The 42,095-nt window shown below is 62.5% G+C and carries 33 protein-coding genes; 19 read left to right on the top strand and 14 right to left on the bottom strand.

What is annotated here, in order from left to right; genetic code table 11:
- A partial coding sequence (locus PLJ71_14570) for a prolyl oligopeptidase family serine peptidase (protein HQM49910.1) occupies positions 1–2,030 on the bottom strand: 2,030 nt, incomplete at its 3' end.
- A gap of 161 nt (positions 2,031–2,191) precedes the next feature.
- The gene (locus PLJ71_14565; GenBank protein HQM49909.1) at positions 2,192–3,478 is read right to left on the bottom strand and encodes a M20/M25/M40 family metallo-hydrolase; all 1,287 of its coding nucleotides are present in this window, start codon (positions 3,476–3,478) and stop codon (positions 2,192–2,194) included.
- 244 nt (positions 3,479–3,722) lie between these two features.
- On the opposite strand from PLJ71_14565, the gene PLJ71_14560 reads away from it, so the two are divergent.
- Positions 3,723–4,511, top strand: coding sequence for a zinc-dependent peptidase (locus tag PLJ71_14560; protein ID HQM49908.1), 789 nt, complete (start codon positions 3,723–3,725; stop codon positions 4,509–4,511).
- On the top strand, positions 4,508–5,710 hold the full coding sequence (locus tag PLJ71_14555; GenBank protein ID HQM49907.1) for an FN3 domain-containing metallophosphoesterase family protein: 1,203 nt from the start codon (positions 4,508–4,510) through the stop codon (positions 5,708–5,710). Before PLJ71_14560 ends, PLJ71_14555 begins: the two co-directional genes overlap by 4 nt.
- 46 nt (positions 5,711–5,756) lie before the next feature.
- Here PLJ71_14555 and PLJ71_14550 read toward each other — a convergent pair whose 3' ends face one another.
- Together PLJ71_14550 and PLJ71_14545 are read right to left on the bottom strand one after the other, a co-directional pair.
- Positions 5,757–6,611, bottom strand: a complete 855-nt coding sequence (locus tag PLJ71_14550) for an alpha/beta hydrolase (GenBank protein HQM49906.1) — start codon at positions 6,609–6,611, stop codon at positions 5,757–5,759.
- A 64-nt stretch (positions 6,612–6,675) separates the two neighbouring features.
- Positions 6,676–7,179, bottom strand: a complete 504-nt coding sequence (locus tag PLJ71_14545; protein HQM49905.1) for a flavodoxin — start codon at positions 7,177–7,179, stop codon at positions 6,676–6,678.
- Positions 7,180–7,573: 394 nt separating this feature from the next.
- On the opposite strand from PLJ71_14545, the gene PLJ71_14540 reads away from it, so the two are divergent.
- The 8 genes from PLJ71_14540 (at position 7,574) to PLJ71_14505 (ending at position 16,689) form a co-directional block, all read left to right on the top strand.
- Positions 7,574–8,425 carry a hypothetical protein gene (locus PLJ71_14540; protein HQM49904.1) on the top strand — a complete coding sequence of 284 codons (852 nt, stop codon included), beginning with the start codon at positions 7,574–7,576 and terminating at the stop codon, positions 8,423–8,425.
- 380 nt (positions 8,426–8,805) lie between these two features.
- A complete protein-coding gene (locus PLJ71_14535) occupies positions 8,806–9,834 on the top strand; it encodes a rod shape-determining protein (protein ID HQM49903.1) in 1,029 nt (342 codons plus the stop codon).
- Positions 9,835–9,902: 68 nt separating this feature from the next.
- Positions 9,903–10,829, top strand: a complete 927-nt coding sequence (mreC, locus tag PLJ71_14530; GenBank protein ID HQM49902.1) for a rod shape-determining protein MreC — start codon at positions 9,903–9,905, stop codon at positions 10,827–10,829.
- A gap of 4 nt (positions 10,830–10,833) precedes the next feature.
- The gene (gene mreD / locus PLJ71_14525; protein HQM49901.1) at positions 10,834–11,346 is read left to right on the top strand and encodes a rod shape-determining protein MreD; all 513 of its coding nucleotides are present in this window, start codon (positions 10,834–10,836) and stop codon (positions 11,344–11,346) included.
- A 1-nt stretch (position 11,347) separates the two neighbouring features.
- A complete protein-coding gene (mrdA, locus tag PLJ71_14520; protein ID HQM49900.1) occupies positions 11,348–13,291 on the top strand; it encodes a penicillin-binding protein 2 in 1,944 nt (647 codons plus the stop codon).
- Positions 13,288–14,442, top strand: a complete 1,155-nt coding sequence (gene rodA / locus PLJ71_14515) for a rod shape-determining protein RodA (GenBank protein ID HQM49899.1) — start codon at positions 13,288–13,290, stop codon at positions 14,440–14,442. Before mrdA ends, rodA begins: the two co-directional genes overlap by 4 nt.
- 25 nt (positions 14,443–14,467) lie before the next feature.
- Positions 14,468–15,142 (top strand): TIGR03936 family radical SAM-associated protein, encoded by a 675-nt coding sequence (locus PLJ71_14510; GenBank protein ID HQM49898.1) that lies wholly within the window; start codon positions 14,468–14,470, stop codon positions 15,140–15,142.
- Positions 15,139–16,689, top strand: coding sequence for an Rne/Rng family ribonuclease (locus tag PLJ71_14505; GenBank protein ID HQM49897.1), 1,551 nt, complete (start codon positions 15,139–15,141; stop codon positions 16,687–16,689). Before PLJ71_14510 ends, PLJ71_14505 begins: the two co-directional genes overlap by 4 nt.
- Positions 16,690–16,797: 108 nt before the next feature.
- Here PLJ71_14505 and PLJ71_14500 read toward each other — a convergent pair whose 3' ends face one another.
- From PLJ71_14500 to PLJ71_14485, 4 genes are all read right to left on the bottom strand, one after another.
- Positions 16,798–17,502: a DUF1318 domain-containing protein gene (locus PLJ71_14500; GenBank protein ID HQM49896.1), complete on the bottom strand. Its 705-nt coding sequence runs from the start codon at positions 17,500–17,502 to the stop codon at positions 16,798–16,800.
- A 46-nt stretch (positions 17,503–17,548) separates the two neighbouring features.
- A complete protein-coding gene (locus PLJ71_14495) occupies positions 17,549–20,527 on the bottom strand; it encodes an AsmA-like C-terminal region-containing protein (protein HQM49895.1) in 2,979 nt (992 codons plus the stop codon).
- An 8-nt stretch (positions 20,528–20,535) separates the two neighbouring features.
- Complete coding sequence (locus PLJ71_14490) at positions 20,536–21,978, bottom strand: transglutaminase-like domain-containing protein (protein HQM49894.1); 1,443 nt, start codon at positions 21,976–21,978, stop codon at positions 20,536–20,538.
- Between the two features lie 238 nt (positions 21,979–22,216).
- Positions 22,217–23,992: an HD domain-containing protein gene (locus tag PLJ71_14485; protein ID HQM49893.1), complete on the bottom strand. Its 1,776-nt coding sequence runs from the start codon at positions 23,990–23,992 to the stop codon at positions 22,217–22,219.
- 607 nt (positions 23,993–24,599) lie between these two features.
- Between PLJ71_14485 and PLJ71_14480 the strand changes: the two genes are divergently transcribed.
- The 7 genes from PLJ71_14480 to PLJ71_14450 all read left to right on the top strand — a co-directional run bounded on the left by PLJ71_14480 (position 24,600) and on the right by PLJ71_14450 (position 33,262).
- Positions 24,600–25,643 carry an AAA family ATPase gene (locus tag PLJ71_14480; protein ID HQM49892.1) on the top strand — a complete coding sequence of 348 codons (1,044 nt, stop codon included), beginning with the start codon at positions 24,600–24,602 and terminating at the stop codon, positions 25,641–25,643.
- An 86-nt stretch (positions 25,644–25,729) separates the two neighbouring features.
- A complete protein-coding gene (locus tag PLJ71_14475) occupies positions 25,730–27,469 on the top strand; it encodes a hypothetical protein (protein HQM49891.1) in 1,740 nt (579 codons plus the stop codon).
- A 7-nt stretch (positions 27,470–27,476) separates the two neighbouring features.
- Positions 27,477–29,648: a CpsD/CapB family tyrosine-protein kinase gene (locus PLJ71_14470; GenBank protein HQM49890.1), complete on the top strand. Its 2,172-nt coding sequence runs from the start codon at positions 27,477–27,479 to the stop codon at positions 29,646–29,648.
- Between the two features lie 276 nt (positions 29,649–29,924).
- On the top strand, positions 29,925–30,779 hold the full coding sequence (locus PLJ71_14465) for an HDOD domain-containing protein (protein ID HQM49889.1): 855 nt from the start codon (positions 29,925–29,927) through the stop codon (positions 30,777–30,779).
- A gap of 116 nt (positions 30,780–30,895) precedes the next feature.
- Positions 30,896–31,768, top strand: coding sequence for a ThuA domain-containing protein (locus tag PLJ71_14460; GenBank protein HQM49888.1), 873 nt, complete (start codon positions 30,896–30,898; stop codon positions 31,766–31,768).
- Between the two features lie 355 nt (positions 31,769–32,123).
- Positions 32,124–32,564, top strand: a complete 441-nt coding sequence (locus tag PLJ71_14455; GenBank protein ID HQM49887.1) for a GatB/YqeY domain-containing protein — start codon at positions 32,124–32,126, stop codon at positions 32,562–32,564.
- A gap of 20 nt (positions 32,565–32,584) precedes the next feature.
- Positions 32,585–33,262, top strand: a complete 678-nt coding sequence (locus PLJ71_14450) for a hypothetical protein (GenBank protein ID HQM49886.1) — start codon at positions 32,585–32,587, stop codon at positions 33,260–33,262.
- A 26-nt stretch (positions 33,263–33,288) separates the two neighbouring features.
- On the opposite strand, the gene PLJ71_14445 is transcribed toward PLJ71_14450, so the two are convergent.
- A complete protein-coding gene (locus PLJ71_14445) occupies positions 33,289–34,266 on the bottom strand; it encodes an NAD-dependent epimerase/dehydratase family protein (protein ID HQM49885.1) in 978 nt (325 codons plus the stop codon).
- A gap of 185 nt (positions 34,267–34,451) precedes the next feature.
- Between PLJ71_14445 and PLJ71_14440 the strand changes: the two genes are divergently transcribed.
- Together PLJ71_14440 and PLJ71_14435 are read left to right on the top strand one after the other, a co-directional pair.
- Complete coding sequence (locus tag PLJ71_14440) at positions 34,452–36,755, top strand: hypothetical protein (protein HQM49884.1); 2,304 nt, start codon at positions 34,452–34,454, stop codon at positions 36,753–36,755.
- A 15-nt stretch (positions 36,756–36,770) separates the two neighbouring features.
- Positions 36,771–37,664, top strand: coding sequence for a metallophosphoesterase (locus PLJ71_14435; protein HQM49883.1), 894 nt, complete (start codon positions 36,771–36,773; stop codon positions 37,662–37,664).
- 129 nt (positions 37,665–37,793) lie between these two features.
- Here the strand turns inward: PLJ71_14435 and PLJ71_14430 are convergent, their stop codons facing one another.
- From PLJ71_14430 to cysS, 5 genes are all read right to left on the bottom strand, one after another.
- Positions 37,794–38,528, bottom strand: a complete 735-nt coding sequence (locus PLJ71_14430; GenBank protein ID HQM49882.1) for a hypothetical protein — start codon at positions 38,526–38,528, stop codon at positions 37,794–37,796.
- 4 nt (positions 38,529–38,532) lie between these two features.
- Positions 38,533–39,156, bottom strand: coding sequence for a hypothetical protein (locus PLJ71_14425; GenBank protein ID HQM49881.1), 624 nt, complete (start codon positions 39,154–39,156; stop codon positions 38,533–38,535).
- Positions 39,153–39,731 (bottom strand): sigma-70 family RNA polymerase sigma factor, encoded by a 579-nt coding sequence (locus tag PLJ71_14420; protein ID HQM49880.1) that lies wholly within the window; start codon positions 39,729–39,731, stop codon positions 39,153–39,155. Before PLJ71_14420 ends, PLJ71_14425 begins: the two co-directional genes overlap by 4 nt.
- A 112-nt stretch (positions 39,732–39,843) precedes the next feature.
- Complete coding sequence (locus PLJ71_14415) at positions 39,844–40,239, bottom strand: four helix bundle protein (protein HQM49879.1); 396 nt, start codon at positions 40,237–40,239, stop codon at positions 39,844–39,846.
- A gap of 53 nt (positions 40,240–40,292) precedes the next feature.
- Positions 40,293–41,690, bottom strand: a complete 1,398-nt coding sequence (gene cysS / locus PLJ71_14410) for a cysteine--tRNA ligase (protein ID HQM49878.1) — start codon at positions 41,688–41,690, stop codon at positions 40,293–40,295.
- Positions 41,691–42,095: the final 405 nt, after the last annotated feature.

The raw sequence follows: 42,095 nt of genomic DNA, 5'->3' as shown, positions 1-42,095 counted from the left end.
AAGGGTTCGGCCACGGTGATTCTATCCGGCGGCAGAGAGGCCAGAAGATCGGGCAGATCGTAAAATTTCAGCGCCCCGTGCACAGCGTTATCGAGTTGGCGCTTCGCCCGTGGCGTGCGAACCACGCTCGACCAGGAAGCAAGGCTCCGGCGCAGGAGAAGCGATGCAAACAGCTGCGGCTCGAGGGCCGCGGCGTGCAGCGCGGAGGGACCGGCGCGGCCGACGCTGACCAGATGCACCGCATTCGGCGAGCCGGTCTCAAGATACTGTTGCAGAAAGCGGGCACAGATCAGGATGTCCTCGGCGCGCATTGCCAAGTATGAAGTTCCCAGCCCGTAAGCGAGATACATGTCCTGCCAATCGGCCCCCAGGTGGCCATTGTAAGCGGCTTCCCCCGAGGGGAGCGTTTCGCCCAGGCCGCGAAGATCCGCAGCCAGGACAATGTGGCCTTGCATAGCGAGTTGTTCGAGCGGACCGCCCGCCGCCGCGTCCGCCTGTTTGCCCTCCGCATGAAGATAAAGGTAAGCGTTCGCATCGTGATTCGGCGGCACGAACGCCAGGGCGGGCAGCCAGATGCCCGCGTCAGGGCGGAGGATCAGCTTGTCGATACGATAGCCGTTGCGTTCGAGCGAACCGGTCTTTTCCCATTGGGGCGCGGGCAGTTCTTCAAGAGCGCGAATACCGGTGACGGCGCGCACGTTTTGCAGGGCCTGCGTCTTGTCGGATTGTGCCCATAGATTTGCTCGCGCCTTCGCAAGCTCTTCTTCGTACGCGATGTTGATGTCGTACGTGCTGCGCGCTCCAGGAAGCGCCATGACCCGGCCTTCGGGCGCGCACCACGTTTCCTGCTCCGCGGCAATGGGGAACGGCTCCTCCGTGATGGCGTCGTCGACGTGGAGAAGCCAGCGCCGCATCCAGCGGCATGCGGCTACGCGCATCGGCTGCGGAAACCCGTGTTCGCCCTCCGTCTCGAACAGGTCCACGCGCTCGGCGTACCCGAGCTTCTCGTAGAGGCGCTTGGCCATGCGGAAACTGTCCCAGGCGCCTTGTATATCGAAATAGTCATCCGTCGCTGTCATGATAAGCGTGGGTTTGGGCGCGCGCATCATGACGTAGTCTTCGTGGCCCATGCCGAACGCGATCTGGGCGTGGATGTTCTGTTCCGCGTCCTGCGGACCGGTAGTCTCCAGATGCCTGCGCAGGCTGGTGATGTAACAGCCGGGCGCGGCGGCGGCGACCCGGTCGTCGAGGGCCATGATGTAACTGGTCAGGGTTCCGCCTCCCGAGATGCCGGTGCAACCGATCCGCCGGGGATCGATGTCATCACGGCTCTCGAGATAGTCAATGCAGCGCATGCCATCCCAGATGCGGAATGTCGCCACGTTGCGTCCCAGCAGAATGCATCCGACTCCCATGAGTTGATGACCCAGCACGCCCGTGGCGTAGGGCGTGCCGTCCGCATTGAACAACTGCACCCGCTCGCCCTGCTCGATGGGGTCGTAGCACATGGCCGCCATTCCGTTCCTGGCAATCAGAATAGGCGCGCTTTGGTAGAGGTCCCGCGCCTTGCCGGCGGCGCTATGTCCGCAAGGCACCAGAACGGCAGGGTACGGCGGTTCCGCCTCGGGCACGTAGAGCAGGGCCGTGACATAGAGGCCGGGCTGGCTCTCGAGGATAATCTTTTCGACGCGGTATCCGTCGCGCTGCTGCGTTTCGACAACACTGGCGTTGAGCGGGGTGCGGCCGGGAAACCCGCCGAGCTGCTCCACGAAAAACGCCCGCATTCGCTGCTGGTATTCGGCGATCTGTTCCGGGGTCTCTAGCTTTTCGTACCCGGCCAGTTTCGCGTCGAGCGCGGCGTTCGCTCTCGCCATGAGATGCGCATGCATCATGCCCGCCCGGGGAACACCATCGAGTTCATCGGGCAATACCGATAAATCCTCGGCGCTGGTCTGCGTCACACACGTAAACAGGGAGGCAAACGCGATTGCCAGCGACAGAACGAATCCTCGCTGAGTTCGAAGCCACATTCGAGGCATGATTGCTCCTTTCCGGCGGCCTGGATTTCGTGGACACGAAAGAGGGCCTCCAGGGTATAAGCCAGGTTCAGGAACTCGCGACGGTCCCCGGTTCGTGGTCTTGTCATTGAATCGCCCTCTCAACGAAAGCGCCGGCTGCGGCGCGCAGCACGTCAGAACAGTTCGCGCAGGTAGCCATCCGCCTTTTCCCGCATGTCCGAAGCGATGGCGCGCGGGAACGGCCATGCGCTGGATCCCGCGAGTTCTTCGAGCATGACGCAGGCGGTCTCGGACGTCCATGCGATCTCTTCGCAGGATACCGCGTCGAGATTGTTGTATTCGGAATGGTGGTACCAATGGCCGGGCAGATGCGTGTTGCGGCTGAACCAGACACCGGGGATGCCCCGCGCCGCGAACCAGAACTGGTCCTGGTACGGGCACACATCCGCGTAGGCGGTCCCGTACTGCATCCGCGCATCGGCAATCCCCCGGACGTACGCCTCCATCTCGGGCGTGCCGGTGCACATGACTTCGGACAGGCCAAAGTGCGCGCCGATACTGTCGAAATTGCATACCCATGCGATGCGGTCGAGGTCGGCCGCCTGTTCGTTGACGTAGCGGTTCGAACCCACCGAGAGCTGTTCCTCCGCGCCGAACCCTATGAATCGCAGCGTGTGTTTTCGCTTGACGCCGCGAAGCCGGCGCGCGCACTCAAGCGTCGCCGCGATGCCGCTGGCGTTATCGTCCGCCCCCTGCCCGATCGATACGGAATCGAGATGACCGCTTACGACAATTACCCGCCCGCCGGGATCGTCGCCGGGCAGTTCGCCGGCGGCGTTCCACGAAGTGGCATCCTTCATGACGCCCGAGCAGGTGAGCCGGACCCGCGCAGCGCGCTCCCTCGCCAAACCGTAGGCATCCATCAGCGAGAGGTAGGCCATAGGCTTCGTAATATGTTTCATGAACCGTTCGCCGACACCGTTCGCGATGGGCCAGGCGGTCTGCATGCGCGTGTCGACGAAGAGCAGCGCGGCGAGCCCCGACTGGTGCAGCTCGGCGAAAACGCGTTCGGATTCGCCGTATCCTCCCAGGAAAAGGCCGATCTTGCCGTCCAGTTCGCCGCAACGCAGCCCATTTTCCCAATCCACCGGCTCGAGGAAGAGCAGCGCTCCCTCGATGCCCTCGGGCGGCGTGGCAGGTGAATGCGTGACCTGCTGGGCGTCCAGAACCGGGCCGTCGGGCGCGACCCGCACCGACGCCGCGCCGGGCAGCCACCGTTTGCAGGAAAACGGCAGTTTCTCGACGTTCCCAAGGCCCAGCGCTCGAAGACGGCCAGCCATGTAATCGGCTACCCGCTCCTCCTCGGTCGAGCCCGCCAGACGCGTGCCGACGGTCGAGCACATGAACGCCATGTCCTCCTGGATTTGCCGTATTCCTTCGCGGTCAATGAGATTTCGCATTGTGCTCCGTCTTTCCTTATCTCGTCACATGGGGGCAACAAAAGCAGCAAGCCTTTCCGAAGGGACGGACTACGCGGTTCCGCTGCGCGAAACCTCGGAATAGTCCCGTCTTTGGCATGCCCTCTCTTCCCCCGGATTCTCTCACGCGCTTTCCGGTCCCCGGATTCTTGCTTGCCCTTCGCCCAACGGTCTGTTCCATGGTAGTATGCGGCGTCCAATGGCAGACCGCAACCATGAGGGAAGAATGTTTGCCTTATTCAAGAACCGCCGGCGGCGAAACCTCCGCGCTGGACCGTTTCCCGACGCGTGGGTGACGCTCCTCCAGAAGAACGTCCCCTACTACCGCTGCCTGCCGTGGGATGACCAGCACGAGCTGCAACAGCACATCAAGGTGTTCCTCGGTGAAAAACATTTCGAGGGATGCCGGGGCATCCCCATGACCGACGAGATCCGGGTCACGGTGGCGGGCCAGGCTTGCGTGCTGCTTCTGCATCGCGACACGGACTATTTCCCGTCGCTCGTGACTGTCCTCGTGTATCCCAGCGCCTTTGTGGTCAAGACCGTGGTCCAGAGGCTCGAGACGTTCGCGATTCACGGAGAAGAAGAGCGCGAGGGCGAAGCGTGGCAGCGCGGCGTCGTCGTGCTCGCGTGGGACTCCGTGCACGAGGGATTCCGCCACCCGCATGACGGCCAGAACGTCATCCTCCACGAGTTTGCTCATCAATTGGACCTGCAAGACGGCGACGCCGAGGGATTCCCGCCCGATGTGCCGCCCGCGCTGCGTGTGCGATGGGGGCAAGTGCTCAGCGCGGCCTACAAGAAACTGTGCAGCGACGTGGACCGCGGACGCCCGGGATTGCTCGACCCCTACGGCGCCACCAACCCCGCCGAATTCTTCGCCGTGGTCACCGAATACTTCTTCGAATGTCCGGACGGCCTCAAAAGGTCTTACCCGGACATGTACGACGTGTTTCGCGAATATTACCGCCAGGATCCAGCAGCCTTGTATGAATCACGGAAAGGAAAGACATGACACGTGAATTTGCCAGCCGCCGTACGTTTCTCAAGACCGCGGGATTGACCGCCGCCGCCGTATTCGCGCGCCCCGTGCCCGCCCAGGAACCATCCGAAGCAGCGGCGCAAGGCCCGCGCATCGCCGCCGGGCCCTATCTGCAGAACGTCTCGCCGGACGCGGCTACCATCATGTGGATCACGGACAAACCCTGCCTGAGCTGGGTCGATTACGGGCCCACGCCCGAACTCGGAAACCGGATTCAAAACAGCCGCCATGGACTCGTGGACGCCTGCGACCTCATCCACCGCATACAACTCACCGGCTTGACCCCCGGGCAGCCGTATTACTACCGCGTGGCCTCCCGCGAGATCGCCCGGTTCGAACCGTATCAGGTGGATTTCGGCGGCCAGGTGCAAGATGCCGTGCGGCAGTTTACGCCCCCTCCGGCCGATGCGAGCCGCGTGGAATTCGTGGTGTGCAACGATGTGCACGGGAACGCCGAAACCTGGGCCCGCCTTCACGCCCTTGCCGCGCAGAAACCCTTTGATTTCCTGGTGGCCAACGGCGATCTCCTCGATCACATCCAGGAGCACGGGCAGGTTACGAGCCTGTTTATCGAGCCGTGCTCGAAGCCGCTTGAAGGCGCGCGGCCGTTCGTGTTCGTGCGCGGCAACCACGAGGCGCGCGGCCAGCATGCGCGCCACCTCCTCGACTACGTTGACACGCCGGCCGGCGGCTACTACTACGCGTTCACGCGGGGACCCGTGCATGTTCTCGTGCTGGACAGCGGAGAGGACAAGAAGGACGAGAGCGGCGAATATTTCGGCCTCGTGAATTTCAAGCCCTATCTCGAGAAGGAAGCGGAATGGGTGGCGGAACAGGTGAAAAGCGCCGCGTTCCGGCAGGCTGCGTTCCGGATCGTTCTCAGCCATATCCCGCTCGCTGCTTCAGGGGGCGGAAACGATTACCGCGCCCCTATTGTCGCGGCACTCAACGGAGCGGGAATCGACCTGGCCATTTCGGGGCACACGCATACGTTCGCGTATAACGGACCCGAGGCCGGGCGCGATTATCCCATCGCCATCGGCGGCGCAAACGATCCCGCGAACGCTACCCTGATCCGGGTCGAGGCCGACCGTGCCACCATGCGCATGCACATGGCTCTGGCCGACGGGACGGCGCTCGAGAGCCGCGAATACGCTGCCAAAGGGGCGTGAGGGGCCGGCTGGAGGCCTGCCCCGGCAAACGCGCCGCGGGCCCGGCTCATCTGCCGGCGGCCGCCGCGCCGAGCTGCCGGGCCATCCATTCCGCCATGACCGCCACTTCCTCGCGGATAGTGGGCCACGGGTGCTCACCACCGGGTTTGACGATGAGTTCGGGTTTGCCGCCTGCCCGTTCGAGCGCGGCGATCATCGTCTGCGATTGAAATAGCGGCACCGTCGTGTCCGCGTCGCCATGAATGAGCAGAAACTGCGGCACGTTCGTGCCTACCTGCCGCGCGGGCGAGAGCGCTCTTGCTTTGGCCTTGACCTCATCTTCAGAATGCCCTTCCACGCCATCCTCAAAGAACAGCGGGCTGATCTCTTCGAAGTCCGGCATATCCCCGTTCCCTTCCCAATCCAGAAAGTCAGTGGGAGGAAAGAACACCGCTACCGCCTGCACCTGCGTCTTGGGCGTCGCGGTCACCGCGGCGAGCGCCGCCAGATGGCCTCCCGCCGATGCGCCCACCAGCCCGATGCGGCTCGGATCAACGCCGTATTCGTCCGCATGCTCGCGCACATAGTCAAGAGCGGTTCGGATGTGCCCGATCATCTCCTCGCCGGTGAAATGGGACACCGAGCCCGGCCGCACCGCGAACACCGTGAACCCTTTCGCGCAATGGAGTTCGTACATGCCCGCGGCCCAGTGCTCCACGAGCTTCTCCCTGTCGGAGTACCACGCCCCGCTGACCACATCAATGACGGCCGCCCCGTTCTTTTCTCCGCGCGGCACGAATACATCCATCAGGAGCCCGACCCCGTGGGCCTCGCCGTAGACCACGTTCTGCGTGTGATCAAACGGCAACCCCTCCGGTGCGCCCAGCGCCACAATCTGCGCCATCAGTATGAGAACCGCCATGTCTCTACTTGTCTCCCTTCAGCATATGGCGCCGCCCGGCGCCACGATCCCGGTGTTCCGCCTGCTATTGGAGTTCCTGGCTGATCTGGCTGATCCACCGCGTCAGACGGTCCTTCGTCAGTTCCGCTTGACGGTCGACATCAAGAACAAGCCCCACGAATGCGCCGTTGACAACCGCCTTGGATTGCTTGAAGTCATAGCCTTCGGTCGGCCAGGAGCCCACCACCTCGCCGCCAAGCTCGTGCACTTTATCGTAGAGTTCCAACAGCGCATCCACAAAACTGTTCGGATACTCGCCCTGATCGCCCAAACCGAAAAGGGCCACTTTCTTGCCCGAGAGGTCCACGTCGTCCATCTCCCAGATGAAATCCGCCCAATCCTCCTGCAACGAACCCTGGCCGTAGGTGGGCGAGCCGAGAATGATGGCGTCGTATTGATCAAACGTTTCGGGGTCGAAGTCTTCGTGCACCTTGTGCAGCTCGACATCGCCCGGATACTGCTCCTGGATCATCTCCGCGATGCGCTTCGTATTCCCGTTCGTGCTCCCATAGAACAAACCGATACTCATGGTAAACCGCTCCTTTCGGCGCAAATGCGAACGCTGTGTGATGAACAAACCTGCGTACTATACTTCACTTTGTTTTTGGTGCGCAAAACAGACCGCGCCAGCGCGCCGCAGACCCCCGGCTCACGCATGAACATCGCAACTCTTCCGGCTGCGGCATGGTTTCGTCACCGCGCCGCGTGACCGTTCAATCCCCGCCCCGCGGCGCGTTTTTCAGCCCGGCCTGCGGTACGGAGCGTTCTTGACAACCGCCGTTAGTTGAACGAGCCGGGTTGACCGCGCGGGCTGTCGGCTTTACAATTACATTGTAAACGAAGCAGAAGGTCGTCGGCCGGGCGCGCCCATCTGCTGGGAAATCAAAGACCCGTTTCTGCTTCGGGATTCACGGCATCCGTCTATGGAAGAACAGACGAGAGATATCCTCGAACGGCTCGAATCGCTTGTCCAGTCATGGACATCTGAGGTCGATGCCGCTCAGCGCCGCCTGGGCGAACAGCTGACCGAGACGCGCCATCGCATCCAGGTCACCGCCGAAGGCGGGACCGAATCGCTCCGGGCAGCTCTGGCGGAACAATTCTCGGGGTTGCAGCGGCTGCTCGAGGAATGCGCCGGCGCCATGCGCGATATTGTGACGCGCGTGGACGCGCTTGAAAACGAGGTGGCCTCGATAAAAGGCGCCGCGCCGCGTGAAGGCGAGCCGCCGCAGGCTCTCCCCGCTCAGGAAGAAAGCCCGCCGGGCCCTGTTGCGTCTCCAGCCGAAGAACGCACCCGCAAGGTCAAGATCCACCCGTTTGACGAACAGGGCGCGCCACGGCGAATGGGTGAAATTCTGGTTGACGCAGGTCTCCTTTCGCACGAGCAATTGGAGACGGCCCTGGAGGTCCAGCGACGGGACCCACAGCGGAAACTGGGCTCGATACTCGTCGAGAGAGGCTTTACCGGAGAGGAGGTTGTCCCACAAGTACTGGCAAGGCAACTCCGCCTCCCCTATATACGTCTCAAAGACGCCTCCTTCGACCCTGGCGCCGTCGGCCTCGTCACCGGCCGTCTTGCCGCGCGGCACGCCTGCATCCCACTGCGCGCGACCACCGACACCATCGCGCTCGCCATGGCCAATCCCCTCGACCTCATCGCTATTGAAGACACCCAACACGCCACCGGCAGGCGCGTGCAACCCCTCGTTGCGCGAGAGTCCGAGATCATGGATGCCATCACGCGGTGGTACGGGCCGGACGCAGGCGGCGAATAGCGGCGCAGGGGGCTTGAAGCTATTCACCCTTACGATCGATGTCCGGCTTCGCGGTTTCCCAAGGCGTTTTTCTGGAACCCGCCGGACCGGCCGGCCATAAATGATCACGAAGCGCCGTACAGACCCGCGGGCCCGCCGCGCACATCCTTCGGCAAGAGGGCTGCCGCCTCCGCGCGAGACACCATGGCGAAACAGGAACGGCAACGCGATAGGCAACGCGCGGCCGGGGACGCAGGCGGCGCCCAGGAATTCTGTTTGACTTGGCAGGCCGTTCTGCTATAATTCGCCCGGGGTGACTGTATCCCGCTCAAAACCTTATAATAAGAGGGCTTATGACGGCCCTTGCGGGCGAATCCCAGCGATAGGAAAAAGGTGAGATTGTGTTTCGATTCTTGAACTTCCTTCCCGGATTGTTTTCCCACGACATGGGCATCGATCTCGGTACTGCCAATACATTGGTCTACGTCAAAGGCCAGGGCATTGTCTTGAGCGAACCATCGGTAGTGGCGGTGAACAAAGATACGGGACGCGTCCGCGCCGTCGGTAACGAAGGCAAGAACATGATCGGCCGTACGCCGGGCAACATCGTCGCTATTCGGCCTATGAAAGACGGCGTCATCGCCGATTTCGAGATTACCGAGGCCATGCTGCGGTATTTCATCCAGAAAGTCCACAATCGCCGCAGACTGGCTTGGCCCCGCGTGGCGGTGTGCGTCCCCTCGGGCATCACTGCCGTCGAGAAGCGCGCCGTGACCGAGAGCGCTGCCCAAGCCGGCGCGAAGAAAGTGTTCACCATCGAAGAACCGATGGCCGCGGCCATTGGGGCGGGCCTTCCCGTCCAGGAACCCCAGGGCTGCATGATTGTCGATATCGGCGGCGGCACTACCGAAGTTGCCGTGATCGCTCTTGGCGGCATCGTGTTCTGCAAATCGGTCCGCGTGGCCGGCGACGAGATGGACCAGGCCATCATCCAGCATCTCAAACGCACGTACAACATGATGGTCGGCGAACGCACCGCCGAAGAGATCAAAATCACCATCGGCTCGGCATTTCCCCTCAAGAACGAATTGGAAATGCAGGTGAAGGGCCGCGACCAGGTCATGGGATTGCCCAAGATACTGACCATCACCTCGGAAGAAATCCGCGACGCGTTGCGCGAGCCCGTCGGCGCCATCGTCGACGCCGTGCGCGTTACCCTCGAGCGTACGCCGCCCGAATTGTCCGCCGACATCGTGGACCGCGGCGTGGTGCTGGCTGGCGGCGGCGCGCTTCTGCGCGGGTTGGATCAGTTGCTCTCCAAGGAAACGGGCCTGCATGTAACGGTCGCGGAAGACCCTCTTACGGCCGTCGTTCTGGGAACGGGCAAGTATCTCGAAGGCTTGAAGAATTTCCAGGATGAGGAGGTCTGAGCCATCGGCTTGGCCGCTCATAACGCCGCTGGCCGGGCTTCCGCAAAAGACCCTTTGGGTGACGACGCGTGAGCTTGAAGCGACGCATAGGCGAACATCGCGCTACCATTATTCTCGCCGTGCTTGTGGTGCTGTCTCTCGCGTCACTGGCGGCGGGCAAGAGCGGCTCCGACGTCAGCCGCGTCATCCGCACCGGCGTGTCCGTGGCTTCCCATCCCTTCTGGCTCGCCCTGGATTTCGCCGAGGACTCGTACAATTACGCCAGCGGGTTCGTGCTCAACTACCATCAGAACTACGCCTTGGCAAACCGCCTGCGCACGGAATGCGCGGAAATGACGCAGCGGCTGGCGGATCACGACGAACTCAGAGCCGAGCGGGAACGGCTCCGGCGCATGCTCGATTTCCAGCGCGGCGAAAAGACCGCCACCCTGCTCCCCGCCGAAATCATCTCGCGCTCCCTCGCAGCCTTCACGATTGACCAAGGCAGCACCAACGGCATCGAGCCCGCCATGTGCGTGCTCGCGCCCGGAGGCGGCGTTGTGGGACTGGTCTCGGAAGTGAGCCCGTTCAACGCCACTGTGCTTACCCTGCACAACCCCGATTGCAAGATCGGCGCCATCGTCGAACGCAACCGCGTGCGCGGCATCATCCGGGGAACCGGCCAAGTCGGCAGCAACGCCGTGTGCGAAATGGAATACATCGACATGAAGGACCAGATCGGCTCGGGCGACCACGTCGTAACCATGGGCACGGGCGTCTACCCCGCCGGGCGTCCCATCGGCACCGTATTGAGCGTGGAGGCCGGAAAGACCCTGCAGAAGAAGGCCCGCGTACAACCCGACGCCGACCTGCAGAGCCTCGATGAAGTCTTCGTAATCTCCCAGGCGCTCATTCCGGCCGGCGAAATACGCGGCGGCACGCGGCCACAGGGCGCCGTATCGCGCGCGCACCTCATGCCGGATGAGCGCTCGCCGCAGGAACGGTACGCACCTTAAGATCATGCGAAAAAACATCATATGGGCAGTCTTGATCATCGCCACCGCGTTGATTCAAACCACGTGGATCGAGGAAGACGCTATCAAGGTCAAAGGCGTTTCCCCCAATCTCGTGCTGCTGCTGGTCATCTATTTCGCCATAACCGAAGGCGAAGAACGGGCCATGTTCACCGGTGTGCTCGGGGGACTGTTTCAAGACGTGGTCAGCGACAGCGTCATCGGCCATTACATCCTCTGTTACGTCGTCGTGGGGTTTCTCACGGGCCGCATTGCGGCACGGCTGATTACCCAGCATCCAGCGGTCAAGGCGGGCCTCGTATGCCTCGCCGGACTCCTGGAGGGCATTCTGTATTTCGTGATCGAGTCGGTCCAGGAGGCGCACTGGATGGTGTTTGCGTCGTTCAAGAGCACCGTAGTGCCCGCCACGCTTTACACGGCGCTATTGACCCCGCTCGTGTTCTTTCTGATGGACCGGCTCTTCCAGCGGCTGCTCTCGCCACAGACACAGGGGGTATAGAATGCTTCTTGAACGCGAGAAACCAAAACGCTTTGAGGGCGCCCCGCAGCGTCTTCGGGTCATTATGGCCGGCATCGTCGTGCTCTATTCCCTGCTTGCCCTGCGTTTGTGGGACCTGCAGATCATCCACGGCAACGAATACGCGGAAGCCTCGAACGAGAACCGCCTCCACTTCGAGCGGCTCGAAGCCCCCCGGGGCATCATCTATGGCCGTAGCGAAGACGTGGTGCTCGCCGACACCCAGCCCGCCTGCGACATCATGTTCGTCCCCGCCGATTGCAGGGAATCCGAGCGGGAGCGCGTCGCCCGGCGGCTCGCACAACTGCTGGCCATCGACGCGAATGCCCTCATCGACAACATCTCCAAGTATCAAAAGAAACCGTTCACCCAGCTCCCCGTCAAACAGAACGTCTCGAAAACCGAACTGGCGCGCGTCGAGGAATACTCGTTTCAGTTGCCCGGCGTGTATACGACGGTACGGCCCTTGCGCCGCTACCATTATGGGGAGGTGGCGGGGCAGGTCCTCGGCTACGTCGGCGAAATCAGTCAGGAAGAACTCAATGCCCGCGGACCCGCCTTCAGGATGGGCGACCTGATCGGACGCATGGGCGTCGAGCAGATGTATGACCCCATTCTCCGTGGGCGCGATGGACAGCTCTGCGTGGTGGTCTACAACCAAAGCGAACCGCAGTTGCGCACCGACGAGTACGGCAGACCCATCGTCCAGACCGACAGTCTCGGACGCCGCCTCCATCAGGAGTTCGAGTTCAGCCGCGACCCCGTGCCCGGCAAACCCCTGACTCTCACGATCGATATCAGCCTTCAGGCAAAATGCGAGGAATTGCTCGGGACGGAGCGCGGCGCCATCGTCGTACTGGCCGCGGATACCGGCGAGGTGCTTGCCATCGCCAGCACGCCGCGGTACGACCCCGGCGTATTCGTGCGCACCGGTTACGGGCGTGAACGTACGGCGCTCCTCGAAGCACGGCCCAGCCCCATGCGAAACCGCGCCTTCCAGGAGCACTACGCCCCCGGCTCCATCTTCAAGGTGGCCATGGCCATCGGCGGCCTCGAAGAAGGGGTTATCACCGAGCACAGCCGGTTCGGATGCGACGGCTATTTCCGTCTGCCGGGCGTCAGCCGCGCGTGGAAATGCTGGCGCTACAAGTATGGCGGGCACGGACACTCGGACATCGTCGACGCCCTCGCATACTCGTGCGACGAATACTTCTACAATGTTGGCCTCAAACTCGGCATCGACAACATCAACAAATGGGCGGAGATGCTCGGGCTCGGCATCGTCACGGGCCTCGATGTGCCGCCCGGTTCGGAGGAAAAGGGCCTCATCCCGTCTACCGAGTGGAAACGGGAACAGAATGCCGGCGCCGCCGACCCCTGGGAGCAGAAGTGGTACCCCGGCGAAACGGTCAACGCCGCGATCGGCCAGGGCCAGGTTACAATAACCCCGTTGCAGGCCGCCGTTATGATGGCGGCCGTAGTCAACGGCGGAAACCGCGTCAGACCCTATCTGAACAAATCGCTCGGACCGGACCTCACCCCCCTGCCCATCAGCGGGAAGACGTTGGAGATTGTCACACAGGGCCTCCGCAAATGCGTCGAGAAAACCCAGCGGCCCAGCGCAGGCACGGGGATCGAGGCGCGCATCCCCGGCATGGTGGTACTCGGGAAGACCGGCACCGCGCAGGTGGTTCGCTTCAAACACTATGACGACGAAATGCTCATCCCCTATGACGAGCGCGATCACGCGTGGTTCGTGGCCGGCGTGCCCGGGGAAGAGCCGCCCATCGCGGTCTGCGTGCTCATCGAGCACGGCCTCCACGGCAGTTCGGCCGCCGCGCCTCTGACCAAGCAGGTCATCGAGTATTTCTACTCCCATCTGCCCAAGGATTTGCGGCTGGCAAGCGCCGGGGAGGACGGCCCATGAGCCAGATCGCACGCGACCTGAATCTGATGGATTCCCATATCCGCATTGTGAACTGGCGCAATCTGCGCCACCTCGACTGGCTGGTCGTCGTCCTGGTGGCCGGACTCGCATACGTCGGACTGTCGAACATGTACAGCGCCAGTTACGGGTACGAAGGGGCCGAGGCTACTCCGCATTTCGCGCGCCAGGCGCTGTTCCTCGGCATCGGAGCCCTGGTCGCGCTGATAATCGTCTGCATCGATTACCGCTTCCTGGCGGCCCTCGCGCCCCTGATGTACATTGGCGCACTGGCCGCACTGTTGGCCGTGCTCACGATCGGTCTGACGGTCAAAGGCGGACGAAGCTGGTTCCGGATCGGCACGTTCGGCCTGCAGCCGTCCGAGTACACCAAGCTCGCCACCATCTACATGCTGGCCTGGTACCTTGCCAAGATCGGGCCCCGAATCCGCAGAATCCCCTACCTGGTTCTGGCATTTCTTATCGCGGCTGTCCCGAGCATCCTCATCGCCGCCCAATCCGACATGGGAACGGCGCTGACCTATGTTCCCGTGGCGTTCGTCATGGTGTTCGTGGCGGGCTGCCGCAAATGGCACCTCGCCGCCATTATCCTCGTGGGGCTCGCGATAGTCCCGGTGCTATGGATGAGGCTCGAACCCTATCAGCGCGACCGGGTCAAGACCTTCATCGACCCCACCAAAGCCCCCGACAGCGAGGGCTACCAGATCATCCAGACCAAAATCGCCGTCGGCAGCGGCCAGATGTGGGGCAAAGGCGTTGGGCACGGAACGCAGACCCACCTCCGGTTCCTGCCCGAATACCGCACGGACTTCATCTTCTCGCTCCTGGCCGAGGAACGGGGATTCGTCGGAGCGGCCGTGGTGATCGCGCTATTTACCGCGTTCTTGATACGAGGGCTCGTTCTGTCGGAGGAATGCCCCGAACCCGCCGGCAACCTCCTCGCCGCGGGCTGCGTGACCATCCTGGCCTTTCACGTGTTTGTAAACGTGGCCATTACAATCCATCTGATGCCAATTACAGGACTGCCGTTACCCTTTCTCAGCTACGGCGGCTCATTTTACTTGACCACAATGATGTGTGTCGGCACTATGCTGAGTGTGAACGTCCGGAAAGGGATGTTTGCTGAGAAATAGAATCTGCCCGCGGAGAGGAGTCTAGATGAGCGTGTTGCGTGTCCGATTGGCGCGCGGCCCGGCCCTCCGCGGCATCGTGTTCAAAGAATTCGTTGACCTCGTGCGCGGGGCGGCAGGTCGCGCCGGATTGCCGGTCGCGCGGACCAGCCGGGGCGCGTTGCGAATCGAGCCGGGACCACACTTGGCCCCCTCGCACACGAGTCAATGCGAATATATGGATTTTGAATTGTCGGAGCCGATCACCGGCGCGGAGTTCATGCGCCGCCTGGCGGCGCAATTGCCCGGCGGGCTCGAGGTGATGTCGGCGCGGCGGTTGCCGCCCGGCGCCAAGAGCATCAAAGCGGCGATACGCATGTTTCGCTACCGGGTAACGGGTGAATTTGCGCCCGAACAAGCGGAGCGGTTTCGCCAGGCCGGCACATGGCCGATTGTTCGGCTCCGGAAGGGGCAGCAACGCACCTTGGACCTGCGCCACAGCGTGGCCAGGCTCGAGGTGGGCCCCAAGGAAGTGATTATGGACATTGAGGCGCGTGCCGAAGGCACCCCAAGACCCGAAGAGGTGATCGCGTCGGTCTTTGGCATACCGCGGGAAGAGGCCGTGCTCCTCGACACGGAGCGAAGCGGTGTGCGGTTTTCCGGCGTTCCCCCCGCGCGCGCCCGACAGGCGGCAGACGCCGCCTACAACCCGGAGACAGAATGAAGGAGTTTGTTATCAATGTAGCCCCGCTCGAAACCCGAATCGCGCTTCTCGAAGACAAACGGCTCGCCGAACTCACCGTCGAACGGCATGAAAGCCGCAGCCTCGTAGGAAATATCTACAAGGGCCGCGTGGATTCCATCGTTCCCGGTATTCAGGCCGCCTTTATCGACATCGGGTTCGAAAAGAACGGTTTCCTGTACGTATCCGATATCGCCGGCACCGAGGGAACCGGCGACTTCGTATTCGAGGAGGGAACCGCGAAACCCCGCAAGAAAACCCACCGGGGCAAGTCCCCGGCCATCGAGACCATCCTCAAGAAGAACCAGTACATCATGGTCCAGGTAAGCAAGGACACGCTGGGCACCAAGGGCATGCGTCTCACGAATTACATCACGCTGCCCGGACGCTACTGCGTGCTGATGCCCACGGTGAAGCACCTGGGCGTGTCGCGCAAAATCGAAAGCGAGCGCGAACGCGACAGGCTCAAACGAATCCTGCACAACGTCCGCCCGGAAGGCCTCGGCCTCATCATGCGCACCGCCGCCGAAGGCAAAACCAAGGACGACTTCCAGCCCGATGTGCAGTACCTCGCACGGCTATGGAAGAAAGTGCGCTCGAAAATGGAGTCCATGAAAGGCCCCGCGCTCCTGCACGAGGACATGGGGCCCATCCTCCGCATGATCCGCGATTCGTTCACGAACGACGTGAGCCGCCTGACCATCGACAGCGAGGTCGAATACAGCCGCATCCTGAATTTCCTCGACAATTTCGCGCCCGCGCTCAAGAAGCGGTGCAAACTGTACCGCGGCCGGCCTCCCGTCTTCGAGAAAATGGCCCTGGAATCCGAGGTCGACAAGGCCCTCAATCGCAAGGTCTACCTCAAAAGCGGCGGCCACATCTGCATCGACCAGACTGAGGCGCTCGTCGCCATCGATGTCAATACCGGACGCTTCACCGGCAGCAAGAACCTCGAGGAAACCGTCCTCCAGACCAATCTCGAGGCCGCCCAGGAGATCGCCCGGCAAGTCCGCCTCCGCGATCTGGGCGGGATCATCGTGATCGACTTCATCGACATGCAGTACGAGCGCAACCGCCGCCAGCTGCTCAAACGATTGCAGGAATGCCTCAAGAGCGACCGCGCCAAGACCACCCTGTCCGAGATCTCCGAGCTCGGCATGATCGAGATGACCCGGAAACGCGTCAAGCACAACCTCGTCAAGGCATTGTCGCAGCCCTGCCCCTATTGCGAGGGAAGCGGCCTCGTGCGTTCCGTCACCACCATGACGTTCACGTCCTTGCGGCAACTGCAAAGCCTGTTCTACCGCTCGAAGGAGAAATCCGTCGTCCTCCAGGTGCACCCCGACGTCGCGCGCCGCCTCCGCCACGAAAACAAGGACCTTCTCGACGCGATCGCCCAGGAGTTCGAACGCGACATCTCCGTGGAGTCCGTCTCGGACTTCCACATCGAAGACATCACGTTCCTCAGCGCCAGAACCCGCAAGGAAATCAAATCCGGCCAGAACGAAGTGCGTGGAAAAGCCGGGTGACCGGACTCTGAACAGGGACTGAATCGGTGACCCTCGGGATTTGCGCCGCAAAACCGCGCGGTCCGTCCCGAACGGCTATCCGAGCGCTCTTTGTGCCCGGACGTCACCTCATTTGGCGCCCGTAACCTTGATCCATTCCTGCGGAGCGACCTTGCCTTCGACTTGCTTCTTGCTCAAGACCGCCTTGAACTCCTCGAAGTCCTTGCCTTCGGGCGGAAGGCGGAAGATTTCGCCGGCCTTTGAGCGTTCGAGACGTTTCTTGGCGTAGATGCGCTCGACGACGGTAAGGGTGAGGTTTGGCTGGTCCGCGTTGAGTTTCACGATCTCCGTGTAGAGTTCTTTGCGGTCGTTGTTCTCGTCGTGGACGAGCTTCTGCGCATCGTTCTTGCGCTCGGCGTCCGCTTCAAACGCTTCGTTGGGACGAAGCTCGACGTAACCACGGTCATTCTCACCCGCGAGCCCCTGCTTCTTCAGGGCTTCCACCTTGGGAAACCGCTCCTTCATACTCACGGCGATTTCCTTGATACGCGGGGAATCCTCTTTCATAGTCGCCGCGTACGCCTGCCGAATGGGGTTAATCGCATCCAGGAAGGGTCCAATGACGCTGGTCTCTTCATCTGGCTTCTTGACCGTCTGCGCTTCGGACGACGTTTCCGGCTGGCCTTCGATGAAATTCAAGACTTCGTCGGCCTGCTGCTCGATGTGACGAATATCGACCGTGATATGGGCATCGATCTTGTGCTCGGTCCGGAGGGCGCATCCCACTACGACAATCACAGCCGCCGCTGTCAACACGATAAGGATCCGTTTCATTACACGCACTCCTGTGTTCAGGGAACATGACGATTGTCCGTTCGGACTATTCGTTTTTCTCTGTTGGTTCGTTACTCTGTTGTACGGGTTCCGACCGGATGTTTTCAATATCCTCCAGACGTGCTTCCTGTTGAAGGGCAAGAAGCTGGCGCATCGAGCCCTCGTCGATATTCACGTCGACTTCAAGATTCAGGTTGGCGCTGCGAAGGTTTGCTTTGCCCGCCATCTTGTCTTCCGCCCATTTGAGGTCCAGGGACGCGCTATCGAAGGCCCGCCATTGGTTTTCGCCCAACACATCCGTGCTGATGCGTTCCATGGCCTCTCCTCCGGGCATGGTGCGCAAATACTCGAGCAGAACGTTCTGCAAGAGGGCTTTGTTCATCGCAAAATCGCCCGACGAGATCAGCTTGACGGTCGCGTCCTCCAGGCTGTCGGGTGTAAGCCTTGCCGCGATATGGCCTTGCACCAATCCCTGGAGACCGTAGTCAAGAGGGAGCATCTTCTGTGAGAACAGCGCAAGGTCGACGTTGCGGAGCCGCATATCGGCCTGCAACACCGGGGATTCCCCCGTCATATCCACCGAGGCGGCGCCTTTGACTGCCCCGCCGAACACCTCCCCGGCCACTGAGCCCATGCGGATGACCCCATCTTTCATGGTCATGGGCGCGGTGACGTTTGTTAGCGGAACCCCTGCCAGAACGCACTTCGCGGCGTTGACAGACGCGGTGGCGCTGACCGCCTGGTCCACCCGGAGATCGCCTCTGAGCGTTACGCCGCCGAGGGCCACGCTCGAACCGCCTGTAACCAGCAGCGGCGCCTCAAGGGTGTACTCCGACGTAATAACGAGGTTTTCGCCCCAGCTCGCCTCGCCATGGCCAGCGATGTTTCCCTCCACAGATTCGAGCAGGCCGGCATCCATGAGAAGGCGCAGTTTCGAGGCAAATTCATACGGTGCGCCTACATGGAACGGGGCGAGCGAAAGGGCCGCCTCTTTCACGTTCAGAGACGAACTGTCCCCGTAGGTGACGACAACGTCGCTGAGCTTCCCTGTGCCCTGTTTCAGTTCAATGGCCGCCTTGCCCGCCGCGTGAAACGGCGCCTCGTAGAACGAGAAGTCCCCGTACTGAAGGTAGTCGGATTGCGCATCCAGCGAAAGGCGCAGGGTATCGTTACGCAGCGATACGGGCGCCTGGTACCGAATCTCCGCCCCCACACCCAGCTCGGACGCCATGGGCGACAACCCAGGCAGACCGGCCTTTCCTTTCAAGACACCCTCGAACTCGAGCGGCGCGAGTTTCATTCGCCAGCCGTTGCTTTGGACCGTAAGAGCATCTTCGGCTTTCACGACAAGGCTGTCGCCTTGGAACGCGGCTGTTGCCGGGTCCCAGCGAAAGGCGGCGTGCAACGATGCGGCCATCGGGTTCAGGAGTTCCGTGCCCCAGGGTCCGGGCGCGCCTTCAAGGTCCGCCTCGATGGCGATACCGCCGCCGCTCACGGCGGCCGACACGGTTCCCGAGACTACGCGCGCCAGGGCCTCGGGCAATGGCGTCCAACGCGTGACGGCCGCCAACCGCGCCAGGTTGACGCCGTCGAGCCTCGCGTCCAGGCGGGGAGGCGCGGCCGGGTCCACCAAGAACACGGCCGAAATGCCCCCTTGGTCCACACGCATGGTGAGGTCTCCGGATACGGCCCGGGGCGCGCCAAGACTGCCCTTTGCCTGCGCCCGGAGCGGCTCCGTGAACGGCCCGCCGCCGTCGAACTCGGGCGCAAGACTCAGCGCCGCGTCGAAGGTGGGATACCGGACCGTGGCGTCCGCTTGCGCGGAAATGTGCTGCAGGGCCGGAAAAATGTCGAGATAGACGCGGTATTGCGGGGGAAGCACAGCGAGAACTTCTTCCCGCGGCCATTTCTCGATATCAAGCGACGCCGTGACGGCCTCTTCCTCGAACACAGCGCTGAGATGCATGGGCAGGGCGTCGTTAACCGTCACGTCGGCGTCGTAGCGGGGAAACGCGCCCTGTGCCGCCACGGACACCGAGTACATGTCCCAGGCGCGGTCATCGACGCCGGCCCGCACGGCAGTGGCTTTTCCCGTAAGCCGGGCCGCCGAGGGCACAAACCGCCCCAGCGCCGCCACGTAGGTCCCTTCAACATGCACATCGCTCATCACAAGCGAGCCGACTGTCAGGGGTATCTCCACGGCCGGCAACAACACCGTCTTCTCGCCTTCGCCCAGTATCCGGAAGTCCGGCACGTCCAGGGTCACGGCAACGTCGGCCCCATCGAGTTGGGCGTTCGCGACCGCCTCGACCTCGGCGAGGTTGGGGAGCAGTACCCGATCGATATGGATAGCAACCGAGCTGCCATCGCGGGACCCTGCAATACGTACGGCCCCTCCGTCGAGGCTTGTCGCGAACCCGCTCAAAGGCAGCTCCACACGGCCGCTAAGGTCGTCGCCCGAGAGCTCGAACGACAGACTCTCGAGCGAATCGGCCCGGCAATCCAGGGCGACGCCCGAGATATCCGCCACGATTGACGGCAAAACGAGTTGGGCGTCAATGGCCGGAACCGAAACACGTTCCGGCACGTAGGTAAGCGCCGGCCCCGCGGCCGGCTTTGCCGACCTCATGATCGCCCCGGCCCGGGCGACCAGCTCCGAATCGGCACGCACGGTCACGTGCCGGGCGGTGACGCTCGCGATGCGCCTGCCCGTCCCGGACATCAGCCTGTAAGCCACGGCCAAATCTTCGATGCTCAGGGCCGGCGCCGTTTCCGGCGTCTGGGAGAACACCTCAAGCCGCCCGATGCGCAGTTCAGGATAGAGGTCCTCGCCTTCGACCTGCGCCGAAAACCCCGTTGCCCGGAAGATCGCATACTCGATAAGACGCGACTGAGGATATCCCGTGGCGAGCAAAACCGCGCCCAGTCCAAAGAGCAGGGCGAAGCCGCACAGAATCCACCGTTTCCATCGCCTTTTCCGAGGGGGTGATGGCGCAGGTCCGGTTTGCGGCGGGAATGCGTCCATAGGCGTCATCAGCCCCCGGGGGCGACGTTCTCAGGCACTTGAACCTTGATCTGCCCGATGATGGGGATGAGTCTTGCCTGCTGAAACAGGTCGCCCTCGGCCAGTTTGATATGGGTCACGTCGGCAAGAGGCTGGTTGAAAGTGGGGTCCACATCGATCCACTTGCCGATCCAAACGGTCGCCCACTGATGAAAATAAAACCCCGGCCGGCCGTTGTCGACGTAGATCAGCCCGGCCACCTCCCGGGCGGGCAGGCCCGCCGCGCGCGCAAGACCGATGAACAGTACGCTGTGCTCGGTGCAGTCGCCCTCCATGTGCTCGAGCACCTCGAGGGTGTTGCTCAACTGGGCTGAAAACGTCGTGCGCACGTTCTCATACACCCAGTGGCACAGTTTCGTTGACACCTTCAGCGCGTTGGTCTCGTCCCCGGCGATCTCCTTGGCTTTATCGATGAGCTTGGGGTCCTCGCTTTGAATGAATAGCGACGGCTTCAGCCATTCCTGGACCGACGCGTCATGCACCGGAAGGGTCGCGGGCACAAAACCATCGAGCTCGATCAAATGCGCAGAGAATTCATAGGCCCCGTCCTTGTCTGCAAGATATTGCCGCTCGTCATTGAACAGATGGGCTTCCGTGAGCGGCCCGGTGAGGCGCAGTTTCAAAAACGGGCGCGCGCGCGCATTCTCGATAGGAGCGTCAATGAGGGCCGCGTTCGATACGATGACGTCGTTGCTGTAGTTGACGTCTTTCGCGATCTCCTCGGGTTCCAGCCGCGTGGTGATCAGTCCGGCCACCTCGTCTTCGAGAGTCGTGCCGTCTTCCGCGACGTAGGAAATCGAGTCGATCCCCATGTCCAGGAGCGTGTTCTTGATCTTATAGACCTTGGTGGGGACGCCGTCGAAGACGCGCTCCTCGATGGCGATCACCTTGCTTATGCCATCGATTTCCTTGCGGTACATCGGTTCGAAGATGCTGTAATGCAATTCGCTGCCGATTTCGCCGCCTTTGTGGATCAGCTCGATCTGTTTGAAGGCGTCCTGAAGGGATTCTCTCGGGCGGGGAAGTTCGACTTCGAGGGCCTCACCGCCCACGACGCTGCGCATAAGCAGCGAATCCCCCCTGACTACTGCGTCGAATTGAGATTCGCCGCTCAACGTCTCGACACGGGTCTTCACCTGGCTCAGGGCGCCGTCTTGCGCATACACGCGCTCGCTGAAAATGCGCATGTCCTGCTTAACGTTTTCCATCGTGATGTGGAACCGGGCATCTTCCGAAACCGTAACGCTGCCATCGCCGTTCTTCGCCACATCGTTGACGGCGTAACCCGATTTCTGGCCGGACATATACACCCCGTACCAGGTTTTGCCCAGCAGCGCCGAAATATCGAGTTCCTGCGCCGCCAGCAAGCGCGGAAAAAGACCTAGCGATACCATAAGAATCAACCGTTTCATTCGCATGTTCTCCGGAACAGCGTGTTTTCTGCGTCATGGCTCACGAAGTCCGCCACGGCGCACCCCGTCGCGGCCTCAGAGCATTGTACCTAATCCCCGTCCTTTATGGAATGTTCCCAACGGTGCACGAGAGGGTCACCGGCGCCAAATGAGTTCGCCTTGCCCCATCAAGAGAAGATACCCAACGGCCCGCGAACCGAAAGGAAATCACGCGCCTCCAATCGCCGGGCGCCAAGACTCATTCCCCACCGTCCGGGGCGTCCTGGCGGCTCCCATGGCGGCCGCGGGTGTTCGACGTGGTGGACGGCGCTTCGGAAGCAGGCAGCAGTTCGGCGAAGTATACCTCGTTCTGTTCACACAGCCGCAGGCGCCGGTGGCAAACGCCGCACTGAAACTCGGACCCCGGCTCCCCGCCTTCGGGCGCCGGAATATGCGTGCTGCAAAATGGACAGGCCACGCTCCGCTCGCCTTTGCCGTGTTCCTGAAGGATCGCGTCGACACTCCCCGAACGGTACGCCCGAACCATCGCGTCGACAATCTCGGGGTCGAACTGTGTGCCTTTGCCTTTCTCGAGTTCGGCCAGGGCGGCCTCGGGGTCCAGCCCTTTTCGGTACGGCCGGTTGCTGGTCATCGCGTCGAAGGTGTCGGCGACCGCGATGAGCCGCCCCTCAGCAGGGATATCGCCGCCGCTGAGACCGAAGGGATACCCCTGCCCGTCGTAGCGTTCGTGATGATACAGAGCATACGGGATAAGGGCCCTGAGGGCGGGCACATCCTGCATCATACGGGCGCCGCGTTCGGGGTGCACCTTCATCTTGGCGTATTCATCGCCGGTCAGGACCTTGGGTTTCCGCAAAATGGCGTCGTCGATGGCTATCTTACCAACATCGTGGAGCACGCCACCCATCTCGCACTCGCGCAGCTTCTCATCATCCCAGCCAAGCTCGCGGGCGATGGCCAGCGCGAAATTGGTGACGCGCCAGGTGTGGCCGACCGTATAGTGGTCACGCGCTTCGATGGCGTTCGCGGTCATAAGAAGGGTGCCTTGGTAGGCGCTCTCCAGTTTATCGACGTATTGCGCATTCTTGATGGCAATCGCCGCCGGACCCGCCAGCGCCACAAGCAATTCGAGGTCCCCCTCGGAGAACGCATTGGGCGTCCCGCGGGTGTCGACGTAGAGCACGCCCAGCTTTTCGCCCTGGTGCTGGAGGGGTGTGCACATGGCCGACGCGATATTCTGCAGAATGATGCTCTGGCCGCGGCCCAGGCGGCTGTCGTCCGCCGCGTCCAACGTAAGAATGGCCTCCCCATGATCCAAAGCCCTGTGCACGATCGTCGAACTGATGGTGACGTGTTCCTCGGGGCCCTTCCGCATATAAGCCGGTTCGAGGCGTCCGCTCGCAGCCTCGAACAGCAAAATGGCCCCGTTGTGCGCCGGCACGAGCCTGAAGATCTGGTCCATGACCTGCTCGAACAGCCTGTTAAGGTCCCGTTCGCTCGAAATGACCTGATTGGCGGCATACACGGCAGCCAATCGTTCCTGTGCCTGGCGCGCCTGGTCCACGGTCTGAGCCGCCTGCACCGCCCCCAGGAACGTTCGGTGCACGTTTTCCGCCGCGTGGGCGTGGACGTCCCCTTTGTCGGCCTCCTCGAATACGACGGTGGCCGGAGGCCGCGGGCCGGCCTCCTCGCTACTCTTGCTCTCGAAAACCAGCTCCACGGGACCGATCGATATCACATCCCCGTGAGCAAGGCGGTATTCCACGATGCGCTTGCCCCCGACAAACGTGCCGTTCCCGCTGCCAAGATCACGGAGCAGCGTGCCCAGCGCCGTTTGTTGGATCACCGCGTGTTTACGGGAGACCTGCAAATCGTTCAGCTGGAGCCCGCTGTCCGGACCGCGGCCGATGCTCAGAGCCCCGGTAATGGGACACGACAGACCCGTCAAGGGGCCGGATAGCACCTTGAGCGACTCCCGCTGCTGTGCCAGGGCGTCATATGCTTGTTTCACCATTCCATGCGTCCCCTGAAATCACACGAAGTCCGAACCAAGTGCGGGCTCTCCTTGCCTTTCCGCAGTTCATCGCTCCCGAGCGGCAGCAATGGCAGCGCCAAACCCGCTCACGCGAACCATAGACCTCCCAAAACTAGGCCAGGCACGTTTTCTACCATATATTGTGGTTTGGCGCAGGAACAGCACAACACTTGGCTTCGTGTCGCTTGACAGCTCCAAAGCCTTGGTCTAGAATAACATCCACTCGCCTGTTGGCGATACGTTACGCACTCCTGGCTGAAGCGCCAGACATCTTTGACCATGCGGACAGGTTATTCTCCGGCCGCGAATCTGCGTGATGCCGGAACGCCTGAGATACCGCCGCAGTGCCGTCGGAGTGGCAGGGGGATTGTACCGCGCCGGGCCGGGATGCACAAGAGGTTTGGTTCACCGGGTCAGTCTGAGAATGGGCATCGGCAGAGGGGAAATCCAGGCGGGTGCTCGCCTATAATGGCATCATGAATACTGGCAAGGGCGGCGCGGCGCCTGGCTCTTGGGGAAATGCCCGGCCCGGGGGGCGGATTCTGTGGTTCGCCGTGGATGCCCCCGCGGCATGAGATAGCACTACATGGAAGACATCGATTCATCGCAGGCGTTGTTAAGTTTCTTCGGGCTGCAGAAGCAGCCGTTTGCGGCAACGGCCGACCCGATGTATTTCTACGCCACGCGGGAACACAAGGAATGCCTGTTCCGCCTGTGGAACAGCATCGACGAGCGCAACGGCATTGCAGTCGTCCTTGGGCATTACGGCACCGGAAAGACGACCCTGCTGCGCAAGGTACTGTCGGGGATGCGCGCCAAACCCGACCGCTACAACGTAGCCGTAATCGGTTCTCCCATTCCCTCCTGGACCAGCTTCTCTCTCCTCGAGGGGATCGTCAGCCAGTTTGGACTCCAACCGGAACCCCGCTCGTTCGCAGCGTATATGGGGGCCCTCAACCAGTATCTCTTGAAGCATCATCAGCGCATCAACACGCTCGTGGTGGACGACGCCCAGAACCTCAACAAGCGCGGGCAACTCGAACTCCTTCGCCTGGTCCAGAATCTCGAGACCCCCCACCACAAGCTGCTCAATCTTGTGTTTTTCGCGCAATTGGAATGGCTGAACGTGTTGCGGGCCGCCCCCAATTTCTCCCAGCGCGTGAACACGTGCTTCAACCTCGGCTCGCTGAGTCTGGCCGAGACGCGCGGGCTTATCGATTTCCGATTGCGGCAGGCCGGAGCGGTGGGCGGACTGGCCCCCGTATTCGACGAAGGAGCAGTCAGGACGGTACACGCCTACGCGCAAGGCAGTCCCCGAGAAACGGTAACCGTATGCCGCAATGCGCTGTTGCTGGCGGCGCAGGTCCGTACACGGCAGGTCGGGCAGGCTATCATTCTGAACACGATTCGGAAGACCACCTTGCCCGACCCGGAACGGCATTCGCGGCTCTCGGCGGCGCTCCAGGAAGCGCCCGAAACCTCGAAGAGCGCCGTGACCCCGGAGGATGCGCCCGAACCGGAACGCTTTCCACCGCGGCACCGCGCACAGAGCGTGTTGCAGCAGCGCGCTAACCGGCTGCTTCTAAATGCTGAGGGAAATCGCGGCGACCTCTTCGCGGAAGAGCCGTGAGAGCGCGGCAGGGGAGTGGGGAATGATGCAGAAGCGCTTGCTGGCCCCGGCCGGCACGTACCTCTTCGGGTACTAGGATGACGGACATGGCATCGAGCAACGAACCCGAAAACCGGACCCCGCACGGCATCGACGAGCGCCTTGTCGAGGAGATGCAACGCATCGACAACGAATTCCTCGATGCCCTGAACGACAGGCGCCTCGAAAGCGGATTGCCCCAAGAGGAACAAGCCAGCGAAGAAGAATTCATCCGAATGTCCGGCTTGACCTACGGCGGCCGCGAGGAGACGGCCGGCAGTGTCCTGCGCCCGGAACCAGCACATGAATCCACGCCCCCCGAACCGCCCTTGAGCTTCTACGAAATAGGGATTGCAGACGTCGACGCCGGCATGACGCCCGGGGCCATCGAAGAGGACATGCCGCACGAGGCGGATGTGATCAGCGGCGTCGGCCAGCCTTCACCTGTCGAGGAATTGCGCGATATCATCACGGACCTGTCGCGCGGCGTCGCCCATTCGCAGGCGGCCAAGGAACCAGCCTCCGGGGCCGCCGGCGCCGGCCCTTCATTCGGCACGGAAGATATCATCGTGGTCGGCGAGCAGGCCGATTCTGACGGCATCCCGGACACCCCGCCTTCCCCTGCCCAGCGGGCTCCCCGTACCGAACCCGAACAAGCCAGCGAGTGCCCGGAAGGCCCCGCGGATGCTGGTTCGTTCGACCGCGCACCTTCGCGAGAACCCGATTTCAAGAAACAAGACCCGCCCGAGCTGGCAAAAGCCCAGGCGCTGCTCGAGGAATTGGAGTCCCAGCCGCGTTACGGCGAAGAAGATGATGATATCAAGGCGGAAGACACTCGCGGCGAGGCGGTTTCCCCGCAGGTCCCGAAAGCTCCCCCGGATGTCGTCCCCGCTGCGAAACAATCCGCTCGCATAGAGCCGGAGCCGCTCGGCCACGCCGATGTTCCCGCACAGCCCCTCCGGGAATCCCGCCCCGCCGCCACGCGGCCGGGCCGCTTCACCCGTTATGTCATCGCATTGGCGGTCCTGGGCGCACTGGCTCTGGGCGGGTACGAAGCGTGGGTCTTCGCGCGGCAACGGCTCAACAGCCCGGAGGCTCTGCTTTCCCAAGCGAGCCGGTCCGTCTCCCGCGGCGAATACGAGGCGGCAATGGAGCAATACGAACGCGTAGCGCAAGCGTTGCCGGCAAGCGTTCCTGACCGGGCCGAGGCCTTGTTCGCAGCCGCGTCCAGCGCGTTCGCGGCAGGCAACAACGCAGCCGGCGCCAAGGAGGCCGGACAAGCGGCCTTGCGGTTGCTCGAGCAGTTCCAGAAAGAGTTTCCGGGCCATGCGAAAACCGCCCGGGCGAAAACGATGCTCGGCATCATCTGCTTCAAACTCGGCCAGCCGAAACGGGCCATCGAAACGTTGCGCGACCCGGAACTGCTCTTGCGCGATCCGGGCGGCGCATTGGCCGCCTTGCGGACCCTCGCACGTGCCCACGCCAGACTGGGCGAGTATGACATGGCCCGAGAAGCCTCTCTGCAGGCGGCACGCCTTGACGGCAATTGCACGCCGGACCAGGATTACAGCGAGATCAGCCTCATGTACGAGAAACTCGCCGAATACTCGGAAATCCCGGAGGCCCGGCGCGAGTATCTCGAAACGGCGCTGCAACACTGGCGGCTTGCCGCTGACGTGCCGGGGCTCGATATGCTCCGCGAGGATGAGCTGCGGCAGCGAATCGCGTTGTTGGAATCCAAGCTGAAGGCGTGGGCGCCGCAACAATCCAAACAGGAAACGGCCCCGCCCAACAAGGGCGCCGGGTAATCACCACATGGCGAGTTCCGCATCCGACATCAACAAACAGATTCGCCGGCGAGACGGGAACACCCGCGGGTTCATTCAGAATGTTCTCCGCGGGCGGTGGTACATCGTGTTTGTGGCCACCGTTCTGGGCGCGCTGCTGTCTGGCGCGTTCGGAGCGATTCTATACAGCCGCCTGACGGTGTACGTGGCGGAAACAGAGTTTTCTGTCCAGCCGCCGGTGTGGGAGACGCTTCCCCTGAATCCAATTTCGGCTCCGCGCTCCCAAACCGTCAATCAGAACCCGCACATGATCGCGCCGGATGTCGTGAGAGCCCTGGTATGCCGCGACATGATCGACGGCGAAGCCTGGAACCGGCTCGCCACCGCCGAAGAATACCAGACCGCAGCCGATGACGTCTCGAAATCGCTCAGGATTGAATTCGACGGCACAACAAATGCGGTTTCCGTGACCTGCACGCGGCAGAACGAACGCGACGCCGCCGGCATTGCCGAGTTCGCCGCGCGCGCGCTGATCCAGAACGTTCGCAAGGAGCAGCTCGAAACGGGCCGCGAGAGACTCGCGCTGGTACAAGGCCAACTCGAGCGCACCGGGCGCGAAATCGAGGAACACGAGCGCGAGGAACGGCAGTCTGGCGTGACCGCAGCGGCCCCGCAGTATGACGAGAATGCCGCGCGGCCGGATACCCTGAACGAAGAGCTTGCCAAGACCCAGGCCGCGCGAGAACAATTCATGGCGCGCATGGAACGCCTCAAAACGCAATTCCAAAGCGACGGCATCGAATTGCCGCAGCCCTTGCGACAGACCGCCGACGGCGCCGTCGCAGACTCGCTCAAAGAGATGGACAAACTGGTCGCCGAAGAGCTCAACCTGGCTATTCTGCGTCCCGACGATCGGTTGGCCTGCCTCGAGTTGTTCGACCAGGTCACGGACAGGAAGCGCGAGATTCTGGAGGCAACGGAACAACTCGGTTACGGAAGCGAGGCCGGCAGCGAGACCGAACGGAAGCTCTACGGCCTCACCCACCAGTACCGTCAGCTTGAACTCGAGATCATTGCACTCGATACCCGCATGGCTGCCATCCAAACGTTGATGGAACAGCCCCCCGGGGACCTCACCGAACCTGCGGGGCCCAACCCTGAAGTCCAGCAGATGGCAGGCGCGCTCGAAAACAGCCGGGGCGAGTTTGACACACTGCGAAACACCGAATCGAAGATACGCGCGGCGCTGGACCGCGGTGAGTGCGGGTTGTCGCGGCGGACGCCCGTGCGCGTGCACTCGATGCGCACGAAAAACATAAACCTTGCCGCCATCATCGCCGCCGGCGCCGCGGCCGGTCTGCTCGCCGGCATCGGCGCGGCCTTGCTCCTCAAGATGAACGATGCCTCCTTCAAAACCGCCCAGGACGTGACGGAACACCTCGGCCTCGACGTCATCGGCACTATCCCCTGCAGCCGCGTCGACAGAAGACGCCGGGCAGGCAGGAAAGCGCCAGACGCCGAAGAAGATGAATCGGACACGTTCATCGCCTCGCTGCACGCTCCGAAATCCCCGGGAGCTGAAGCGTACCGTGCGCTGCGTACACGGTTTCAGTTGGCCACGATTCAGCGGAAGCCGCGGACCGTCCTCGTGACCAGCGCCCTGCCCGCCGAGGGCAAGACAACCACCGCCATCAACATGGCCGTCACGTTCGCGGAAAGCGGGTTGCGGGTCCTTCTTGTCGACGCCGACCTGCGCCGCCCCAATGTGCACCGCGTCCTCGGGATGGAAGACAGACCCGGTTTGGCGGACCTGCTCCGCGAAGAGCTTGACCCCCACGCGATCATCCGCCCAACTCGTATCGAGAACCTGTGGATGGCCCCGAGCGGGCAAACCCCGCCTAATCCCTCCGAACTTATCGGCTCGGACAAGATGCGCCAGCTCATGCGCGACTTGCGCGAAGAATTCGATCTGGTGCTGTGCGACGCCCCGTCCATCCTCGTCGTCACGGACCCGGTGCTGCTGGCAAAATGCGTCGATACCGTGGTGCTGGTGCTCTCGCCCAGGTACGCGCGGCGGGAAACCGTCACACGGGCCAAGAAATTCCTCGAGACGGCCAACGCCAACATCGCCGGCGCGGTGCTCAACGGTCTGACTAAACGCCGCCGAGACCATTACCATCAGTATTGTTGCGCGGATTGAATGCCGGGAGCGAATGCGCCATTCCCCGCTGCAAGATGCGGCGGGAACGGGACCGATTGTTCTCTACCGTACTGTGCGTCGTGCACAACGTGGCCCATGCCGTCGCGGTGGGGGCGCGCCCGCGCCCGCATGCGCTCGGCCCCCGCGCAAGCCTGCCGGTTGACAGCATCCTGATAAGCCTTTATAATTTCACTACTTGGCATTCTTCTCGGAGCGTTTCTTGAGGTGCCTCTGAGCCGGGTCGTTCAAAATCCCTGGGGAGCAGGGAGGAACTCCATGCGAGACCGCGTAGACGCGATTACCGAAATCGCAACGTTGCCCGACGTTTTGGCCCGGATCATCAGCGTTGTGCAGGATGAAAGCACGACCGCGCTCGACCTTGCCGACGAAATTGCAAGAGACCAAGCCCTCGCCATGCGCGTGCTTCGCGTGGTGAATTCCAGTTTTTATGGTTTTCCGAGGTCCATTCGAAGCATTCCTGAAGCCGTCGTCATTCTGGGTTTCAACGAGATCGAGCGTCTGGCGCTCACCATCTCCGTCATCAACCTGTTCGGCAAGAGCCCGGCACAAGTGCGCTCACTCCATAACCTCTGGCGCCACAGCTTGGCGTGTTCCCTTGCGGCAGGCACCATGGAACAGCATTTTCGCCGGCAACATCCCGAGATCGCCGGGGCCCACTTGGCGGGATTGTTGCACGACATCGGCAAGGCCGTGATCGCGCAGTATTTCCAGGAGGACGCAGTTCGCGTCATCAACCTTGTTGAAACGTCAGGATGTTCTGTGTACGAGGCCGAATACGAAGTCTTCGCAGGCGTCACGCACTGCGAAGTCGGCGCATGGGTGGCCGAACGGTGGAACCTTCCCCGCGAGTTGGTCGAAAGCATCGGCGGACATCACCGCCCGCTCGACGTGCCGGGGGATCCGATACTGCCTCATGCCACGCACCTTGCCAACACCCTGGTCAACATGATGGGGATCGGGGCACTGAACGACCAGCCGCAGGCCCTGCCGCCCCATCCGGAAACACTCGAACGCCTCCCTCTGGATGAAACGCTGATGACGCGTATTCAGGAGCGGCTCGAAAAACAGCGGGGCCTGCTGGGCGCCGTGGCGATGGGCGCGCTGAGTTGATTCTTGGCCTGTTCCCAGCGGAGCGGGCCTGGGTGCAGATAGAAGCCGATTGTGCAACGTCGGGTGCGGGGCCGTATCTTGAAACCATGCCCCGCAGGTCCGGAAGGAGAAATGTCATGGCCGCGCGGAATGCATTTGTTGCTGCCCTTGTTGTCCTGGGTTGTTCACTCTCATTCGCCGGGGAAAGCCCCGCACCGAAAAACGTTCTCTTCCTGGTCACTTCGGAGGCCTTTGCTCACGGCCCAACGGTCGCGCAGGGCGACAAACCATGCCTGGCGGAGCAGGTATTACGCCCCCTTCTCGATGCGATGGGCGCCAAGCTCACGGTGACCTACGACGCCAGCACCATCAACGCCGAAAACCTCAAGAACTACGACATCGTCATGTTTTATACCCAGGGGGACCTGACAAAGCCCAACAAGACCGGCACGCCGGTGATGGGGCCCAACGGCCAGGCTGAGCTGATCCAGTGGCTCGAAAACGGCGGCCGCTTTCTCGGATTCCACTCGGCCACGGACACGTTTCGCGGCGAGGGAGAGGACGTTACTCCGTACATCGCCATGATCGGCGCCGAATTCATGGGCCACGGCAAACAGTTCGTGGGCAAGGTGAAAGCCGTCGACCCCAACCACCCGGTCATGGCCCACATCCCCGACGGCCTGGAGCTCAACGAGGAATGGTATTGCTTCCGCAAGTTCAACGAGGACGCCATCCACGTACTCGCCCTCATGGACCCTGGCCCGGAACGCGCAAAACAGGAAATGTACAACATCGAGCCTTACCCCGTCGTCTGGGTGCGGACCATCGAAAAGGGCCGCGTATACTTCACCGCATTGGGCCACCGGGAGGACGTCTGGGAAAGCGAGCGGTTCAAGCAGTCCATTGTCGATGCTGTCCACTGGCTCATGAGCACTGACGACCCACAGGCCCAACCCAACTACAAACAGGCCGTCCCGGCCGCGAAATCGGCCGAAACCCCCGGCCACTAGGCAAGAGGCTCAAGGCCCGGACGAGACGCTGTCCAGAGGCCGGCACGCGCCCCGCGTGCCGCGCCCCGGGGAGCCGAAACCCCAAATCCCAGGACCCCTGAAGGGGCGAGCTGGAAAGCGCTCATGCTCTTCATGGACGCAGAGCGCCCTTTCAGAGTTCTTTCTGGCTCCTCCTTCTTCGCCTTCCCGGCCGCGGGTTTGGAGCCGTCCGCCCGCTTGGCGGTCCCCAATCTCGCGTACCGTTGCAATTCTGAAACGCACGCGCTAGATTGGATTTGGTTAAGGATGTTTCTGACGCAACGCGGCGGCGCCGTAGAGAGCCCCGTGCCGTTTGCCAGGAAAAAGGAACACGCGGATGACCATCAAGGAACGCATCCAGGACGAGATGAAGTCGGCCATGAAAAACAAGAACATGGAGCGCCTCGAGTGCCTGCGCATGTTGAAGGCCGCCGTCATGCTGAAAGAGAAGGAAACCGGCAAGGCCGTGTCCGATGAGGATGCAATGACCGCATTGCGTTCGGAGATTCGTAAACGTCAACAGACCATCGATGTATTGCGTGAGCACGGCAAGGAGGTGGAAACCGCGGCAACCGAGCGCGAGATTGCCGTCATCGAGGAGTTCTTGCCGCGACAGTTGAGTGCCGGCGAACTCGAGGCGAGGGTGCGCGCTTACCTGGCGGACCACCCCGACATCAATCATGCGGGCAAGCTCACGGGTATCCTGAAGAAGGAATTGGGGGAAGCGGCCGACGGCAAGGTTCTGAACGACGTCTGCCGGAAGGTGCTTGGCGCATAGCAGGCGCAAGGAAATACGTGATGCGAAAGGCTGGGCTTGTCATTGCGCTGGCGGCGGCCCTCGCTTTCCTCGCGGCGGCGGGATGCGAGAAAACGCCGGGGCATACTGTCAAGCCCGCACCGCGAGAGTCCGTCGTGACAAGCGCAGCGCCGGGCCCGGATGGCAAACCCGCCGCGGAACCCGCGCAAGCACAGAAAATCCCCTTGGCCGTTCCGCACCGGGGGACGCTCAATATTCCGCTACCCGAGGGTATGGAGGCGAAACCGTCCGATCCGGGGGTGGCCGGTGCCGCTTCGCTACGGTTCGAAGCATCGGAGCCCCAACCGTACATCATCACCGTGACCATCCTGGGTGAACCGGGCATGATGCCGGGATTTGGAAGCGACTCGTGGTTCGGGGAGGAACTCGCGCGCTGGAAAACTGGTTTGCCTGGCCCGGCAGCCGCGGCCGAAGCCGTCCCCCTCGAGTTCGAGCTTGAGAATGTCCGCGGCATGTACCTCACGCTCGAGGATTCATCACCCGAGCCGGGGAAATACCCTTACCTGCTGCAGGGATTCTTCAACGTTGACGGCTGCATCGTGTCGTTCCAGGCCCTTCATGCCGTTCCGCGCGCGTCGGCCGCCAACCGTTTTCTGGCGCTGCTTGTGGGGGCCGAGTGGGAACCCGAATCCGAGCCTGGGCCCGCGCCGGTTTCGTGAACTCCCGGCCAGGCCGGGCCCGCCCGTCAGGCTTCTTGGCGCGCGTCGAACCACGCCAGGGTATCGGAGATGGTGTTCTCGAGGGGCCGCGGCGCGTACCCGAGTTCCCGGCTCGCTTTCTCATGGCTGACGAGCCGGTGATGGCGCAAAGCCCGTAACGACGCCAGAGTCATGCGCGGTTTCGATTTGGTAAGACGCGCCCACAGGAGCGTAAACGGCACCCCTCCATACGCCGCCCAGAGAGGCAACTCGAGCTTCGGGACGCGCGCGCGGGTCGTGCGCGCGATCTCCGCGGCGATGTCGGCCAGGGTGGCGTACGTCCCGCCGAGTATGTACCGTGCGCCGGCCGCGGCATGACCCGCGGCGCGAACAGCGGCATCCGCCACGTCTCGTGCATCAACCCAATTGAATCCTCCCCGCAAAAGAACCGGAAACCGTCCCGCCCGCAGGTCTATCAAGACACGCCCCATGGCGGACGGCTCGTAGTCGTGAGGACCGATGACTCCCGTGGGATTGAGTATTACGGCGTCCAGTCCGTCGTCGATGGCCGAACGCACGAGCTGTTCCGCGGCGGCTTTCGATCGGTCATACGGCAGTGTATCCTCATGAATGCACAATGGCCGGCTCTCGTCAATGGGCTCGCGGCGGGGATACGACGAATAGGCATGAATCGAGCTGAAATACACGAGCCGCTGCACGTTGCAGGCTCTGCATGCCGCGGCCACGTTGCGGGTGCCCTCGACGTTGACCCGGTGGGCCACGGGATCGCTTGTGCGGCGCAGCGTGATCATGGCCGCCAGGTGGTACACGATATCCGCACCCCCGAAGGCGTCGCGGAGGGAAGCCGGCTCGAGCACGTTCCCCGGGATTTCGCGAATATCGAGGCCCTTCAGCGAAGGAGAATCCTCATATGCCAGAACCGTGACCTTCTCCCCGTCGTGAAGAAGCCGGCGGACAAGGTTTGCCCCCAAATGCCCCGATGCCCCTGTAATGGTCACGTTCATGCGGCGTATCTGCTCCCTGTTCCACAAGAGATTTCCTTACAATAGTGGTTCCGGCAGGCAAATACAACGCCGCGCAATGGCCAGGGACCAGCCGGACGGGCATGCCCTCCTGAGCCTCCCCCTTTAATTCAGAACACAATCACGATATGCTCAAGCGTAATCCAAGCGCGAAGGAGGGCGCGGCCATGTGCATGTTGCTGCTTTCGGTGTTCGGGATGGCGGTAGAGACGCCGGACCTTGTGTGGCTGGACGCGTACGAGCTCCGGGGCGGACCGGTGACCTTGCCGCGCGCCGCCACCTACACGGTATGGCTGTGGGCCGATGGCGCGTCCGCGGCACAGGCCTCGATAGGCGGCGCGACGTTCCAGGCCCCGGAAAGCGCTCCTCACAAAGGCGTCTTTCGCTGGGTGAAGGCAGGCGAGGCCCCGTTGCCCGCGGGCGCCGCCGCGATCAGTCTCGAAGGCGACATCGCCTCAGTGGCGCTGAGCGCGAACGCGGCATTCGAGCCCGAGAAGGCTCAGGCCCATATGCGTGTGTTCGAGCAACCCGAAACACCCATCGACGGCCGCTACGATATCCGCCGAGACACCGACGCCACCTTTATCATGACCTCTTTCGATTCGCGCAAAGCCTGGGAAACCTATGCGGCGGACCTGCGGCGCACAATCCTCGTCTCTTCGGGGCTTTGGCCCATGCCGGAACGCACGCCCCTCAATGCGCACATCGAACCGGCCGCCGAACACGATGACTACATCATTGAAAAGGTGTATTTCGAGTCCCGCCCGGGCGTGCTGGTGACCGGCAACCTCTATCGCCCGAAAGGCGGCGGCCCGTTTCCCGGTGTAGCATGCCCGCACGGGCATTGGGAACACGGACGCCTTGAGGACAGTGCCCGCGGCTCGGTTCCGGCGCGCTGCATCACCCTCGCCCGCATGGGCATCGTGGTCTTCAGTTACGACATGGTCGGCTACGTCGACAGCCTCCAGTTTCCCGACCACCGCTGGGACGAGCCCGTCCACAAGCTCTATGGTTTGCACCCCTTCGCGTTCCAGTTGTGGAACAGCCTGCGGGTGATCGACTTCCTCGCGGCCCTGCCCTACGTAGACGCGGATAATCTGGCGTGCACCGGCGCCTCGGGCGGCGGTACCCAGACCTTCGCGGTCCAGGCCATCGAGCCCCGCATCAAAGTGAGCGCGCCCGTCAACATGATCTCTCACACCATGCAGGGCGGCTGCATGTGTGAAAACGCCCCAATCCTCCGCATGAAGGCGTCAAACATGGAGATCGGCGCACTCATGGCTCCCCGGCCGATGGTGATGGTCTCGACCTCGGGCGATTGGACCAAACTGACTCCGCGGGTCGAGTTTCCGGCCATTCGCGGCATCTACGCGCTCTACGACGCGGCCGGCCGGCTCGAGAATCACCATTTCGACTATCATCACAACTACAACCAGGACAGCCGCACCGCAATGTACCGCTTCTTCGGCAAGTGGGTGCTCGGGCAACCCGAAAAATACGCGGAATTCACCGAGCCCCCGTATGAGAAGGAGCCCGACGAGGTGCTGCGGGTCTTTCCAGACGGCAAATTGCCCGAAGGATTCGGCATGCAGGAAACATTCATGCCGCAGGTGATCGAAACGGCACGCGAAAAATGCGCCGCGGTGCTGCCGAAGTCCCCCGGGGACCGCGAGTCTTTCCGCACCGGGTACGGGATCGCTCTATTCGACATCATGGGCCTGGTGGTGCCCGACTCCGCCGCCGTGACCGCCCGGCTGATTGCCCAGACCAAGGCCAGCAGCTACGAACTCGAGCGGCTCATTATCTGGCGGCCGGACGCGAACCAGGCCATCCCCGCGCTGTTGTACAAGCCGCTGGCCGCACCGACGGGGGCTGTATTGGCTGTACACGGGCGCGGCAAAGCGGCTCTGGCCGACCCGGTTACGGGGGGACCCGGCGCACTCACTCAAAAACTGCTGGCTGAAGGCAACGCGGTCCTTTGCATCGATACGTTTCTCACCGGCGAGTTCCAGGAGCCCCGCAAAGGGTCCGAGCGCAAGGTATACAAGTTCCCCGACACGTTCCTGCCGACGGATACCGCCTGCCGGATTCAGGACATCGTGACGGCCGCCGTCTTTCTGCGCAACAGGGTCGGCGCGCCTCTGACCGTTACCGCTTTGGGCAACGCAGGGGTGTTGGCGTTGTTCGCCGCCGCGGCGGACCCCGCCATCGCCAAGGTGATAGCCGACGCCGGAGACTTCGACCCGCGGAGCGATGCTCAGTGGCTCGAGAAATACTACATGCCGTGCATCCGGTCCGTGGGCGATCTGAATACGGCCGCGGCCATGATCGCGCCGCGGCCTGTCGAGCTGCTCAATTGCGCCGATGCTGAAGCATGGCGCAATTTCGCAACGGCCTATGCCAGCGCGGCTGGGCCGGAAGGAGTGCTCGCGATGACCGGGACCGCCGGTTCCATCGCCTCTGGTTCGTAGCAAGGATTCGTACGCATGGGCACGCCGGGCACAGACGCCGTCCGCGACCGGTTGCTCCATATCGCCGACCTTCATTTCTGGTCGGTCGTGTGGAACCCCTTGGCTCTGGCTAATAAACGGCTTCTTGGCAATCTCAACGTGCTCTTTCGCCGGGGCCGGCACTTCCTCATGGCGCGAGCCGAACCCTTTGCGGATTACGCGGCATCGCTCGGGACCCCTGCCGTGCTGTTGACGGGAGATTTCACGTCGACTTCGACCGAGACCGAATTTCGTATGGCTAGGGGATTTGTCGACGGGCTGGTGCGGCGCGGCCTCGAGGTGACGCTGATCCCGGGCAATCACGACGTTTACACGTTCCGGGCGGCGCGCGAGGGGCGGTTCGAGTATTACTTCGGGCTTTACCTCCCGCCGGAAGGCTATCCGGCGGCGCAGAAGTTGCGCGGCGGCACGTCGCTGGTACTGGTCCCAACCGTGTGCCCGAATCTGGTTTCGTCCGCGGGCCATATCTCCGCGGCGGACGTCGCCGCCACGGAAGCCCTGTTGCGACAAGCCTCAGACCCCGTCATCGTGGGCGCGCACTATCCCGTCATGCATGAGACGGATGCGTACGCCAGCAGCCGGAACCGGCGGTTGCGCCACGCCGAAGACCTGCGCCGGGCCTTGGGCCAATGCGGCAAACGGGTGCTTTATGTCGCCGGACACGTCCACCGCTTCAGCTACACGCGGGACCCGGAATTTCCCAACGTATTCCACCTTTCCACGGGCGCGTTCTTTTATCACCATCCCCGGAAGAACTGCTTTGGTGAACTCAGTGAGATTGCCGTCACCGCAAGCGGGTTCCGCGTTCGCCGCCACATCTACCGTAACGACGCGTGGGAACAGCAAGAGGGATGTCCGCCCGGACGGTAAGCGGGTCCGCGACCGGCAAGGGCACCGATGGAATGCGGCACAGCGGCCCATCGACGTAACGCCCGCCGGAACGGCCCTTCCCGATGTGCTCGCTTGACGGCGTCCCGGGTCTTGCCGGTTCTTCGCGGCCTATTCCTGCTCGGGCGGTTCGGGTGCGGGCGCTTGCTGTAGGGGCTGTCCCTCAACGCCGCGGCGTGCGCCCGGGCGGCCTTCGGCCGCGCCGCGTCCGCCACCAAACCTCTCGCGCGGGGTGGGTCCGGCGGGTCCGCCGCGGCGAAACGGGCCATCCTCGCGCATGACCGGCTCACCCATCCGCTCTCCGCGCTGTTCGCGGAATTGCTCTCTGGCTTTCTCGATAAGGGTGCGCATGCGCTTGTCAAAATCGCCCATGAACAGGTATAGCTTGGCTCTCTGTGCGGGGGTTAGCCCGGCGGAGGCGCGCTCGAACGCGTCGAACCGTTTCATGAGCGATTCCTTGTCTCTGGCAACGAGTTCGTCGAGCTTTTTCTGAATCTGGTCTTCGGGGGCGCTGGCATTCACCAATTCCCGCAGCGCTTTCCCAAGTTCCTGGCGTTCCCTTTGGATTCTGCCCGTTTCTTCTTTTACCTCGCTGAATTGCCGCACCAGCACGACGGCTTGTTCGTCGTTGAGGCCCAGTTCCTGCGTCAACCGCACCATACGGACCATTTCGACCAGAGAACGGATGTCGGCTTCACTCATGCGCTTGAGTTCGTCCATCAGGGGTCTTGCGGCATGCTCGGCGCGCGGCGGCGAAGGCGGCGCCGCCGGCGGCTGGGCAGCCGCGCTCCATGTCATCAGAACGGACGCCGTTGCAGCAACAACCAGCAGCAGTGCGTGTCTCATGAATCTAACCCTCCATCGCATATGCGACCAGCAATTCACGGAAGACGGCTTCTTCCTCTGCACTGAGTTCCTCTATCAGAACGTCAAGCTCGGCTTCCGCGTCCATGACGGCGGCCATTTCGTCGAGCGTGGAGGCGGCGGTATCGTCCCATGAATCATCGGCGCCAGCCTCTCCATACCCCTGGTCCCACAACTCGAAGGCGTCCGGGGCGGCCGCCATGCGCTCGACCAAGGCCGCATCCAGCATTTCGGGATCGATTTCGTTCCATTTTCGCAAATCGTTCGCGGCCGGCCAGGTCCCGGGTTCGGGCCGGGTCTGCGTGGCGAAATAGACGGTTCCCAGCACCACCACCACCGCGGCAGCGGCCGCCAACGGCAACACAAGCGGCATCCACCGGCGATGGCGGCTGAGGCGTTCCTCGCGCACTCCGGCCAGCACGCGCGTAGCGAATTCGGGCGCGACATCCGGCAGAGGCAACGAACGGAGCGCCTTCGATTGCGATTGAAGGATCTCGAAGCGGCGGCGCACGTCCGGCTCGCCCTCGAGCAGGCGTTCCACCGCTTCGGGATCCTCGCTTTCACCATCGAGGTGAGCCGATAGCAGCTCGTTGATTTCTTCCTGCTTCATATCTCGTCTCCCCCGAGTTCCAACAACTGGATTCGGAGTTGCTCGCGTGCACGGGCAAGGCGGCTCTTGACCGTACCCTTGCGGCATTTCGTCACTGCCGCAATCGCCTCGTAATCAAGGCCGTTCAGTTCGCGAAGCACCAGGACTTCGCGATGCTCCGGCGACACCCCCTCGAGCGCCCGTTCGAGCATCGTCTCGATCTCGTGAAGCCGCGCCCGGTGTTCCGGGCTGTTGGCCGGGTCGCGAACCGGTTGTTGCGCCGCATCTTCACTGGTCAGCGAACACGTCTTGCCACGGCCCCGCCGGCCGGCATCGCGGAGGAAGTTCAGCGTCAGGTTGCGGGCGATCCCGAACAGGGCGGTAGAAAATTTCGCCTCGGGACGGAGCCCAGCCAGATACCGGTACACGCGGATGAAACTGTCCTGCGCAAGGTCCTCGGCGTCATCTCGCGAACCCACCATGCGCTGACAGAACGCCACCACGCCCTGCTGATACCGCCGCACCAGGCGCGCAAAGGCCTGGTCATCGCCGGTGCGCGCGAGCGCGACGAGTTCCCAATCGGAGGGTTCGTTCATTCGCCGGTCGACCTTGACCACACTGGATAGAACACCAACGTTTGCACGAAGTTCCGCACACTTCTCCCGGAGAGGTTTGGAAACGGCCGCATGGCCCCCTGATTGTCTTAACTTATTGTCTCGACTCGCGTTCGGCGTCCTGACGCAGACGGACGATGAGGCCGGCGAGTTCCTCCTGCAGTGCCGCGGCCTCCTCGATGAGGGGCCGCAGCGCGGGTTCGGCGGCCATCTGGATGCCTTTGAGCAAATGGAGCAGAAACGCCATTTCGCGCGTGGTACGGCGGGCGGCTACCAGCTTGCTTACCTGGGTTTTCGGCGTGCTGTGGACCACCGCTTCAGACACGTCTACGCCGAAATCCGTTGCCGCGACGATGATTCGGTCAGCAAGCGCCTGGGGCAGTTCCGGCTCGATCTGCCGCACCAGCTCAACCACGGACAAGGTGAGCCGAAAGGACCGCTGCTCGACATCATGAAGAGCCTGCACCCCCTGCAACCGTGAGGTTCGCATCACCTTGCCCTCCCGCGCAATCCGGCGTCACGCAATCCGCCCGGATTGCACCATTAGATCCTCTTCACACGGGGACCGTCGGGCGTATCTTCGACGACCCACCCCATTCCGTTCAGGATATCGCGGATCTCGTCGGCGCGGGAAAAGTCTTTCTCGCGACGCACCCGCTGCCGCTCGTTCACCAGCTCAAGCACTTCCTGCGGCGCCGCTCCGGCTTCCTTCTCGGGGAAAAGCCCGCACACGGCGTCTAGCCGGTCCAGCAGCGCCAACGCCTTTTCTGCCCCCGCCTTGCCCAGGCAGTCCCCGTCAATCAATTTGTTGGTGTCCCGGACGAAGTCAAAGATCACCGCCAACGCCGCCGAGATGTTCAGATCGTCGTCCAGCGCCGCTCCAAAGGCTTTCTCGCACGCGGCGGTCTCTTCAACCAGCTCGGCGCCGTCGCCGGCCACTTCCCTGAGCCGCAAACGGAAATCCTGGATCCGCCGCACCGACTGGGCGGCCGCTTCGAGACCGTCGAAGGTGAAGTTGCTGGGTTCCCGATAATGGGTTGACGACAACACCCAGCGAATCGCCAGGGGGTCGTAACCTTTGTCGAGCAAATCGCGAAGGGTGTACGTGTTGCCATAGGATTTCGCCATCTTGCGGCCTTCGACCTGAAGATGGCCCGCATGAAGCCAGTATTTCACAAAGGGTTTGCCCGTCGCGGCCTCGGACTGCGCGATCTCGTTCTCATGATGTGGGAACACCAGATCGATCCCCCCGCAGTGGATATCGAACGTGTCGCCGAGGTATTTACGGCTCATGCACGAGCACTCGATGTGCCATCCCGGCCGCCCCTTCCCCAGCTCCGTGTCCCAGAAAATGTCGCCGTCGTCCTCGTCCCAGGCTTTCCAGAGGGCGAAATCGCGGGCGTCGTCGGTTTCGTATTCGTCGGAGTCGATGCGGCCGTCGGCATTGGCCTTCAGCGCGTCGATATCAAACCCGCTGAGCTTGCCGTAATTGCTGAACGACGAGAGGCGGAAATAAATGCTGCCATCGACTTCATAGGTGTGGCCATGCTCGCGCAACGTCTTGATGAACTCGACCATATCCGGGACCGTTTCGGTCGCCCGCGGCATCACGTGAGGACGCAGGATGCGGAGGGTGTCCATATCCTCCAGAAACGCCTTTGTATACCGGCCGGTCAGCGACTCCAGCGATTCGCCCGTCTCGCGGCAGGCCCGGATAATCTTGTCCTCGACGTCCGTCACGTTCATCACGTGAGTAACCGCATATCCGCGGTACTCGAGGTGCCGCCGGAGCAGGTCCTCGAACAGAAACGTCCGCAAGTTCCCGATATGGGCATAGTTGTACACCGTCGGGCCGCAGGTGTAGACACCTGCCTTGCCTTCCTGCAACGGCACAAACTCGTCTTTCCTCCGCGTCAGAGTGTTGAAGAAACTAATACTCATCAAGCTCGCTTTCGTTGTGACGTAACTCTCCCGCAACCCGTCCCGGCTGCCGGAATTCTAGCGTTACCGGTGAAAGCAGTTCAAACAGGAGACCGCGCATCAGGCCGTTCAGGCTGGCCAAGGCGCTCCGAAAGGACCGGTAGGACCCAATCAGAACATGCTGCGCGGAGCTGCCAAACGAATTCGTGAACCTCCCAGTCGCCTCCGGATAATAGGAAGCAATGCAACATGAACACGCTGGCATTCGCGGCACGGGGCCGGAGTTCAACACACCCATGAGGGTCAGACAAGACCGGCCCGGCACATCGCCTGTGAGCGCCAACCGGGGCCAACGAACCGAACGGCACCCGGTTTCGTTGGCGCTTACCAGGCGATTTGGCGAATCCGCGTCTCGCCGATTCAGAT

Source organism: Candidatus Hydrogenedentota bacterium (assembly GCA_035416745.1).
GTDB lineage: Bacteria > Hydrogenedentota > Hydrogenedentia > Hydrogenedentales > SLHB01 > UBA2224.
This window is presented reverse-complemented; position numbering and strand designations above follow the sequence as displayed.

Excerpts from the sequence above, each read along its gene's own strand:
- mrdA (HQM49900.1), top strand. The coding sequence starts at position 11,348 with ATGCTTCTTGAACGCGAGAAACCAAAACGCTTTGAGGGCGCCCCGCAG.
- PLJ71_14560 (HQM49908.1), top strand. The coding sequence starts at position 3,723 with ATGTTTGCCTTATTCAAGAACCGCCGGCGGCGAAACCTCCGCGCTGGA.
- PLJ71_14470 (HQM49890.1), top strand. The coding sequence starts at position 27,477 with ATGGCGAGTTCCGCATCCGACATCAACAAACAGATTCGCCGGCGAGAC.
- PLJ71_14420 (HQM49880.1), bottom strand. The coding sequence starts at position 39,731 with ATGAACGAACCCTCCGATTGGGAACTCGTCGCGCTCGCGCGCACCGGC.
- cysS (HQM49878.1), bottom strand. The coding sequence starts at position 41,690 with ATGAGTATTAGTTTCTTCAACACTCTGACGCGGAGGAAAGACGAGTTT.
- PLJ71_14505 (HQM49897.1), top strand. The coding sequence starts at position 15,139 with ATGAAGGAGTTTGTTATCAATGTAGCCCCGCTCGAAACCCGAATCGCG.
- PLJ71_14475 (HQM49891.1), top strand. The coding sequence starts at position 25,730 with ATGGCATCGAGCAACGAACCCGAAAACCGGACCCCGCACGGCATCGAC.
- mreD (HQM49901.1), top strand. The coding sequence starts at position 10,834 with ATGCGAAAAAACATCATATGGGCAGTCTTGATCATCGCCACCGCGTTG.
- rodA (HQM49899.1), top strand. The coding sequence starts at position 13,288 with ATGAGCCAGATCGCACGCGACCTGAATCTGATGGATTCCCATATCCGC.
- PLJ71_14545 (HQM49905.1), bottom strand. The coding sequence starts at position 7,179 with ATGAGTATCGGTTTGTTCTATGGGAGCACGAACGGGAATACGAAGCGC.
- PLJ71_14495 (HQM49895.1), bottom strand. The coding sequence starts at position 20,527 with ATGGACGCATTCCCGCCGCAAACCGGACCTGCGCCATCACCCCCTCGG.
- PLJ71_14450 (HQM49886.1), top strand. The coding sequence starts at position 32,585 with ATGCGAAAGGCTGGGCTTGTCATTGCGCTGGCGGCGGCCCTCGCTTTC.
- PLJ71_14465 (HQM49889.1), top strand. The coding sequence starts at position 29,925 with ATGCGAGACCGCGTAGACGCGATTACCGAAATCGCAACGTTGCCCGAC.
- PLJ71_14430 (HQM49882.1), bottom strand. The coding sequence starts at position 38,528 with ATGAGACACGCACTGCTGCTGGTTGTTGCTGCAACGGCGTCCGTTCTG.
- PLJ71_14460 (HQM49888.1), top strand. The coding sequence starts at position 30,896 with ATGGCCGCGCGGAATGCATTTGTTGCTGCCCTTGTTGTCCTGGGTTGT.
- PLJ71_14510 (HQM49898.1), top strand. The coding sequence starts at position 14,468 with ATGAGCGTGTTGCGTGTCCGATTGGCGCGCGGCCCGGCCCTCCGCGGC.
- PLJ71_14435 (HQM49883.1), top strand. The coding sequence starts at position 36,771 with ATGGGCACGCCGGGCACAGACGCCGTCCGCGACCGGTTGCTCCATATC.
- PLJ71_14480 (HQM49892.1), top strand. The coding sequence starts at position 24,600 with ATGGAAGACATCGATTCATCGCAGGCGTTGTTAAGTTTCTTCGGGCTG.
- PLJ71_14565 (HQM49909.1), bottom strand. The coding sequence starts at position 3,478 with ATGCGAAATCTCATTGACCGCGAAGGAATACGGCAAATCCAGGAGGAC.
- PLJ71_14540 (HQM49904.1), top strand. The coding sequence starts at position 7,574 with ATGGAAGAACAGACGAGAGATATCCTCGAACGGCTCGAATCGCTTGTC.
- PLJ71_14485 (HQM49893.1), bottom strand. The coding sequence starts at position 23,992 with ATGGTGAAACAAGCATATGACGCCCTGGCACAGCAGCGGGAGTCGCTC.
- PLJ71_14555 (HQM49907.1), top strand. The coding sequence starts at position 4,508 with ATGACACGTGAATTTGCCAGCCGCCGTACGTTTCTCAAGACCGCGGGA.
- PLJ71_14500 (HQM49896.1), bottom strand. The coding sequence starts at position 17,502 with ATGAAACGGATCCTTATCGTGTTGACAGCGGCGGCTGTGATTGTCGTA.
- PLJ71_14440 (HQM49884.1), top strand. The coding sequence starts at position 34,452 with ATGTGCATGTTGCTGCTTTCGGTGTTCGGGATGGCGGTAGAGACGCCG.
- PLJ71_14550 (HQM49906.1), bottom strand. The coding sequence starts at position 6,611 with ATGGCGGTTCTCATACTGATGGCGCAGATTGTGGCGCTGGGCGCACCG.
- PLJ71_14425 (HQM49881.1), bottom strand. The coding sequence starts at position 39,156 with ATGAAGCAGGAAGAAATCAACGAGCTGCTATCGGCTCACCTCGATGGT.
- PLJ71_14445 (HQM49885.1), bottom strand. The coding sequence starts at position 34,266 with ATGAACGTGACCATTACAGGGGCATCGGGGCATTTGGGGGCAAACCTT.
- PLJ71_14455 (HQM49887.1), top strand. The coding sequence starts at position 32,124 with ATGACCATCAAGGAACGCATCCAGGACGAGATGAAGTCGGCCATGAAA.
- PLJ71_14490 (HQM49894.1), bottom strand. The coding sequence starts at position 21,978 with ATGAAACGGTTGATTCTTATGGTATCGCTAGGTCTTTTTCCGCGCTTG.
- PLJ71_14415 (HQM49879.1), bottom strand. The coding sequence starts at position 40,239 with ATGCGAACCTCACGGTTGCAGGGGGTGCAGGCTCTTCATGATGTCGAG.